The sequence below is a fragment of the Roseivivax halodurans JCM 10272 genome (genome assembly GCF_000521785.1).
GTDB classification, from domain to species: Bacteria; Pseudomonadota; Alphaproteobacteria; order Rhodobacterales; family Rhodobacteraceae; genus Roseivivax; species Roseivivax halodurans.
In genome coordinates, this window is record NZ_JALZ01000008.1 from 110,473 (window position 1) to 166,924 (window position 56,452).

At 68.8% G+C, this 56,452-nt stretch carries 48 protein-coding genes (2 of these 48 running past the window's edge); 24 read left to right on the top strand and 24 right to left on the bottom strand.

Going from position 1 to position 56,452, the window contains the following annotated elements; all coding sequences use genetic code 11:
- Both OCH239_RS09755 and hisS read right to left on the bottom strand, forming a co-directional pair.
- A protein-coding gene (locus tag OCH239_RS09755) for an ATP phosphoribosyltransferase regulatory subunit (protein ID WP_037261713.1) crosses the window boundary here: on the bottom strand, nt 1-91 show its beginning. The gene continues 992 nt to the left of window position 1, outside the view; 91 of the gene's 1,083 nt are visible here — the first part of the coding sequence; it begins with the start codon at nt 89-91; the stop codon falls past the left edge of the window.
- Nucleotides 88-1,572, bottom strand: a complete 1,485-nt coding sequence (hisS, locus tag OCH239_RS09760) for a histidine--tRNA ligase (protein ID WP_037261715.1) — start codon at nt 1,570-1,572, stop codon at nt 88-90. Before hisS ends, OCH239_RS09755 begins: the two co-directional genes overlap by 4 nt.
- A gap of 109 nt (nt 1,573-1,681) precedes the next feature.
- Here hisS and OCH239_RS09765 point away from each other — a divergent pair, with 109 nt between their 5' ends.
- Nucleotides 1,682-1,885, top strand: coding sequence for a SlyX family protein (locus OCH239_RS09765; RefSeq protein ID WP_037261718.1), 204 nt, complete (start codon nt 1,682-1,684; stop codon nt 1,883-1,885).
- Nucleotides 1,886-1,974: 89 nt separating this feature from the next.
- Here OCH239_RS09765 and dnaE read toward each other — a convergent pair whose 3' ends face one another.
- The 3 genes from dnaE to OCH239_RS09780 form a co-directional block, all read right to left on the bottom strand.
- Nucleotides 1,975-5,478 carry a DNA polymerase III subunit alpha gene (dnaE, locus tag OCH239_RS09770; RefSeq protein ID WP_037261720.1) on the bottom strand — a complete coding sequence of 1,168 codons (3,504 nt, stop codon included), beginning with the start codon at nt 5,476-5,478 and terminating at the stop codon, nt 1,975-1,977.
- Between the two features lie 91 nt (nt 5,479-5,569).
- Entirely contained in the window at nt 5,570-6,340 is a 771-nt protein-coding gene (locus tag OCH239_RS09775; RefSeq protein ID WP_037261723.1) for a VPLPA-CTERM sorting domain-containing protein, read from the bottom strand.
- A 454-nt stretch (nt 6,341-6,794) separates the two neighbouring features.
- Nucleotides 6,795-7,583, bottom strand: coding sequence for a hypothetical protein (locus OCH239_RS09780; RefSeq protein ID WP_037261726.1), 789 nt, complete (start codon nt 7,581-7,583; stop codon nt 6,795-6,797).
- Between the two features lie 242 nt (nt 7,584-7,825).
- Between OCH239_RS09780 and OCH239_RS09785 the strand changes: the two genes are divergently transcribed.
- From OCH239_RS09785 to OCH239_RS09820, 8 genes are all read left to right on the top strand, one after another.
- Nucleotides 7,826-8,005: a hypothetical protein gene (locus OCH239_RS09785; RefSeq protein ID WP_037261728.1), complete on the top strand. Its 180-nt coding sequence runs from the start codon at nt 7,826-7,828 to the stop codon at nt 8,003-8,005.
- 181 nt (nt 8,006-8,186) lie between these two features.
- The gene (locus tag OCH239_RS09790) at nt 8,187-9,545 is read left to right on the top strand and encodes a xanthine dehydrogenase small subunit (RefSeq protein WP_037261729.1); all 1,359 of its coding nucleotides are present in this window, start codon (nt 8,187-8,189) and stop codon (nt 9,543-9,545) included.
- Nucleotides 9,542-11,980 carry a xanthine dehydrogenase molybdopterin binding subunit gene (gene xdhB / locus OCH239_RS09795; RefSeq protein ID WP_037261731.1) on the top strand — a complete coding sequence of 813 codons (2,439 nt, stop codon included), beginning with the start codon at nt 9,542-9,544 and terminating at the stop codon, nt 11,978-11,980. The genes OCH239_RS09790 and xdhB overlap by 4 nt, the downstream gene beginning before the upstream one ends.
- The gene (gene xdhC, locus OCH239_RS09800) at nt 11,970-12,908 is read left to right on the top strand and encodes a xanthine dehydrogenase accessory protein XdhC (protein ID WP_037261733.1); all 939 of its coding nucleotides are present in this window, start codon (nt 11,970-11,972) and stop codon (nt 12,906-12,908) included. Before xdhB ends, xdhC begins: the two co-directional genes overlap by 11 nt.
- On the top strand, nt 12,875-14,398 hold the full coding sequence (locus tag OCH239_RS09805; RefSeq protein WP_037261735.1) for an ABC transporter ATP-binding protein: 1,524 nt from the start codon (nt 12,875-12,877) through the stop codon (nt 14,396-14,398). Before xdhC ends, OCH239_RS09805 begins: the two co-directional genes overlap by 34 nt.
- A 78-nt stretch (nt 14,399-14,476) precedes the next feature.
- A complete protein-coding gene (locus tag OCH239_RS09810) occupies nt 14,477-15,562 on the top strand; it encodes an ABC transporter permease (protein WP_037261737.1) in 1,086 nt (361 codons plus the stop codon).
- Complete coding sequence (locus OCH239_RS09815; RefSeq protein WP_037261741.1) at nt 15,562-16,485, top strand: ABC transporter permease; 924 nt, start codon at nt 15,562-15,564, stop codon at nt 16,483-16,485. Before OCH239_RS09810 ends, OCH239_RS09815 begins: the two co-directional genes overlap by 1 nt.
- Before the next feature lie 151 nt (nt 16,486-16,636).
- On the top strand, nt 16,637-17,710 hold the full coding sequence (locus tag OCH239_RS09820; protein ID WP_037261743.1) for a BMP family ABC transporter substrate-binding protein: 1,074 nt from the start codon (nt 16,637-16,639) through the stop codon (nt 17,708-17,710).
- Nucleotides 17,711-17,789: 79 nt separating this feature from the next.
- Here OCH239_RS09820 and OCH239_RS09825 read toward each other — a convergent pair whose 3' ends face one another.
- Nucleotides 17,790-18,515 (bottom strand): vWA domain-containing protein, encoded by a 726-nt coding sequence (locus tag OCH239_RS09825; RefSeq protein ID WP_244430334.1) that lies wholly within the window; start codon nt 18,513-18,515, stop codon nt 17,790-17,792.
- Between the two features lie 192 nt (nt 18,516-18,707).
- Between OCH239_RS09825 and OCH239_RS09830 the strand changes: the two genes are divergently transcribed.
- Nucleotides 18,708-19,292 (top strand): VOC family protein, encoded by a 585-nt coding sequence (locus OCH239_RS09830; RefSeq protein ID WP_037261745.1) that lies wholly within the window; start codon nt 18,708-18,710, stop codon nt 19,290-19,292.
- Nucleotides 19,293-19,329: 37 nt separating this feature from the next.
- On the opposite strand, the gene OCH239_RS09835 is transcribed toward OCH239_RS09830, so the two are convergent.
- The gene (locus tag OCH239_RS09835) at nt 19,330-19,929 is read right to left on the bottom strand and encodes a YqgE/AlgH family protein (RefSeq protein WP_244430335.1); all 600 of its coding nucleotides are present in this window, start codon (nt 19,927-19,929) and stop codon (nt 19,330-19,332) included.
- Between the two features lie 130 nt (nt 19,930-20,059).
- Here OCH239_RS09835 and OCH239_RS09840 point away from each other — a divergent pair, with 130 nt between their 5' ends.
- Nucleotides 20,060-20,860 (top strand): protein-disulfide reductase DsbD domain-containing protein, encoded by an 801-nt coding sequence (locus OCH239_RS09840; RefSeq protein ID WP_037261748.1) that lies wholly within the window; start codon nt 20,060-20,062, stop codon nt 20,858-20,860.
- A 7-nt stretch (nt 20,861-20,867) separates the two neighbouring features.
- On the opposite strand, the gene OCH239_RS09845 is transcribed toward OCH239_RS09840, so the two are convergent.
- From OCH239_RS09845 to OCH239_RS09860, 4 genes are all read right to left on the bottom strand, one after another.
- Nucleotides 20,868-24,260 carry an efflux RND transporter permease subunit gene (locus OCH239_RS09845; protein WP_037261750.1) on the bottom strand — a complete coding sequence of 1,131 codons (3,393 nt, stop codon included), beginning with the start codon at nt 24,258-24,260 and terminating at the stop codon, nt 20,868-20,870.
- A gap of 1 nt (nt 24,261) precedes the next feature.
- Nucleotides 24,262-25,728 (bottom strand): efflux RND transporter periplasmic adaptor subunit, encoded by a 1,467-nt coding sequence (locus tag OCH239_RS09850; protein WP_037261752.1) that lies wholly within the window; start codon nt 25,726-25,728, stop codon nt 24,262-24,264.
- Nucleotides 25,729-25,844: 116 nt separating this feature from the next.
- Entirely contained in the window at nt 25,845-26,387 is a 543-nt protein-coding gene (moaB, locus tag OCH239_RS09855) for a molybdenum cofactor biosynthesis protein B (protein ID WP_037261754.1), read from the bottom strand.
- A complete protein-coding gene (locus OCH239_RS09860; RefSeq protein ID WP_037261755.1) occupies nt 26,384-27,187 on the bottom strand; it encodes a uracil-DNA glycosylase in 804 nt (267 codons plus the stop codon). Before OCH239_RS09860 ends, moaB begins: the two co-directional genes overlap by 4 nt.
- Nucleotides 27,188-27,333: 146 nt before the next feature.
- Here OCH239_RS09860 and OCH239_RS09865 point away from each other — a divergent pair, with 146 nt between their 5' ends.
- Genes OCH239_RS09865 through plsY form a run of 4 tightly spaced genes read left to right on the top strand, consistent with a single transcriptional unit; the run spans nt 27,334 to nt 30,829 of the window.
- Entirely contained in the window at nt 27,334-28,284 is a 951-nt protein-coding gene (locus tag OCH239_RS09865) for an aspartate carbamoyltransferase catalytic subunit (protein WP_037261758.1), read from the top strand.
- 34 nt (nt 28,285-28,318) lie between these two features.
- On the top strand, nt 28,319-28,873 hold the full coding sequence (locus tag OCH239_RS09870; protein WP_037261760.1) for a hypothetical protein: 555 nt from the start codon (nt 28,319-28,321) through the stop codon (nt 28,871-28,873).
- Between the two features lie 34 nt (nt 28,874-28,907).
- Nucleotides 28,908-30,221: a dihydroorotase gene (locus OCH239_RS09875; RefSeq protein ID WP_244430336.1), complete on the top strand. Its 1,314-nt coding sequence runs from the start codon at nt 28,908-28,910 to the stop codon at nt 30,219-30,221.
- The gene (gene plsY / locus OCH239_RS09880) at nt 30,221-30,829 is read left to right on the top strand and encodes a glycerol-3-phosphate 1-O-acyltransferase PlsY (RefSeq protein WP_037261762.1); all 609 of its coding nucleotides are present in this window, start codon (nt 30,221-30,223) and stop codon (nt 30,827-30,829) included. Before OCH239_RS09875 ends, plsY begins: the two co-directional genes overlap by 1 nt.
- Before the next feature lie 53 nt (nt 30,830-30,882).
- On the opposite strand, the gene OCH239_RS09885 is transcribed toward plsY, so the two are convergent.
- Nucleotides 30,883-31,686 carry an alpha/beta fold hydrolase gene (locus OCH239_RS09885; protein ID WP_037261764.1) on the bottom strand — a complete coding sequence of 268 codons (804 nt, stop codon included), beginning with the start codon at nt 31,684-31,686 and terminating at the stop codon, nt 30,883-30,885.
- On the bottom strand, nt 31,686-32,285 hold the full coding sequence (locus OCH239_RS09890; RefSeq protein WP_037261767.1) for a 2-hydroxychromene-2-carboxylate isomerase: 600 nt from the start codon (nt 32,283-32,285) through the stop codon (nt 31,686-31,688). Before OCH239_RS09890 ends, OCH239_RS09885 begins: the two co-directional genes overlap by 1 nt.
- Before the next feature lie 102 nt (nt 32,286-32,387).
- Here OCH239_RS09890 and OCH239_RS09895 point away from each other — a divergent pair, with 102 nt between their 5' ends.
- Both OCH239_RS09895 and OCH239_RS09900 read left to right on the top strand, forming a co-directional pair.
- Entirely contained in the window at nt 32,388-33,398 is a 1,011-nt protein-coding gene (locus tag OCH239_RS09895; RefSeq protein WP_037261769.1) for a ribose-phosphate pyrophosphokinase, read from the top strand.
- A 270-nt stretch (nt 33,399-33,668) separates the two neighbouring features.
- Nucleotides 33,669-34,895: a ScyD/ScyE family protein gene (locus OCH239_RS09900; protein WP_084782336.1), complete on the top strand. Its 1,227-nt coding sequence runs from the start codon at nt 33,669-33,671 to the stop codon at nt 34,893-34,895.
- Nucleotides 34,896-35,099: 204 nt separating this feature from the next.
- Here OCH239_RS09900 and OCH239_RS09905 read toward each other — a convergent pair whose 3' ends face one another.
- The 7 genes from OCH239_RS09905 to OCH239_RS09935 form a co-directional block, all read right to left on the bottom strand.
- Entirely contained in the window at nt 35,100-35,537 is a 438-nt protein-coding gene (locus OCH239_RS09905; protein WP_037261774.1) for a F0F1 ATP synthase subunit epsilon, read from the bottom strand.
- A gap of 60 nt (nt 35,538-35,597) precedes the next feature.
- On the bottom strand, nt 35,598-37,022 hold the full coding sequence (gene atpD / locus OCH239_RS09910) for a F0F1 ATP synthase subunit beta (RefSeq protein WP_037261777.1): 1,425 nt from the start codon (nt 37,020-37,022) through the stop codon (nt 35,598-35,600).
- Nucleotides 37,023-37,039: 17 nt separating this feature from the next.
- Nucleotides 37,040-37,930 carry a F0F1 ATP synthase subunit gamma gene (locus OCH239_RS09915; RefSeq protein ID WP_037261780.1) on the bottom strand — a complete coding sequence of 297 codons (891 nt, stop codon included), beginning with the start codon at nt 37,928-37,930 and terminating at the stop codon, nt 37,040-37,042.
- A 3-nt stretch (nt 37,931-37,933) separates the two neighbouring features.
- Nucleotides 37,934-38,200, bottom strand: coding sequence for a hypothetical protein (locus OCH239_RS09920; RefSeq protein ID WP_037261781.1), 267 nt, complete (start codon nt 38,198-38,200; stop codon nt 37,934-37,936).
- Nucleotides 38,201-38,221: 21 nt separating this feature from the next.
- Complete coding sequence (gene atpA / locus OCH239_RS09925; protein WP_037261784.1) at nt 38,222-39,760, bottom strand: F0F1 ATP synthase subunit alpha; 1,539 nt, start codon at nt 39,758-39,760, stop codon at nt 38,222-38,224.
- Nucleotides 39,761-40,327 carry a F0F1 ATP synthase subunit delta gene (locus tag OCH239_RS09930; protein WP_084782338.1) on the bottom strand — a complete coding sequence of 189 codons (567 nt, stop codon included), beginning with the start codon at nt 40,325-40,327 and terminating at the stop codon, nt 39,761-39,763. It abuts the gene before it with no gap.
- Between the two features lie 295 nt (nt 40,328-40,622).
- Nucleotides 40,623-41,360: a class I SAM-dependent methyltransferase gene (locus tag OCH239_RS09935; RefSeq protein WP_037261790.1), complete on the bottom strand. Its 738-nt coding sequence runs from the start codon at nt 41,358-41,360 to the stop codon at nt 40,623-40,625.
- Nucleotides 41,361-41,424: 64 nt separating this feature from the next.
- On the opposite strand from OCH239_RS09935, the gene gloB reads away from it, so the two are divergent.
- Nucleotides 41,425-42,192 carry a hydroxyacylglutathione hydrolase gene (gene gloB, locus OCH239_RS09940; protein WP_037261792.1) on the top strand — a complete coding sequence of 256 codons (768 nt, stop codon included), beginning with the start codon at nt 41,425-41,427 and terminating at the stop codon, nt 42,190-42,192.
- 164 nt (nt 42,193-42,356) lie between these two features.
- Nucleotides 42,357-44,690, top strand: coding sequence for an ATP-dependent Clp protease ATP-binding subunit ClpA (gene clpA / locus OCH239_RS09945; protein WP_037261795.1), 2,334 nt, complete (start codon nt 42,357-42,359; stop codon nt 44,688-44,690).
- Between the two features lie 336 nt (nt 44,691-45,026).
- On the opposite strand, the gene OCH239_RS09950 is transcribed toward clpA, so the two are convergent.
- The 3 genes from OCH239_RS09950 to OCH239_RS09960 form a co-directional block, all read right to left on the bottom strand.
- Nucleotides 45,027-47,132, bottom strand: coding sequence for a peptidoglycan -binding protein (locus OCH239_RS09950; protein ID WP_037261798.1), 2,106 nt, complete (start codon nt 47,130-47,132; stop codon nt 45,027-45,029).
- A 3-nt stretch (nt 47,133-47,135) separates the two neighbouring features.
- Nucleotides 47,136-48,368: a biopolymer transporter ExbB gene (locus OCH239_RS09955; protein ID WP_051489409.1), complete on the bottom strand. Its 1,233-nt coding sequence runs from the start codon at nt 48,366-48,368 to the stop codon at nt 47,136-47,138.
- 78 nt (nt 48,369-48,446) lie between these two features.
- Nucleotides 48,447-48,977, bottom strand: a complete 531-nt coding sequence (locus OCH239_RS09960; RefSeq protein WP_037261801.1) for a gamma-glutamylcyclotransferase — start codon at nt 48,975-48,977, stop codon at nt 48,447-48,449.
- A gap of 71 nt (nt 48,978-49,048) precedes the next feature.
- On the opposite strand from OCH239_RS09960, the gene OCH239_RS09965 reads away from it, so the two are divergent.
- Together OCH239_RS09965 and OCH239_RS09970 are read left to right on the top strand one after the other, a co-directional pair.
- Nucleotides 49,049-49,978: a DUF2125 domain-containing protein gene (locus OCH239_RS09965; protein WP_037261803.1), complete on the top strand. Its 930-nt coding sequence runs from the start codon at nt 49,049-49,051 to the stop codon at nt 49,976-49,978.
- 67 nt (nt 49,979-50,045) lie between these two features.
- Nucleotides 50,046-51,320, top strand: coding sequence for an acetylornithine deacetylase/succinyl-diaminopimelate desuccinylase family protein (locus tag OCH239_RS09970; RefSeq protein ID WP_037261806.1), 1,275 nt, complete (start codon nt 50,046-50,048; stop codon nt 51,318-51,320).
- A gap of 63 nt (nt 51,321-51,383) precedes the next feature.
- Here OCH239_RS09970 and panC read toward each other — a convergent pair whose 3' ends face one another.
- On the bottom strand, nt 51,384-52,232 hold the full coding sequence (panC, locus tag OCH239_RS09975) for a pantoate--beta-alanine ligase (RefSeq protein ID WP_037261808.1): 849 nt from the start codon (nt 52,230-52,232) through the stop codon (nt 51,384-51,386).
- A gap of 251 nt (nt 52,233-52,483) precedes the next feature.
- Between panC and OCH239_RS09980 the strand changes: the two genes are divergently transcribed.
- The 3 genes from OCH239_RS09980 to OCH239_RS09990 all read left to right on the top strand — a co-directional run.
- A complete protein-coding gene (locus tag OCH239_RS09980; protein WP_037261810.1) occupies nt 52,484-53,959 on the top strand; it encodes an ABC transporter substrate-binding protein in 1,476 nt (491 codons plus the stop codon).
- A gap of 103 nt (nt 53,960-54,062) precedes the next feature.
- Entirely contained in the window at nt 54,063-55,490 is a 1,428-nt protein-coding gene (locus OCH239_RS09985) for a tannase/feruloyl esterase family alpha/beta hydrolase (protein WP_037261812.1), read from the top strand.
- A gap of 97 nt (nt 55,491-55,587) precedes the next feature.
- Nucleotides 55,588-56,452: the 5' portion of an ABC transporter permease gene (locus tag OCH239_RS09990; protein ID WP_037261814.1), read on the top strand. The gene runs 80 nt beyond the window's last position; the window shows 865 of its 945 coding nt (coding positions 1-865); it begins with the start codon at nt 55,588-55,590; its stop codon lies beyond the right edge, outside the window.

Below are 56,452 nucleotides of genomic sequence, written 5' to 3' on the forward strand. Positions count from 1 at the left end.
GCAGGATCGCGCAGTCGACGGGAAGCGCACCCGCCGCTTCGAACCGCGCGGTGAGCTGCGCGGCAAGGTCTCGCGCGGGGCCGTGGGTCATTGCCCGCGCCCTGCCAGAACGTCCTGCACACGCGCCACGAGCTCGGAGCGGGGGCATTCGAATTGCGAGGGGCGCTCCTTCCACTCCTCGAGCGTGGCGTTCTCGGCGATCCTGGCGCCGAGGATGAGGTCCTTGATCTGGATCTTGCCCTGCTCGAACTCGTCCGACCCCGCGATGACGGCGGCCGGCGAGCCGCGCCGGTCCGCGTATTTCAGCTGGTTGCCGAAGTTCTTGGGATTGCCGAGATAGACCTCGGCGCGGATGCCGGCCTGCCGCAGTTCGGCGACCATGGCCTGGTACTCGGCCATGCGGGCCTTTTCCATGACGGTGACGACGACGGGACCTTCGGCGCGCGCCTCGGCCTTGCCGCTGGCGGCAAGCGCGGCGAGCAGCCGGTCGACCCCGATCGACACGCCGGTCGCGGGCACGGCCTGCCCGGTGAAGCGCTTGACGAGATCGTCGTAGCGTCCGCCGCCCGCGACCGAGCCGAACTGCCGCGGCCGGCCCTTCTCGTCGGTGATCTCGAAGGTCAGCTCCGCCTCGAAGACGGGGCCGGTGTAGTAGCCGAGGCCCCGGACGACGGAGGGGTCGATCACGATGCGGTCCGCCTCGTAGCCCTGCGCGGCGAGGAGATCCGCGATCTCGCGCAGCTCGGCCACGCCTCCGGCACCGATCTCGCTGGCCCCGACCGCCGCGCCGAGGTTCGCGAGCGTCGCTTCGGTGGTCTCGCCCTTCGAGGTGAGGAAGGCGATCACCGGTTCGGCCTGGGCCTCCGAGAGCCCGACCCCGTCGATATAGGCACCCGACGCATCGAGGCGGCCCTTGCCGAGAAGCTCGCGCACGCCGCTCTCGCCGACCTTGTCGAACTTGTCGATGGTGCGCAGCACGGCGTCCTTCTGCGCGTCGTCCTCGAGCCCCATCGCCTCGAGCACGCCGTTCAGGACCTTCCGGTTGTTGACCCGAATGAGGTACTGCCCGCCAAGACCGACCTCCTCGAGCACGTCCGCGAGCAGCGCGCAGATCTCGGCATCGGCGGCCACCGACGGCGCGCCGACGGTATCCGCATCGCATTGATAGAACTGCCGGAACCGCCCCGGCCCCGGCTTCTCGTTGCGCCAGACCGGGCCCATCGCAAAGCGGCGGTAGGGCGTCGGCAGATCGTTCCGATGCTGGGCGTAGACGCGGGCGAGCGGCGCGGTCAGGTCGTAGCGCAGCGCCAGCCAGTCGCCGTTTCCGCCCTCGTCGGCCTCCTGCCAGGCGAAGACGCCCTCGTTGGGGCGGTCCACGTCGGGCAGGAACTTGCCCAGCGCCTCCACGGTCTCGACCGCGGAGCTCTCCAGCGCCTCGAAGCCGTAGCGATGGTAGACGCCCGCGATCTTCGCCAGCATTTCGGAGCGGCTCGTGACCTCGGCGCCGAAATAATCGCGGAAGCCCTTCGGCGTCTCCGCCTTGGGCCGGGGCTGCTTCTTGACCTTCGCCATGCCTGTGGGACCATCCTGGGGAAACTGCGCCGCCCGTCTAGCCGCTCGGGGAACCGGGGGCAAGGCGGCGGCGATTGCGCACGGCCCCCGCGCCCGCTATGCGGCTCCCATGACCGACGCGGAACGCCTCGAATCCCACATCGCCCATCTCTCGGCGCAGCTCGAGGATCTCTCCGCCGTCGTCGCGCGGCAGGACACGGAGCTCGATCGCCTGAAGGCCCGGGTCGAGATGCTGCTGCGCCGGGAGGCCGAGCGCGAGGCGGATGGCGGCGGCGGACACGCCTTCGGGGACGAGACGCCCCCTCACTACTGACGCGGCGCGCCCCTCCTTCTTCTTGGCAAAAATACTCCGGAGAGCGCGAGAGGCAGAGCCTCTCGCCGCGCCGCAAGGCGCGCGCTCCCTCAGAAATCCTCGACCGCCAGAACGCCGCCGAGGGATTTCACCGCGCCCTTGATCTCGGGCGTCACCGGGAACTCCTCCTGCAGGTCGATCACCGTGTCGCCGGGCAGGCCGCAGGAGCCGGGCAGCAGGATCTGGACCGGGCCGCGGGCCGCCTTCGGGAGCTGCCCGGCGGCGCGGGTGAGGATCGAGGCGACGTGCTGGATCGCCGGGGCCTGGTCGAGGAAGATGCGCAGGCCCATGGAGCCCGCATCGGCGACGGCGACGTCCACCGGGGCGACGGCGCGGCCGAGAAGTTTCAGCTGGTCGCTTTCGAGCGTCGCCTCGCAGGTGATGACGACCTTCATGCCGGTCTCGAGATGTTCGCGGGATTTCTCCAGCGTCTCGGAAAAGAGCGTGACCTCGTAGGCCCCCGTGGGGTCCGACAGCGCGACGAAGGCGAAGCGGTTGCCGCGGGCGGATTTCCTCTCCTGCCGGGCCGCCACCACCCCCGCCATCTTGGCGAGGAAGGGCTGGGCCTCCGCTTTCCGCTGCACCTCGTCGAGCGTCATCACCTGACGGCGCTTGAGCGGCGCCATGTAATCGTCGAGCGGGTGGCCGGAGAGGTAGAAGCCGACCGCCTTGAATTCCTCGGACAGCCGCTCGGCCGGCAGCCAGTCGTTCACCGGTGGCAGGCGCGGCTCGGGCAGATCGTCGCCCGCATCGCCGAAGAGCGACACCTGATTGCTGTTCTTCTGCTCGTGCACCGCGGCGGAATAGGCGACCAGCGCATCGAGGCTGTCGAAGACCCGGCGGCGGTTGCGGTCGAGCTGGTCGAAGGCCCCGGCGCGGGCCATCATCTCGAGCGGGCGCTTGCCGACGCGCTTGAGGTCCACGCGGCGGGCGAAATCGTAGAGCGTCGCGAAGGGCTGATCGCCCCTGCCCTCGACCACCAGCCGCATCGCGTCGAGGCCGACGTTCTTGAGCGCGCCGAGGGCGTAGACCAGTTCTCCGTTCACCACGTCGAAGGTCTCGATCGAGCGGTTCACGCAAGGCGCGACCCAGGGCAGTTCGAGGCCTTTCTTCACCTCCTCGAAATAGATCGCGAGCTTGTCGGTGAGGTGGATGTCGCAGTTCATGACGCCGGCCATGAATTCCACGGGGTGGTTCGCCTTGAGCCACGCGGTCTGGTAGCTGACCACGGCATAGGCGGCGGCGTGGGACTTGTTGAAGCCGTAATTCGCGAACTTGTCGAGCAGGTGCCAGACCTCGACCGCCTTGTCCTGATCGACGCCGTTGGCCTTGGCGCCCTCGATGAACTTGGGGCGTTCGGCGTCCATCGCCTCCTGGATCTTCTTGCCCATCGCGCGGCGCAGAAGGTCGGCGCCGCCGAGGCTGTAGCCCGCCATCTCCTGCGCGATCTGCATCACCTGTTCCTGATAGACGATGATGCCCTGCGTCTCGTCGAGGATGTGGTCGATGGAGGGATGGATGCCCGCGCGCTCGCGCTTGCCGTTCTTGACGTCGCAATAGACCGGGATGTTCTCCATCGGGCCCGGGCGGTAGAGCGCCACCAGCGCGACGATGTCCTCGATGCAGGTGGGCTTCATGCGCTTCAGCGCATCCATCATGCCCGAACTTTCCACCTGGAACACCGCGACGGTCTTGGCCTTCGCGTAGAGCTCGTAGGTGACCTCGTCGTCGAGGGGGATCTGGCCGATGTCGTTCTCGGCGCCGTCGAAGGGCTCGTAGATCGTCTGCCCGTCCGCCGAGACGTGCAGGTCGCGCCCCGACTTGTGGATCAGGTCGATGGCGTTCTGGATGACGGTGAGCGTCTTGAGGCCGAGGAAGTCGAACTTCACGAGACCCGCCTGCTCGACCCACTTCATGTTGAACTGGGTCGCCGGCATGTCCGAGCGCGGATCCTGGTAGAGCGGCACGAGGTGGTCGAGCGGCCGGTCGCCGATCACCACGCCCGCGGCGTGGGTCGAGGCGTTCCGGAGCAGCCCCTCGACCTGCTGTCCGTAGGTCAGGAGGCGGTTGACCACCTCCTCCTTGCGGGCCTCTTCGGCGAGGCGCGGCTCGTCCTTCAGCGCCTTCTCGATCGAGACCGGTTTCACGCCCTCGACCGGGATCATCTTGGACAGGCGGTCCACATGCATGAACGGCATCTGCAGCACGCGGCCGACGTCGCGCACCGCGGCCTTGGAGAGGAGCGCACCGAAGGTGATGATCTGACCGACCTTATCGCGGCCGTACTTCTCCTGGACGTAGCGGATGACCTCCTCGCGGCGGTCCATGCAGAAGTCGATGTCGAAGTCCGGCATCGAGACCCGCTCGGGGTTCAGGAACCGCTCGAAGAGCAGCGAGTAGCGCAGGGGATCGAGGTCGGTGATCGTCAGCGCGTAGGCGACGAGGCTGCCCGCGCCCGAGCCGCGGCCCGGACCGACGGGAATGTCGTGCTCCTTCGCCCACTTGATGAAGTCGGCGACGATCAGGAAGTAGCCCGGAAAGCCCATCCCCTCGATGATGCCGAGCTCGAAATCGAGGCGTTTCTGGTACTCCTCGACCGGCACGGCATGGGGGATCACGGCGAGGCGGTTCTTCAGGCCCTCGTTCGCCTGGCGGCGCAGCTCGTCCACCTCGTCGTCGGCGAAGCGCGGCAGGATCGGGTCGCGCTTGTAGACCTTGAAGGCGCAGCGCTGCGCGATCTCGACGGTGTTCTCGACGGCCTCGGGCAGGTCGGCGAAGAGCGTCACCATCTCCTGCGGCGACTTGAAGTAGTGCTGCGGGGTCAGGCGGCGGCGCTCGTCCTGCTGGTCCACATAGGCGCCGTCGGCGATGCAGAGGAGCGCGTCGTGCGCCTCGTACATCTCGGTCTTGGGGAAGTGCACGTCGTTGGTGGCGACGAGCGGCAGGCCCATCTCGTAGGCCATCTCGACGAAGCCGCGCTCGGTCTGCACTTCCTTCTCGGGCGCGCCGCCCTCGCCGGGGTGGCGCTGCAGCTCGACATAGAGGCGGTCGTGGAAGGCGGCGTGGAGGCGCACGAGCAGCGCCTCGGCGGCGCCGCGGCTGCCCTGCCGCAGGAGCATGCCCACGGGGCCGTCGGCGCCGCCGGTCAGGCAGATGATGTCCTCGGAATGGGCCTCGAGCTCGCCCAGCGTGATGTGCCCCTTCTCGCCGTCGCCGCGCAGGTAGAGGCACGAGTTGAGCTTCATCAGGTGCTCGTAGCCGCGCTCGGACTGGGCGAGGAGAACGACGGGGGCGGGATCGCGGGGGCGCTCGCCCTGCTGCGGATCGACGTAGCGCAGGTCCATCTGGCAGCCGACGATGGGCTGGATGCCCGCGCCCGCCGCGCCCACCGAGAATTCGAGCGCGGCGAAGAGGTTGTTGGTGTCGGTGACGGCGACTGCCGGCATGCCCATCGACTCGCAGAGGCCGGGCAGCTTCTTCAGCCGCACGGCGCCTTCGAGAAGGGAATATTCGGTATGGACGCGGAGATGGATGAATCGGGGGGCGCTGCTCATGCACCCACGATATGTGGTATGGTTGCGCCGCGAAAGAGCCTTCGGGGGCGTGCAACAGCGGCCGCCGGTGGCGTACCGGCGGGTTGCGTTGTCAGGCTGCCTTGCGGCGCCGCGCGATCCCGGCCGTCAGCCCGAACGCGCCGAGCAGCATGAGCCCGGTGGCCGGAAGCGGCACCGCGCTCACCATGACCGCGGCGCCGTCGATCGTGAAGGCGTCGTTGGTCTTGCTGTTGGCGAGCAGGATCTGGGCCGAACTCATCGGCTTGTCGAAGACGATCTCCCACAACTGGCGGTTATTATTGGTGCCCTTGGAGAAGGTCGTCGCCTCTCCGTCATTCACAGAAACCGCCAGCGACGCACCGGCATCGGCCGCGTCGCGGATCGCGAAGACGACACTCGTGAACTTCTTGTTGCCGGGCAGGACGACATCCCAGACCATGCCGAGCGTGTCGTTGGAGTTCAGCGCCTTGCCTCCCTTCGTCGACGTGATGTTGCCCTGGCCGTTGATCGCCCGCTCGTCCTGCAGCGCGATGGAATTGCACGACCGGGTCCCGGCCGAACTGAACCTGGCGCAGGTGCTGCCGCTGCCGACACCCGATCCGTGCGTGCGGAATGTACCGACGGAGGTGCCGATGGATCCGGCGATCTCGCCGTAGGACTTCGATGCGCTTCGGCTTCCGGGCGTGCCGCCCGCGAAGGTGTAGTTCAGGGTGGAGGGATCGTCGAAATTCTCGAAAGCGGCGGCCTTCGCCGTCTTGGCCTGGTGCTTTTCGAAAGAGAACGACTCGTGGGTGATGGAGGCTGCCGATGCGGACGTCGCCATGGCGACGGCAATTATGGCGCCACAGAAAAGGCTCTTCATGGTCTACACTCATAAAAGGTCGGTCACTGACAACCACTCGTAAAACATAAACTTTTCGCAACTCACGAGAGGCTGGGGATCTTGAACCCGAGACGAAATGTGGCCCTCGCAGGGCCATATTCAACCCTTTTGGGTCTCAATTGTGGCATAATTAAGGCGAGACATCGCCGCAGCAGCGGACAACTTGCCGGATCGGCGGTGCTCGTCATGGTAGCACGGACGCGTCGCCGGCGGAGGTTCGGTGTAGCGTCGATCCTTCTTACAGTCGACAATGGACTGGATGCTGGCGGAGCTCACGCCGAACAAGAGGTCCGGAGAGGGGCAGAGGTTTTGCAGGCCCGCACCCGTCCAGCACCGTCGGCACATGCACCCTGGTTAAGTGGCATGCCTGCGCCGCGAAAGGTTTGGACGCTTAAGTTGCGCCCACCGGTTTCGGACCGGCGGGCGCGATGAGTCAGGCAGCCTTGCGACGCCGCGCGATCCCGGCCGACAGGCCGAGGGCGCCGAGCAGCATGAGCCCCCCGGCAGGAAGCGGAACGGCACTTACAGAGGGTGTCGCCGCGCTCGACATGACCGCTGCGCCATCGAGCGAAAACGAGTCGTTGGTCTTGCTGTGGGTGATCAGGATCCGGGCCGCACTCATCGGCTTGTCGAACACGATTTCCCACAATTGGCGGTCGTCGCTGGCGGCCTTGGAGAACCATTTCCCCTTCTCGCCATCCACCGAGACCGTCAGGCCCGCGCCAGCATCCGCCGCATCGCGAAGTGCGAAGATCACGCTCGTGAACAAGGCTTTGCCGGGCAGGAACACGTCCCACGTGAAGCCGAGCGTGTCGTTGGAGTTCAGCGCTTGGCCACCCGAAGACGTGATGCCGCCCTGGCCGTTGATGTCGCTGCCGTCCTGAAGCGCAATGGAGCTGCAGGTCATCGATCCGGGAGCCCTGAACCTGCGGCAGCTGTTGCCGCTGCCGACCCCGTCGCCATACGTGCTGAATGTCCCGACGGACGTGCCGATGGGTCCGGAGAGCTCCCCGTAGGTCCTGGCCTCCCCGTTTCCCCTGTAAGCACCGCCAGCGTAGCTGTAGCTCAGGCTGGAGGGGTCGTCGAAATCCTCGATCGCTGCGGCCTTGGCAGTCTTGGATTGATACGTTTCGTAGGAAAATTCTTGGTAGGATATCGAGGCGGCCGATGCCGACGTCGCAAGGGCGACGGCAATTGTGGCGCCCGAAATAAGGCTTTTCATGTACTCACTCTCGACTGTTGGTAACTGCGAACCACCCGTAACTGGACTTGTTCCGTCGAATAAGTGGGGCTCGGCACATTCGTCACCGCCGGGAACAAGGCTTTTCGGATCCCGGGCGAGGCCCGCATTGGGGCATAACTGTGTCACAATAATGGCTTAGTGACCTCAGGTCATCGGCGGAACGTCTGCGCAAAACCCCGCGTTACGATTGTGTAAGATCAGGCTTGCAGAGGATTTGGGTCATGGGACGGCTTGTCGGATTGGTGGTGCTCGTCATCGTCGTGCTGGTGGTTCTGGTTTGGCTTGGCTTCATCCAGCTCTCGCCGGAAGGCGAGGAGGCCCTCGAGAACACGCAGGAGAATGTCGGCCAGGCGGTCGAGAACACCGGCGAGGCGCTCCAGGGCGACGCCGCGACGGAGTGACCATTGCCTGCACGGCAGGCACAGCGCGCGTCGCCAGGGCGGCGTGCGCCGATTTTTTCCTTGCATCGACGCGGCACCGGCTTCTAGCCTCCGGTCTCGAACAACGACCGGCCCGCCGCCTTCTACGCCGCATCGAGGGCGCGCGACCCCACGGGCGATCGGTAACGCGGCGGGTTTCATCATGGACATCGACTTTCTTCTGAACGGAGAGAGTGTCACGCTGCGGGGCGTCTCGCCGACCGGGACGCTGCTCGACTGGCTGCGCGGCAGCCGGGGGCTCACCGGCACGAAGGAGGGCTGCAACGAGGGCGATTGCGGCGCCTGCTCGGTCATCGTCACGGACGAGAGCGGCGCCAAGGCGCTGAACGCCTGCATCCTGTTCCTGCCGCAGCTTCACGGCAAGGCCGTGCGCACGGTCGAGGGGATCGCCGGGCCGGAGGGCGCGCTGCATCCGGTGCAGGAGGCGATGATCGCGCGGCACGGCAGCCAGTGCGGCTTCTGCACGCCCGGATTCATCACCACCATGGCCGCGGCGCATTTGAACGGCGAGCGGAGCCACGACGACGCGCTTGCGGGCAATCTCTGCCGCTGCACCGGCTACGCGCCCATCGTGCGTGCCGCCGAGGATGCGGCCGAGGTGCCGGTGCCGGACTGGATGCGGGACGCCGCCCCCGGGGCGGCGGCGCTGGCGGAGGCGCCCGAGGGCCTGGACGATCTGCTGAAGCTTTATGCCGAGCGGCCCGAGGCGACCCTGGTTGCCGGTGCGACCGATGTGGGGCTCTGGGTCACCAAGGATCTGCGGGAGCTCGAGGAGCTGATCTTCCTGGGTCGCTGCCGCGACCTGCAAGAGATCGAGGTCGGCGCGGACGACATCCGGATCGGCGCGGGCGTGACCATGGACCGGGTCTACCGGGCGATGCGCGAGCATCACCCCTCCTACGCCGAGATGATCCGGCGCTACGGCGGCGGGCAGGTGCGCGCGGCGGCGACGATCGGCGGCAACATCGCCAACGGCTCGCCCATCGGGGACAACCCGCCGGCGCTGATCGCGCTCGGCGCGACGCTGCATCTTGCCCATGCCGGCGGACGGCGCGAGATGCCGATCGAGGAGTTCTTCCTCGATTACGGCAAGCAGGACCGCGCTCCGGGCGAGATCGTCGAGGCGGTGACCCTGCCGCGCTCCGCGCCGCGGATGAAGGTCTGGAAGCTCTCGAAGCGCTTCGACCAGGACATCTCGGCGGTGTGCGGTGCCTTCGACATCGAGGTCACCGAGGGCCGCGTGAGCGCGGCGCGGATCGCCTTCGGCGGCATGGCGGCGATTCCGAAGCGGGCACGCGCCGTCGAGACGGCGCTGATCGGCCAGCGCTGGGACGAGAGTGCCGCTGCGTCGGTGCAGGACGTCTGGGAGGAGGACTTCCAGCCGATGACCGACATGCGCGCCTCGGCCGGGTACCGGCTCGCGGCGGCGCGCAACATGCTGTCGCGCTATCTTCTGGAAGATCTCGGCGCCGAGACCCACGTGCTGGAGGTGAGCCCATGAGCGTCGCGAAGCCCCTGCCCCACGACGCCGCGCGCCTGCACGTGACCGGCGCCGCGCGCTATGTCGACGACATCCCCGCCCCGGCGAACTGCGTGCACCTCGCCTTCGGGCTCTCCCCGATTGCCTCGGGGCGGATCACCTCGCTCGACCTCGGCCCGGTGCGGCAATCCGAGGGCGTGGTCGCAGTGCTGGAAGCGTCCGACCTGCCCTTTGCCAACGACGTCTCGCCTTCGATCCATGACGAGCCGCTGCTGTCCGAGGGAGACGTGCATTATCTCGGCCAGCCCCTGTTTCTCGTCGTCGCGACATCGCATCTCGCGGCGCGCAAGGCGGCGCGGAAGGCGGTGGTCGAGACGGAGAAGCGCGACGCGCTCCTCACCATCGACGAAGCGCTTGCCGCCGAGTCGCGCTTCGAGGACGGGCCGCGGATCTGGGAGAAGGGCGATGCGGGCGAGGCGATCGACGGCGCCCTGCACGTGATCGAGGGCAGCATCGAGATCGGCGGGCAGGAGCATTTCTACCTCGAGGGTCAGGCCGCGCTTGCGCTGCCGCAGGACGACGGCGAGATGGTGGTGCATTCCTCGACCCAGCACCCGACCGAGATCCAGCACAAGGTCGCCGACGCGCTCGGCCTGCCGATGCATTCGGTGCGCGTGGAGACGCGGCGCATGGGTGGCGGTTTCGGCGGCAAGGAGAGCCAGGGCAACGCGCTCGCGGTCGCCTGCGCGGTGGCGGCGCAGGTGACGGGGCGGCCCTGCCGGATGCGCTACGACCGCGACGACGACATGACGATCACCGGCAAGCGGCACGATTTCCGGATCGACTACCGCGCGGGCTTCGACGCGGACGGCCGCATCCTCGGGGTCGAGTTCGAGCAATTCGCCCGCTGCGGCTGGGCGCAGGACCTGTCGATCCCGGTCGCCGACCGGGCGATGCTGCACGCCGACAATGCCTATCACCTGCCGACCGCGCGGATCGAGAGCCACCGGCTCAAGACCAACACCCAGAGCGCGACGGCCTTCCGCGGGTTCGGCGGCCCGCAGGGGATGGTCGGAATGGAGCGGGTGATGGATCACGCCGCGCACGTGCTCGGGCTCGACCCGCTCGAGCTGCGGCGGCGGAACTACTACGCGGAGATGGACGCGCCGGGGGGCTGTCCGCCCCCCGCGCCCCCCGAGAGTATTTCCGCCAAGAAGAAGCCGGAGCCCGACCTTCCGGGGGATAGCACGATCGACGTGGCCTCGCGCGGGGCCGTGGGCACCGTGCCCGAGGACGGCCCGCCCGCGGTCCCGCAGGGCGTGCAGACGACGCCCTACGGCATGGCGGTCGAGGATTTCATCCTGCACGGGATGACGGACCGGCTCGCCTCGGAGTGCGATTATGCCGGGCGGCGCGCGGCGGTGCGGGAGTGGAACGCCGAGAACGCGGTCCTGAAGAAGGGCATCGCGCTGACGCCGGTGAAGTTCGGGATCTCGTTCACGCTCTCGCATCTCAACCAGGCGGGCGCGCTGGTGCATGTCTACCAGGACGGCTCGGTGCGGATGAACCACGGCGGCACCGAGATGGGACAGGGCCTGTTCCAGAAGGTGGCGCAGGTGGCGGCGAGCCGGTTCGGCATCGACATGGGTGCGGTCAAGATCACCGCGACCGATACCGCCAAGGTGCCGAACACCTCGGCCACGGCGGCCTCCTCGGGCTCGGATCTCAACGGCATGGCGGTGAAGGCCGCCTGCGACACGATCCGGGACCGGATGGCCGAGTTCCTCGGCGAGCGGCACCAGGCGGAGCCGGCCTCGGTGCGCTTCGAGGAGGGCCGCGTGCATGTGGGTACGGAGAGCTACAGCTTCGCCGAGGCGGCGAATCTCGCCTACGAGGGCCGGGTGTCGCTGTCGGCGACGGGCTATTACCGCACGCCGAAGCTCGAATGGGACCGGCTGCGCGGCCAGGGACGCCCGTTCTTCTACTTCGCCTACGGCGCGGCCTGTTCGGAGGTCGTGGCCGACACGCTGACCGGCGAGTACCGGATCCTGCGCACGGACATCCTGCACGACGCCGGCGCCTCGCTGAACCCGGCGATCGACATCGGGCAGATCGAGGGCGGCTTCGTGCAGGGCGCGGGCTGGCTGACCACCGAGGAGCTCGTCTGGGACGGCGAGGGCCGGCTGCGCACCCATGCGCCGTCGACCTACAAGATCCCCGCCTGCGCCGACCGGCCGCGCGTCTTCAACGTCGCGCTCTGGGACGGGCAGAACCGCGAGGACACGATCTACCGCTCGAAGGCCGTGGGCGAGCCGCCCTTCATGCTGGGGATCTCGGCCTTCCTCGCGCTCTCGGATGCGGTGGCGTCCTGCGGGCCGGGATACCCCGCGCTCGACGCGCCGGCGACGCCCGAGCGGGTGCTTGCGGCGATGGAGCGGGTGCGCGATGGGGTTTGACCTCGCCGCGCTTCGCGATGCGGTGGCGCGGCACGGCCGCGTCGCCCGCATCGTGGTTGCGGAGGTGCACGGCTCGGCACCTCGGGAGGTCGGCGCTGCGATGCTCGTCTGGGCGGGCGGGCAATCGGGCACGATCGGCGGCGGGGCGCTGGAATACGAGGCGGCGCGCGAGGCGTTCGCGCGGCGCGGGCTGACGCGGCATCCGCTCGGGCCCTCTCTCGGCCAATGCTGCGGCGGCGCGGTGACGCTGCTGACGGAAGTCTGGGACGCGGGCGCGGTGGCGGCGCTCGCGGGACCAGTGATCGCCCGGGGGCAAGGCGCGGAGCCTCTGGCCGTGCGTCGGCTGAAGGACGCGGCACGGGCGCGGGGCGCGCGGATCGCCCCTCAGCTCGTGGGCGCGTGGTTCGTCGAACACGTCGAGGAGGCGTCCGTGCCGCTCTGGATCTGGGGCGCGGGGCATGTGGGTAGGGCGCTCGTGTCGGTCTTCTCCCCCCTGCCCGACTTCGCGATCACCTGGATCGACACGGCGCCCGACAGGTTCCCGGAGGAAGTGCCAGAGGGCGTTCGGGTCCTGCCCGCCCCAGATCCCGCGCGCGCCGTGGGGCTCGCACCGGGCGAGGCCTGGCACCTCGTTCTGACCTACAGCCACGAGATCGACCTTGTGCTCTGCCACGGGCTTCTGGCGCGCGGCTTCGGCTTTGCGGGCCTCATCGGGTCCGATACGAAGTGGGCGCGCTTCCGCAGCCGCCTGTCGGCGCTGGGTCACAGTGACGCTGAAATTGCGCGCATCTGCTGCCCTATCGGGCAGAAATCGCTCGGCAAGCACCCGCAGGCCATTGCGCTCGGGGTCGCCACCGATCTACTCGCGAGGAAAAACGACAGGGACAGCGATCAGTGGACGAGCCACTCCTCAGCCTCCGGGGCCTGACCAAGGCCTATCCCGGCGTCGTCGCCAACAGCGACGTCTCGTTCGACATCGGTCAGGGCGAGATCCATGCGCTGCTCGGGGAGAACGGCGCCGGCAAGTCGACGCTCGTGAAGATGATCTACGGGCTGGTGAGGCCCGATGCGGGGACGATGAGCCTGAACGGCGGGGCCTTTGCCCCGGGCGAGCCGTCCGAGGCGCGCCGGGCGGGCGTCGCGATGGTGTTCCAGCATTTCTCGCTCTTCGATGCGCTGTCCGTGGCCGAGAACGTCGCCCTCGGCATGGAAACTCCGCCGAAAAGCCGCGAGCTCGCGCAGCGCATCCGCGACGTGTCGGAGGAATACGGGCTGCCGCTCGATCCCTTCCGCACAGTCGGCACGCTCAGCGCCGGCGAGCGCCAGCGGGTCGAGATCGTGCGCTGCCTGCTGCAGGAGCCGCGGCTGCTGATCATGGACGAGCCGACATCGGTGCTGACGCCGCAGGAGGTCGAGATCCTGTTCTCGACGCTGCGGCAGCTGAAGGCCGAGGGCCGCTCGATCCTCTACATCTCCCACAAGCTGGGCGAGATCCGGTCGCTCTGCGACACCGCGACGATCCTGCGGCGGGGCGAGGTCGTGGCGACCTGCACGCCGTCCGAGACCTCCTCGCGCGAGCTTGCCGAGATGATGGTGGGCGCGAGCTTTGCCGCCCCCGAGGCGCGGGCCCACGCGCCGGGCGAGATGGCGCTCGAGGTGACGGGGCTGAGCCTGCCCGCGCCCGGCGCCTTCGGCACGCCGCTGCGGGAGGTGTCGTTCGAGCTGCGCCGCGGCGAGGTCCTCGGCATCGGCGGGGTCGCGGGCAACGGACAGGACGAGCTTCTCGCGGCGCTCTCCGGCGAGCGGCTGTCGCCGCGGGGAACGGTGGCGCTGAAGGGCGCGGATGTCAGCCGCGACGGGCCGATCGCGCGCCGGGAAGGCGGGCTCCTCTCGGCTCCCGAGGAACGGCTCGGCCATGCCGCGGCGCCGAACATGAGCCTCGTCGAGAATGGCGTACTGACCGCGTCGCGGCGCGAGGGGCTCGTCTCGAACGGCTTTCTCGACTGGTCCCGCGCGCGGGACTTCGCAGGCCGCGTGATCGAGCGCTTCGACGTCCGCACGCCGGGCTCGCATGTGCCGGCACGCGCGCTCTCGGGCGGGAACCTGCAGAAATTCGTGATCGGGCGCGAGATCCTGCAGCGGCCCGAGGTGCTGGTCGTCAACCAGCCCACCTGGGGCGTCGATGCCGCTGCCGCCGCGGCGATCCGTCAGGCGCTGCTCGACCTCGCGGCGGACGGCGCGGCGATCCTCGTGATCAGCCAGGACCTCGACGAGCTGATGGAGATTTCGGACCGGTTCGCGGCACTCAACGAGGGGCGGCTCTCGCCCGCCCGGCCCGTGGCGGAGCTGTCGCTGGAGAAGATCGGCCTGATGATGGGCGGCGCGCACGACATGGAGGTGGCCCATGTCCATGGTTGACCGCGTCCCTGCTTCTTCTTGGCAAAAATACTCATATCCCGCCCTCTCCGCCACACCGACGCCCGGAGGGATGCGCCGATGATCACCCTCGAGAAACGCCCGCAGCCGTCGCGGACCTGGACCTTCCTTGCCCCCGTCGCGGCGGTGCTGCTGACCATGATCGTGGGCGGCGCGATGTTCGCGCTGCTCGGCACCGATCCGGTGGCGGCGATCCGGACGATCTTCTGGGATCCGCTCTTCAACCCGCAATTCGCGTCCTATTCGCGGCCGCAGCTTCTGGTGAAGGCGGGGCCGCTGATCCTGATCGCGATCGGGCTGTCGCTCGGGTTTCGCGCGGGCGTCTGGAACATCGGCGCCGAGGGCCAGTACATCATGGGCGCGATCTGCGGCGCGGGCGCGGGGCTGATGTTCTACCCCTCGGAAAGCGTGCTGATCTTTCCTTTGATGATCCTCGCGGGGGCCTTGGGCGGCTGGGCCTGGGCGATGATCCCGGCCTTCTTCAAGACGCGCTTCGGCACCAACGAGATCCTCGTGTCGCTGATGCTGGTCTATGTCGCCGAGTCGATCCTCGCCTCGGTCTCCTCGGGCCTTCTGCGCAACCCCGAAGGCCGCGGCTTTCCGGGCAGCCGCAACTTCCAGCAATGGGACGCGGGCGCGAACCGCGACCTCGTCGCGGGCACGGGCATGCACTGGGGTGTCGTCGCGGCCTTCATCGCGGTGATCCTCGCCTACGTGCTGCTGACGCGGCACATTCAGGGCTTCAACATCCGCCTTTCGGGCGAGGCGCCGCGGGCGGCGCGGTTCTCGGGCGTGAACCCGGCGCGGGTGGTGATCTTCTGCCTCGGCACGGCGGGGGCGCTGGCCGGGCTCGCGGGGCTCTTCGAGGTCTCGGGGCCGGCGGGTCAGATCAGCATCGACTTCAACTCGGGCTACGGCTTCACGGCGATCATCGTCGCCTTCCTCGGGCGGCTGCACCCGGTGGGCATCCTGCTCGCGGGGCTTCTGATGGCGCTCACCTATATCGGCGGGGAGCTCGCGCAGCTGATGCTGAGCGTGCCCGGCGCGTCGATCCAGCTCTTCCAGGGGATGCTGCTGTTCTTCCTGCTCGGCGTCGACGTCTTCACCAATTATCGCCTGCGCATCGGCAAGAGAGAGGCCGCGTGATGGATTTCGGATCGATCAGCCTCGTCCTGCTCGTCGCCTCGGTCATGGTCTCGGCGACGCCCATCCTGCTCGCCGCGATCGGCGAGATGGTGGTCGAGCGGTCGGGCGTTCTGAACCTCGGGGTCGAGGGCATGATGATCACCGGCGCGGTGGTGGGCTTTGCGGTCGGCGTGAACACCGGCAGCGCTTGGCCAGGCTTTGCCGCGGCCGCGCTCGCCTCGGCGGTCCTGTCGCTCACCTTCGGGGTGCTGACGCAGCTCTTCCTGTCGAACCAGGTGGCGACGGGTCTCGGGCTCACGCTCTTCGGGCTCGGGCTTTCGGCGCTGATCGGCAAGCCCTACGAGGGGATGAAGTCCCCGACCCTGCCGAAGCTCGACCTCGGGCCGCTCTCGGACATCCCGGTGCTCGGGCGCATGGTCTTCAGCCACGACCTGATGGTCTACCTCTCGCTCGCGCTCGTCGCGGCCGTCTGGGCGTTCCTCAAGTTCACGCGGGCGGGCCTGATCCTGCGGGCCGCCGGAGAGAACCACGATGCCGCGCACGCGCTCGGCTACAAGGTCGTGCGGATCCGGCTCGCCGCCATCGCCTTCGGCGGGGCCTGCGCGGGCCTTGGCGGCGCATATCTGAGCCTCGTGCGGGTGCCGCAATGGACGGAAGGAATGACGGCGGGGGCGGGCTGGATCGCGCTCGCCATCGTGGTCTTCGCATCGTGGCGGCCCTGGTGGGTGCTGGTCGGAGCCTATCTCTTCGGGGGCGTTACGGTGCTGCAGCTGAACCTGCAGGCGGCGGGCGCGCAGGTACCGGTCGCGATCCTGTCGGCCTCGCCCTACCTCGTCACGATCCTCGTTCTCGTCGTCATCTCGGCGCGCGGCGTGCACGGCGCGCCCGCCTCGCTCGGCCGGCCGTTCCACGCCAGCCAGTGACCGAGTGGACGCGGTGGCTGCCGCTGGATTACCCATATGCGTTGAAATCGTTGCGATTCCGGCGGGTGTCATCCACGTCGGTCTTGCCAACCGCGCCTCGTCGCGACGATGATCCGCTCCGAAATACACAGGACGACAGGGGAGACCTTTCATGAACCGCAGAACCCTACTGGCGAGCGCCGCGATCGCGCTGGCCGCACCCGCCGCCATGGCCCAGGACGAGCCCGTCAAGGCGGGCTTCATCTATGTCGGGCCGATCGGCGACGGCGGCTGGACCTACGAGCACGACAAGGCGCGGCTCGCCGTCGAGGAGCATTTCGGCGACCAGGTCGAGACGGTCTATCAGGAGAGCGTGCCCGAGGGTGCGGACGCCCAGCGCGCGATCACGCAGATGGCGCTGTCGGGGGCGGACATCATCTTCACGACGTCCTTCGGCTTCATGGACCCGACGGTGGAGGTCGCCTCGAAATTCCCGGACGTGATGTTCGAGCACGCCACCGGCTACAAGACGGCCGACAACCTCTCGACCTACTCGGCGCGCTTCTACGAGGGCCGCGCGATCCAGGGGCATATCGCCGGGTCGATGACCGAGACCAACAAGATCGGCTACATCGCGTCCTTCCCGATCCCCGAGGTTATCCGCGGCATCAACTCGGCCTATCTGCACGCCAAGGAGGTGAACCCCGACGTCGAGTTCAACATCGTCTGGGCCTATACCTGGTTCGATCCGGCCAAGGAGGCCGACGCCGCCCGCGCTCTGATCGAGAACGGCAACGACGTGATCCTGCAGCACACCGACTCGACCGCGCCACAGGCGGCCGCGCAGGAGGCGGGCGACGTGATCACCTTCGGGCAGGCCTCGGACATGTCGGAATACGCGCCGTCGCCGCGGGTGTCGTCGATCATCGACAACTGGGCGCCCTATTACATCGACCGCGTGCAGGCGGTGATCGACGGCAGCTGGGAGAGCCAGCAGGTGTGGCACGGCATCGGCGAGGGCATGGTCGAGATCGGCGAGATCTCGGACGCGGTGCCGGAAGAGGTGCGGACCTCGGCGCTCGAACTGAAGGAGCGTCTGGCCTCCGGCGAGTACCACCCGTTCACCGGACCGATCAACCGTCAGGACGGCTCGGCATGGCTGGCCGAGGGCGAGGTCGCGGATGACGAGACCCTGCTCGGCATGGATTTCTACGTCGAGGGACTGACGGGCGAGATCCCGAACTGATCTCTGGCTGGGGGCGGCGTGCCGCCCCGCCATGCGCGTCTTTTGGGGTCGCGGGCAACCTGCCCGCGGCCTCTTTTCGTCACTGGATGCGCCGGCTTCCATCCTCCAGCGATCCGTAGAGGTTGCAGCCGAGCGTCAGGCGCAGAGCCGCCACGAGATCCTGCGCAGTCTCGGCAGTCTCGTAGCGCCCGCCGGTGCCGTCGGCGAGGCAGCGGGCCACCGACACGATGCCGTCGTCGCTGCCCGCGGAGAGGTTGAAATGGTCGCCGCGCACCTTGAAGCCGATGACGTGCACGGTGAAGTCGGCGCCGCTCCGGGCGAATTCCTCGGCCAGCGCGCAGGGCGTGCCGCCGCAGGTCTCCTTGCCGTCGGTGACGAGGACGACGGCGCCCGGCCGGTGGCGCCAGTCGAGCACCTCGGCCGCCTGCCGCACGGCTTCGGTCAGCGGCGTCGCGCCCGAGGGCCAGAGCGATTCGACCTCGCCGATGATGGGCTCGGCACTGTCCCAGGCGGGCGAGAAGCGCAGATTGACGTTGTCGCAGGCCGACCGTTCGCCCGGCCCGTAGATGATCAGGCCGAGCCGGCGGCTTTCCGCGATGCCCGGCACCGCCTTGCGGATCGCCTCGCGCGCCTCGAAGATGCGCGGCGCGCCGAGCCTGTTGAAGCCGATTTCGGACATCGATCCCGACCCGTCGAAGACGATCATCGCATCGTCCGTGCACATCTCGGACGCGCCGCCCGGACCCGCGAGAACCAGCGCGGCCGCGAGACCGGCGACCCAGCGCCGTGCCATTCCATTTGTCATGCAATGCCTCCTGCATCGAGGGGGCGCGGCAGTAACCGTGCCGGCGCCCTGGGAACGGCAGGGACACGCGCCGTTCGCGCAAAGACGTAGCCCACGGTGAGCTTAAGGCGCGTTAATGACGCGGCCCCGCTCGCCCCGGAGCGCCCCGCGCCTAGCTTGCAGGCAGCGATTCACGGGTAAGGAGGAGAAAAGATGCAGAAGCTGCAGACCCAGGGCGTGCACCACATCACGCTGACCGGCGCCGACCGGCAGACCTCGATCGATTTCTGGGAGGGGGTGCTGGGCATGCCCTTCATCTTCGACCAACCCAATCTCGACAATCCGGACGAGGGGCATCTCTATTTCGATCCGGGCGACGGGCGGCTCATCACCATATTCACAAACGAGAATCGCAAGGCGCAGCACGACCGGACGCCGACCGATCCGGGCTGCGTGCATCACATCGCCTTCAACACCAGCCGGGCGGTCTGGATGCAGGCGGTGGAGCGGCTCGACGCGCGGGGGATCCGCCATTCGGGTCCCAAGGACCGGGGTTTCATGGATTCGATCTACTTCAAGGATCCGCTCGGCCTGCTGATCGAGCTGGCCACCTACAAGTTCGAACCGCCGGTCGGATGCACTCACGCGGATGTGATGATCGAGGCGCACCGGACCCGGGTGGCGAACGGCGATCACCACATCGCGGAGGTGCATCTGGCGGACGCGATCGAACGGCTGGTGCAGCGGCGGCAGATGACGCTCTCGGAGGACCGGGGCCCGAAGGATCCCTACCGCTGAGCGCTGGGGTGTCGAATGGGTCGTCTGAGCGAAGGGCCTAGGCGCGGCCGCCCTCGGAGGAGAGCGAGACCGCCTCGACCCCCATCGACGAGAGCGCGGCGCGCCATTTCTGGGCGTCGGGGATGGTGAAGACGAGATCCTCGGTGGCGTCGCAGGCGAGCCATCCGTTGTCCGCGAATTCCTGCTCGAGCTGACCCGGCCCCCAGCCCGCATAGCCGAGGCACATGAGCCGTTTCGAGGGCCCCTGCCCGCGGCCGATCTCCTCGAGGATGTCGAGCGTCGCGGTCATGTGGAAGCGCTCGTCCACCTCGAGCGTGGTGACGACCGAGGAATAGTCGGGCGAATGCAGCACGAATCCGCGGCCGGTCTCGACCGGACCGCCGAACCGGACCATTTCCTCGTGGAGGTCGTCCTCGGCCTCGATCGAAAGCTGGTCGAGCAGCATGGCCATGTCGATCTCGGACGTGGGCTTGTTCACGATGAGGCCCATCGCGCCCTCGTCGGAATGCGCGCAGACGAAGATGACCGCGTTCGAAAAGCGATGATCACCCATTCCGGGCATCGCGATCAGAAGCTTCCCGGTGAGATCCGTGACGGACTCATCGCGGGTCTTGTCGGGCTCCGGGGGCATGGTCATGAACTCAACATGGCTTTTGTCCCCGGTGCGTGCAAGGCCGCTCCGGCAGCGTGACCGGCGCGCCTCGCGTCACATCCCTTCTCTGGAACGTGACTTTCCATTCGAGGGGAATCCGGACATGTGTCCTTGCATGAAAAGACTTGCAGCGCTTGCCCTCGCCGCCACCCTCCTGCCCTTCACCGCAGTTGCCGAGCAGCTCTCGGACGTGGTGTCGGCGACCTTGCGTCCTGGCTGGCGCCAGGCGGACGGCACCCATGTCGCCGCGCTGCAGTTGCGGCTCGCACCGGGGTGGAAGACCTACTGGCGTGCGCCGGGGGATGCGGGCATCCCGCCGGAGTTCGACTGGTCGGGCTCGTCCAACATGGACGCCCTGTCGGTCACGTGGCCGGCGCCGCATGTCTTCCACCGCTCCGGCCTGCGCTCGGTCGGCTATTCGGACGAGGTTGTCCTTCCCCTCGTCGTCACGGCGCGGGGCGGCGGCGACGTCCGGCTCGGCGGCGAGGTGCGGATCGGCGTCTGCGAGGACATCTGCCTGCCCGCGACGCTGCGGGTGGACGGCGTGCTGCCCGCGAGCGCGACCAAACCCGACCCGGTGATCGCCGCGGCGCTCGCGCAGCGCCCCTTCACCGAGGGCGAGGCCGGGGTCGGCGCTGTGCGCTGTTCCATCAGCGCGGGCGCGGGGTCCGGCATGGGTCTGCGCGCGGAGATCGAGATGCCACGCCTCGGCTCCGGCGAGGAGATCGCGATCGAGACCGGAAATCCAGCGATCTGGGTCGACGATCCCGAGGCCTCCCGCATCGGCGACCGGCTCGTCGCGGAGACCCGGCTCGAACACGTGGACGGAAGCGCCTTCGCGCTCGACCGCTCGGCGGTGAGGTTCACGGTGATGGCGGACGGTCAGGCCGTGGACATCCGCGGCTGCACCGGCTGAGGCACGCTCACTCCCCCGCGATGCGCCGACGGCCCAAGGCGATGACCAGCGCCGCGGCGACGTAGGCCACGAGCACGAACACCAGAACTCCCCCCGCGAAGAGCAGCGTCGCCCCTGCGATCCCGTCCGTGGCGGGCAGGAGGGCTGCGAGCGGGGGAGGCAGCGCGCCCGTCACCGCAGCCCAGCCCATCGTCAGTCCGAGCCACGCCACGACAGCAACTGCCGCGACCCCGAAGGCGATGCGCGGTGCGCGCATGCGGTGCCTGAGCCCGCGGCGGAACGCGGCGCGGGCGCGGGCGAAATCCTCGCCTACTGCAAGCAGCGCCGGCACCACCATCAGCACCAGCACCATGCCGAAGCCGAGCCCGTAGCAGAGCGTGATGACGGTGGGTTTCAGGAACTCCGCCTGGCTCGACCCTTCGTAGAGCAGCGGCGCGAGGCCGAGCACGGTGGTCAGGGTCGTCAGAAGCACCGGGCGCAGGCGGTCGGCGGCGCCGTCGACGATGGCCGGGATCATGCCGCGCTCCTCGGCATATTCGTCGATCGTGGTCACCAGCACGATGGAATCGTTGATGATGATGCCCGTCATGCCGAGAAGGCCCACCACCGTGAACATCGATGCGGGCACCTCCCAGAGGTAATGGCCCCAGATCGCGCCGACGAGGCCGAAGGGGATGATCGCCATGACGACGAGCGGCCGGGTCCAGCTCGCGAAGACCCAGGCGAGAACGAGGTAGATGCCGAGAAGGACCAGCACGAGGCCGGTCGTGGCGTCCGAGAGGAACTCGTCCTCGTCCTCGGAGAGACCCGAGAGCGTGTAGTCGACCTGCCGCTCGCTGGCGATGGCGGGCAGGATCTCCTGCTCGAGCGCCTGCATGATGTCGGCGGCGCGCTGGGGGTCGTCCTCGGAGATGTCGCCGATGACCGAGATCAGCCGAACGCCGTTCTCGCGCCGGACGGTCGAGAAGCCGGTGCGCCGCTCGACCTGCACGATGTCGGCGAGCGCGACGTAACCGCCTTCGGGCAGGCGCAGCTGCGTGCGCTCGAGGAAGTCGGCGGTCAGCTCGTCCTCGGGCAGCTCGACCCGGATCTCAGCGGAGCGCGGCCCGAGCGGATAGGTCGCCGCCTCGATCCCGCCGAGACGCGCCCGGAGCGTGCGGCCGAGGCTCTCGATGTCGAAGCCGAGCGCCTGGCCCTGCGCGGTGAGATCGAGGATCAGCTCCTCCTGGTCGTAGGGCAGATCGTCCTCGACGGCGGAGACCTCGGGGAAACGGGCGAGCGCGGTCTTGAGATCCTCGGACGCAGCTTTCAGCGTCCCGGCATCGGCGCCCGAGAACTGCACGTCGAGCGCGTCGCCCTCGGGGCCCGAGCGCCATCCCCGGAAGCTCACGGTCTCGGCCAGCGGATGTTGCTGCACCTCCGCCTGCACCCTCTCGACGAAGGCGAAGCTCGAATAGGGGCGCGCGTCGACCTCGACGAGCTCGATCGAGATGGCGCCGAGCTGGTCGGGATCCTTGCTCTCGGTGCCCGAGAGGCCGCGGCCGGAATTGCCGCCGATCTCGGTCATCACGAAGATCACCGGGTTGAGCCCGAATTCTTCCTCGTAGGCGGCGCCGACGGCCTCGGTCGCGCGCTGCATCTCGCGCATCATCTCCATGCTGTCCTGCCGCGTCGCGCCGGGCGCCATGGCGAAGTTGCCGGAGATCGAGGGCTGTTCGGGAGAGTTGAAGAAGCGCCACTGCACGTCGCCCCGGATCATCAGTGCGGCCTGCCCGGCGAGCAGCACGATCACCCCCGCGAGGACGACGTAGCGTGCGGCGACGACGCCCGCGATGAGCGGGCGGAAGAGCGTCTCGCGCACCCAGCGGAAGCCGCGGTTCACCACGCGGGAGGGCATGTCGTACCAGTGCCGCTCTCCCGAATGCTTCAGCGCATGGGCCATGTGATTGGGCAGGATCAGGAAACATTCGACGAGGCTCGCGGCCAGCACGGCGATCACGGTGTAGGGGATGTCGCGGATCATCTCGCCGAAGCGTCCGCCGATCACGACGAGGCCGTAGAAGGCGATGATCGTGGTGAGCGTGGCGCAGAAGACCGGCAGCGCCATGCGCTGCGCGGCGCGCGTCGCGGCCTCTGCCGGGGCGAGGCCGCGGCGGGCGAGCGCGTCGGAATGCTCGCCCACGACGATGGCGTCGTCGACCACGATGCCGAGCGTGATGATCAGCGCGAAGAGCGAGATCATGTTGAAGGTGATGCCGGCGGCATACATGATCGCCACGGCCGCGAACATGGCGGTCGGAATGCCCGCGGCGACCCAGAACGCGACGCGGGCGTTGAGGAACAGGAACAGCAGCACGACGACGAGACCGAGCCCGACGAGCCCGTTGTCGATGAGGATGTCGAGCCGCGCCGATATCTCGTCGGCGCGGGTGCGGATGAGGTCGATCGTGGTGCCCTGCGGCAGTCCGGCCTCGACCTCCGCGGCGATCTCCTCGACCCGGCGCTGGATCGCGATGGCGTCGCCCTGCGCCGTGCGATCGACGCGGATCGAGATCGCGGGGTTCTCGCCCACGTAGTAGCTGCGCTCGCGGTCGACGCCCTCGACCCGGACCCGCGCGACATCGCCGACGGTGAGGTTGGTGCCGCCCGGGTTCGAGCGCAGGACGATGCCCGCGATCTGGTCGGCACCGCGCTTTTCGACGCCCGTGCGCACCCGGGCATTGGCGCCCGAGACCTCGCCCGCGGGATCGGCGTTCACCTCGCGGCCGATGGCGGTCGAGATCTCCTCGAGGGTGACGTCGTAGGCGAGAAGGTTCGCCGAGGGCACCTCTACCACCGTGCGGGGGGCGGCGACGCCGCGGATCGTGGTGGAGGTGATCCCCTCCTCGAAGAGCCGCTGCACGAAGGCATCGGCATAGCCCGAGAGCTGCTGGGGATCGAGCGGGCCGGTGACCACGACGTCGGTGACCCGGTCGTACCAGTTATTGCGGCCGACCTCGGGATCCTCGGCATCCTCCGGCAGGTCGGTGACGCTGTCGACCGCCTGCTGGATGTCGGCGGCGGCGCGGGCCATGTCCCAGCCGGGCTCGAACTCGACCTCGATCTCGGCCCTGCCCTCGCGGCTTTCGGCACTGGTCTCGGTGACGCCGTCGACGGCGGCGAGCGCCGGCTCGAGGAGCTGCACGATGCCGGTGTCGATGTCCTCGGCGCCCGCGCCCTCCCACGCCACGTCGACGTCGATCTCGTCGATCACGATGTCGGGGAAGAACTGCGCGCGCATGTTCGGGATGGCGAACGTGCCCGCCGTGAGCATCAGGATCAGCAGGAGGTTGGCGAGTGTCCGGTGGCGGGTGAAGTAGCCGAAGAGACCGCCGATGGGACCGGGCGTCTGCATCGCCATCTCAGCCCCCGATCCGCGCTTCGATCCGGGCGACGACCTCGGCCGGAACCTGCGGCCCCGCGAGCTGCGCGAGGATGCGCTGCTTGGCGTCGTCGGGCATGCCGTCGCTGCCCTCGACGAAGGCGACGAGGCGCTCGCGGCGCTCGTCGGTCAGCTCGACCAGCTCGTCGACGCCGGGGCCCGGATCCTGCGCCACGGGCTCGGGGCCGAGCGGGCGGACCTTGATGCCGGGACCGAGGAGCGGGGTGCGCTGCGCCACGATCTCGCGGCCGTCGATGGGCGCGGCCTCGACGAGGATGTCGTCGCCCTGACGGCGCAGGAGCGTGACCGGGATGGCTTCGAGGCGCTCCTCGCTGTCCAGCGCAAGAACGGTGCTCGACGCGTCGACCGCGGTGGCGGGAAGGCGCGCGAGGCCGGGAATGGGCTCCTCCTCGACCTCGACGGTGACGAAATCGCCGGGGCGGAAGCCGGGCGCGCGCTCGAGCGCGGCGTAGATCACCCGGCCCGTCTCGCCCTCGGCCACCGAGCCCGCGGCGCGGTCGATTGCGCCTGCGGCGAGCAGATCGGTGCCGAAGACGTCGAGCCGGGCGGTGACGGGCTGGCCGCCGAGCTCACCGTCCTCGCCGATGAGCCTCGCATAGCCTTGCGTGGACACGCGGAAGGCAACTTCGAGTGCCTCGGGGTCGATGAGCCGGGCGACCTGCTCGCTTTCGGAGACGAGCCGGCCTTCGACAATGGAGACCTCGGAGAGCGTGCCGGAGAACCCCGCGCGGATCTCGGTGTCGGCGAGCGCGCGCTCGGCCTCGGACACGGCAAGCTCGGCGCGGCGGATCGCGGTCTCGGACGAGGCGATGCGGGCCTCGGCCTCGGCAATGGATTGGCGGCGCTGGATCACCGCGGAGCGGGCGGAGGCGAGCTGCAGCTCGGCATCCTCGACGGCGGAGGTGGCGCCGACGCCCCGGTCCGAGAGGTCGCGCTGGCGCGCGAGCGCGCGCTCGTAGAGATCGACCTGATCCTCGGAGGCGGCGAGGTTCTCCTCGGCGAGCTCGAGCGCGCGGGTGGCGTCGCGGCGCTCTGCCTGCGCGTCCTGCAGATCGGCCTCGGCGCGGTCGCGGGCGGCCTCGGCGTCGGCGGGATCGATCCGGGCGAGAAGCTGGCCCGCCTCGACGCGCCCGCCCTCGTCCATCTCGGGCGCAAGCTCGACGATGCGGCCCGATGCGCCGGCGCGCAGTTCGAGTTCGCGCCGGCTCTGCACCTCGCCATAGGCGGTGAGGACGGGCCGCAGCGTCTCGGCCGCGGCTGTGACGGTGTTGACGGAGAAGACCCGCTCCTCGCGGGCAGGCATGCGCGGCTCGTCCGACAGGCGCGTCTCGACCGCGTCCCGCACGATGACGGCGGCATAGACCAGAAGGCCGAGCGTCATCGCCATGAGGAAGAGGCCGGTCAGGCTCCGTCGCAGAAATCGCATGTCGTTCGTTCCCTCGGGCGCGCCGCAGTCGCTGGCGCGCTCTGCCCTGCCCGCACAGATACCTTGCGCACGGGCCGTTCCCAGCTCTGGTCACGTCCCTTTTACGGCAGCGCGGGTCACTTCCGTCGCTGATGTTCCGACAATCTGGGGAAAATTTCCACGAAATTGCAGGGGCGGTGGCGGTAGTCGAGCTGCGGCGCGAGGATGCCGTCCCAGGCGTCGCGGCAGGCCGAGGGCGAGCCCGGGAGCGCGAAGAGGTAGGTGCCGTTCGCGACGCCGCCGGTGGCGCGGGACTGGACGGCGGAGGTGCCGATCTTGTCGTAGGAGAGTAGCGTGAAGAGCGTCCCGAAGGCGTCGATCTCCTTCTCGTAGACGTCCCGGTGCGCCTCGACGGTCACGTCGCGCCCGGTGAGGCCGGTGCCGCCGGTCGAGATCACGACGTCGATCTCGGGGCTCTCGCACCATTCGCGCAGCTTGCCCGCGATGGCCTCGCGCTCGTCGCGCAGGATTGCGCGGGCGGCAAGCGTGTGGCCAGCCGCCTCGAGCCGCTCAACGAGCGTGTCGCCCGAGCGGTCGTCCTCGGATTGCCGCGTATCCGACACGGTGAGGACGGCGATGCGGACGGGGATGAAGTCGCGGCTCTCGTCGATGCGGCTCATTGTGGTCCTTTCGGGTCGGCGAGGCGCGCCTTCAGCGACAGCAGGTCCGCCCAGGCGTCGCGCTTGGCGCCGGGGTTGCGCAAGAGATAGGCGGGGTGGAACATCGGCAGCGCGGGGCGGTCCATGGCCTCGGTCCAGTGCCCGCGCAGACGCGTGATGCCGCGCTTGCCGAGCGTCGCCTGCGCCGAGATGTTGCCCATGATGACGAGGATGTCGGGGTCCGCGAGCGCGACGTGGCGTTTCAGGAACGGCAGCATCATCTCGATCTCCTCGGGGCGCGGATCGCGGTTGTTGGGCGGCCGCCACGGCAGGACGTTGGTGATGTAGACGGCGTCCTCGCCCTCCGCGTCGCGGGCCAGGCCGATGGCGGCGAGCATCCGGTCGAGGAGCTTGCCGGCACGGCCGACGAAGGGCCGGCCCTCGAGATCCTCCTCGCGGCCGGGCGCCTCGCCGACGATCATCACGCGGGCGACGGGCGCGCCGTCGCAGAAGACGAGATTGCGGGCGCCGCGGCGCAGCTCGCAATGGGGATAGGCGTCGATCGCGGCGCGGAGTGCGGCGAGATCCTGCGCTGCCGCAGCCGCGGCCTCGGCGTCGCCGACGGGGTCCTCCTGCGGGACGGGCGCGGCGGCTCCGGGTTGCGGCGCAGTCTCTGCCGCGGCGGCGACGGCCTGCGCGGCGCGCTCGGCTTCGGCCTCGAAGCGGTTCACCGGCGCTTCGGAGATTGCCTCCGTCACCCCCATCTCGACCTGCCAGTCGAGAAGCGCGCGCGCCGTATGCCAGTCGAGTGCCGAATCCATGAGGCCACCTTACAGGGCACCGCTTGCCGGTGGAACGGGGCGGTTTCGGCGGGGCGCGCGGAATCGCGAGATATGCCCGCCCCTTGCCGCCCCGCGGCCCCGCCGCTACACCTCGGCCCGTTGTCTGCCGCCGGAGCCCTCGCCTCATGCGTTTCGATCACCGCCACCTTCTCGGCATCGAGCCGCTCCGGCCCGACGAGATCGAGACGCTGCTGGACCTCGCCGACCGCTACGTCACCCTCGGGCGGCAGCGCGACAAGCACGCCCACGCGCTGGCGGGCCTGACGCAGATCAACATGTTCTTCGAGACCTCGACGCGCACGCAGGCGAGCTTCGAGCTTGCCGGCAAGCGGATGGGCGCGGACGTGATGTCGATGGCGATGCAGGCGTCGTCGATCAAGAAGGGCGAGACCCTGATCGACACTGCGATGACGCTGAACGCGATGCATCCCGACCTTCTGGTGGTGCGGCATCCCAATTCGGGCGCGGTCGACCTGCTCAGCCAAAAGGTGAACTGCGCGGTGATCAACGCGGGCGACGGGCGGCACGAGCACCCGACGCAGGCGCTGCTCGACGCGCTGACGATACGGCGGCGCAAGGGACGCCTGCACCGCCTGACCGTGGCGATCTGCGGCGACATCGCCCATAGCCGCGTCGCCCGGTCGAACATCCTGCTGCTGCACAAGATGGAGAACCGCGTCCGCCTTGTCGCGCCGCCGACGCTCCTGCCCGCGGGGATCGAGGAATTCGGCGTCGAGGTCACCCACGACATGGAGGAGGGCCTGAAGGATGCGGACGTGGTGATGATGCTGCGCCTCCAGAAGGAGCGAATGGATGGCGGCTTCATTCCGTCCGAGCGGGAATATTACCACCGCTACGGGCTCGACGCGGAAAAGCTGCGCCATGCCAAGGAGGACGCCATCGTCATGCATCCGGGGCCGATGAACCGCGGGGTCGAGATCGACGGCACGCTCGCCGACGACATCAACCGCTCGGTGATCCAGGAGCAGGTGGAGATGGGCGTCGCGGTGCGCATGGCGGCAATGGACCTTCTGGCGCGGAACCTGCGCGCGCGGCCGACGGAACTGTCGGCATGACCCCGGCGGCGCGCCCCGAGCGAAAGGCTGAGCGATGACGGAAATCCACATCCCGGCGGGCGAGAGCGATGTCACCCGCGTCTTCCACCTCGACCTGCCCGCGGAGGCGGTGGCCCGCTTTTCCGAAGAGACGGGCACCGGCGAATGGCCGCTGCAGGATGCCCTCGGCGCAGACAGCCTGCGCAAGGACCAGGTGGAGATCGTGACGCTGCGGGATCTCGGCACGATGCCGCTCTCGGCGTATCTGGCGCAGGCCTACGACCTCGAGGGGCCGGACTTCGCGCGCGACCGCCCGAAGCTCGACACGCTGAGCGGACATGTGCTGGTGCTGCCCGGGCGGGCGCTCGGGCACTCGGCGCAGACACTGCACGTGCAGGCGCCGCTCACTCACGTGGGGAGCTACGGCGAGCCGAAGCGCTCCGCGCCCGCCGCGCCGCTTCACAGCACATCGGCCGAGGGCAGCGTCTCGGACGGCGCGGCCGGCTCGGCCACAGCGAGCCGCTCGCCGGTCCTGCGCGCGCTCGCCCTCGTGGTGCTCGCGCTGCTGGCGGGCGTCGTCCTCTTCCTCGTCGTCGGGGCGTCCTCGTGATCCGAACATCAAGATCATCCGAACGGAGCGCGGCGTGACCACGATCCCCACGAGCACCAGACCCACGCTCATCACGAATGCGAGGCTCGTCGACCCCGAGGCGGGTGAGGTGCGCGAGGGCGCGCTCCTGATCGAGGGCGGCCGCATCGCCGAGGTGTTCGACGCGCCGGACCCCGAGGTGAGCGAGGATCGCGCCGGCCACCGGATCGACGCCCGCGGGCGGTTCCTCGCCCCCGGCATCGTCGATATCGGCGTGAAGGTCTGCGAGCCCGGCGAGCGGCACAAGGAAAGCTACAAGACCGCCGGAGAGGCGGCCGCGGCGGGTGGCGTCACCACCATGGTCACCCGGCCCGACACCGATCCCGCGATCGACACGCCCGAGACGCTCGAATTCATCCGCCGCCGCGCGGTCGAGGCGGCACCCGTGCGGGTCCTGCCGATCGCCGCGCTCACCAAGGGGCGGATGGGCCGCGAGATGACCGAGATCGGCTTCCTGATGGATGCCGGGGCGGTGGCGTTTTCCGATTGCGACCGGGTGATCGCCGACACCAAGGTTCTGGCGCGCGCGATGACCTACGCCGCGGGTCTCGGCGCGCTGATCGTCAGCCACCCGCAGGAGCCTCTGCTGTCGGCGGGCGGCGCCGCGACCTCCGGGAAGTTCGCGACGCTGCGCGGTCTTTCGACCGTCTCGCCCATGGCCGAGCGGCTCGGGCTCGACCGCGACATCGCCCTCGTCGAGATGACCGGGGCGCGGCTGCACGCCGACCAGATCACCACGGCCCGCGCCCTGCCCCCGCTGCAGCGCGCCAAGGCGAACGGCTTCGACGTCACCGCCGGCACCTCGATGCACCACCTGACGCTGAACGAGATGGACCTCGCCGACTACCGCACCTTCTTCAAGGTCAAGCCGCCGCTCCGGTCCGAGGACGACCGGCAGGCGGTGATCGAGGCGGTGCGGACGGGGCTGATCGACGTGATCTCGTCGATGCACACGCCACAGGACGAGGAGAGCAAGCGCCTGCCCTTCGAGGAGGCCGCCTCGGGCGCCGTCGGGCTCGAGACCATGCTGCCGGTGCTGCTGCGGCTCTACCATTCGGGCGAGCTCGACCTGCCGACGCTCTTCCGCGCGCTGTCGCTGAACCCCGCCCGCCGCCTCGGGCTCGATTGCGGCCGGATCGCGAAGGGTGCGCCCGCCGATCTCGTGCTCTTCGACGCCGACAAGCCCTTCATCCTCGACCGCTTCAAGCTGCGCTCGAAGTCCAAGAACACGCCCTTTGACGGCGCAAGGCTGCAGGGTAAGGTTCTGACGACATGGGTGGCCGGGGCCCCCGTTCACGAGGCGAGCTGATGCCGGTTCTGGAAAACGCCACATGGGTGCTGATCCTCTGGGCGGCGATCGCCTACCTGATCGGCTCGGTGCCCTTCGGCCTGATCGTCACGCGCGCCATGGGGCTCGCCGATCCGCGCACGCTCGGCTCGGGCAATATCGGCGCGACGAACGTGCTACGCACGGGCTCCAAGCTCGCCGGCGCGTCGACGCTGATCCTCGACGCGGCGAAGGGCGCGGTGGCGGTGCTCGCGGCGCGCCTCTTCGCCGGAGAGGACGCGGCGCAGATCGCGGCCCTCGCCGCCTTCGTCGGCCATTGCTACCCGGTCTGGCTGCGCTTCACCGGCGGCAAGGGCGTCGCGACCTTCCTCGGCGTGCTCCTCGCGCTGATCTGGCCCGTCGGCCTTCTGACCTGCGCCACGTGGATCGCAGCGGTGGCCCTGTCGCGCATCTCGAGCGTCGGCGCGCTCACCGCGGCGGTGCTCTCCTCGGGCTGGATGCTGCTCCTTGCGCGGCCCGACACGTTGGCGGTCGGCCTCCTTATGACCGTGCTCATGTTCTGGCGTCACCGCCAGAACCTGGCGCGCCTGCGGGCGGGCACCGAGCCGCGACTCGGTCAGTGTCCCTGAGCGCGCCCGCCCCTTCTTCTTGACGCAAATATCCCCGCCGGAGGCCCCGGGGGTCAGCCCGCGCGCAGGTGCGGGGCGAGGAGCGCCGCCACCTCGCCCGCATGCGTCCGGGTGAGCATGTGGCCGGCATCCGCGACGATTTCCTCGCGCGCATCCGGAAGACGCGCCCGCAGGCCCGCGCAGATCCCCGCCATCACCGGGTCCGAGGCCGCGCCGCGCACGAGAAGCGTCGGCATGGTCACGCGTTCGAGCGCGCCTGGTGCGAGAAGCCCCTTGGTGTCGTCGTTGAGGACCGGGCCGGAATTCATGACCTGCGGCATGCGCGAGGCCATGCGGGCGCGCTGCTCGGCCGGGATCTCGGACCAGTCCGGCCCGCCGCCCCAGCGCCCCGTGAAGAGGCGCGCCGCCTCCTCGAGATCGCCCGCCTCGAAGGCCTCGCCCGCAGGCCGGCCGGCGGCGATGTTGGCCGCATAGGCCTCGGGCGCCGCCTCGCGCGCGGCGGCGAAGATCACCGGCTCGATCAGCGTGAGGGTGGCGATGCGGCCGGGATGCGCCTCGGCGAGCCGCAGGGCGACGGTCGCGCCGAAGGAATGGCCGACGACATGCATTCCGTCCTCGAGAAATTGCCCGGCGATCGCCGTCACCTGATCGTGGATGTCGCCACCTTCCCATGGCGCGCTCTTGCCGTGGCCGGGCATGTCGGGCGCGATCGCGGTGACCTCCTCGTCAAGCGCCTCGGCGATGCCGCGCCAGATCGCCGATTGCGCCAGCGCCGGATGCAGGAAGAGCGCGCGCGCCGGGCCGTGACCCAGCGTGCGCCAGTGGATCCGCGCGGTGTCGATGATCCCGTCCGGCATCAGATCTTGCCGGAGAGGTGCAGGTCCAGATCCTCGAGCCGGTCCTGTCCCCAGAACCGCTGGCCGCCATCGGTGATGTAGAAAGGCGAGCCGAAGGCGCCATGGGCGACCGCCTCCTCGAGGTTTGTGGCATAGGTCTCCGCCCCCGCGAGAAGCCCGCGATCGGCGAGGCCGGGATCGAAGCCCGCGTCCGCGAGACACGCCTTCACCACGGCGTCGTAGGCGATGTCGCGCTCCTCGGCCCAGCAGGCGGCGAGCACGCCGTGCACGAGCTTGCCGAGATCGCCGCCGCCCGCCGTCTGTGCGGCGATGATAGCGTAGGAGGACGGCGCGGGGTTGGTCGGCCAGAAGGTGGGCTTCAGCGCCATCGGGCGACCGAGCTTCTTCGACAGGCGCAGGATCTCCTGTGCGCGGTATTCCTGCCGCGAGGGGTGGCGCTCGGCCGGAGGGGTGCCGCCGGTGCGCGCGAAGAGCGCCATGATGTCGAGCGGCTTGTAGGTAATGCTGGCGCCGTGCCTCTCTGCGACCTCCTCGAGCCCCTGCCCTGCGAGATAGGTGAAGGGCGAGAGCGTCGAGAAGTAGTAGTCGATATGCGGCATCGCGGCATCCTTTGCGGGGCTTCGGGTTTGCCGGACGGTAGGGCCGTGCTAAGCGCACCGCAACCTGCCGATTCCCCCGCCGCCTTCGGAGCACCTCCCCTCATGCCCACCGTCATAGAACCCAAGCTCATCTCCGGTAACGCCAACCTGCCGCTCGCGAAAGCGGTGGCGCGGCGCATGTCGCTCTACAGGGGCATGTCGGTCGGGCTGGTCGATGCGCGGGTCGAGCGGTTCAACGACGGGGAGATCTTCGTCGAGGTGTTCGAGAACGTCCGCGGCGAGGACATGTTCGTGATCCAGCCGACCTCGAACCCCGCCAACGACAACCTGATGGAGCTCCTGATCATGGCCGACGCGCTGCGGCGCTCCTCGGCCAGCCGGATCACCGCCGTCATCCCCTATTTCGGCTACGCACGGCAGGACCGCCGCACCAAGGCGCGCACGCCGATCACCTCGAAGCTCGTCGCGAACATGATCGCGAGTTCGGGGATCGAGCGGGTGCTGACGATGGATCTCCACGCGGCACAGATCCAGGGCTTCTTCGACATCCCCGTCGACAACCTCTACGCCTCGCCGATCTTCGCGCTCGACATCCTGAGCCAGTTCAAGGGCGAGCTTCAGGACGTGATGGTGGTCTCTCCGGACGTGGGCGGCGTGGCGCGGGCGCGCGAGCTGGCCAAGCGGATCGACGCGCCGCTCTCGATCGTCGACAAGCGTCGCGAGAAGGCCGGCGAGATCGCCGAGATGACGGTGATCGGCGACGTCGCGGGCAAGAAGTGCTTCATCGTGGACGACATCTGCGACACCGCCGGCACGCTCTGCAAGGCGGCCGAGGTGCTGAAGGAGCACGGCGCGACGGAAGTCCATGCCTACATCACCCACGGCGTCCTCTCGGGCCCGGCGGTGGAGCGGATCACCAATTCGGTGATGAAATCGCTCGTCGTGACCGACTCGATCGAGGCCACCGAGGCGGTGAAGGCCGCGCCGAACATCCGCATCGTCCCGACGGCCCCGATGTTCGCGCAATCGATCCTGAACATCTGGAACGGCACCAGCGTGTCCTCGCTCTTCGAGACCGAAACCCTGGGCCCGATCTACGAAGGCATCCTCTGATCTCGGGGCCGGGCGGGCGCAGGACGCGCCGGCCCGCCGCCCTTTGCGTTTCGCGGTGCCGCTTGAGTTCAAACTCCTTGCGGGCCGCGTCCGGGTGCTCACGGATTGCGTAAAATCGTAGCTTTCTTGGCCTGACGCCGCACCCTTCGCGCCTCGTCTGCTCTGCGTAATACATACACCCCAGAAATCGCTTTTCGGCTCGCGGGCCCGGTGCTCTTCTATTCACAGGCTCGCGAGAGTCGCGGGCCGTGTGTTCTAGGAGGAGCACCAATGCAGGTTCGTGAAGGGAGCGCCCGGTCTACCGGGCTGCTACGGCCCCTGGCAGCCGGGGTTATAGTCTCTCTTTTTGTCGGAATGGCCGGTGGCGCATCGGCCGCAACGCTGTCGATCAAGGGAGTCGTCCTTGATGGCCTGGCCAACCCGCGGGGCATGACCTTCGGGGCCGACGGTTGGCTCTACGTCACCGAAGCGGGCGCTGGTGGCACCGGCCCGTCGATCATAGGGGGCGCCGGAGACACGCTGTCATACGGTGAGACCGGCGCGATCACGCGGTGGCGCGCGGGGAGCCGGGAGCGCGTGGCAGAGAACCTCCCGTCGCTGGCCGCCGAGGGCGGCTTCGGCGCCACGGGAGTACATGATGTGACGTTCTACAACGGCAGCCTGTATACCGTCTTCGGCTTTGGGGGTGACCCCAATCAGCGCGATGGCCTCGTTGCCAGTACTTCCAATGCGCTTTTGCTTGGCCAAGTCGCGCGCGTGATCGGCGGGACGGTTTCCCCGATTGCCGATATCGCAGCTCTCGAGCGCGACGGTGGGCCGGACGATGAACGCAACAGCAACCCCTATGGCCTCACTTCGGGACCTGACGGCCTGTTCGTGGCTGACGCAGGCGGCAACGACATCCTGTCGGTCGCCGAAGACGGCGCGGTCAATCCGGTGACTTTCATCCCGCCGACACCGAATCCCTTGCCCTTCGGTCCGCCGGTCTACCAATCGGTTCCAACCGGGATCGGTACGGCGCCGGACGGGACGATCCTGGTCTCCGAACTGACAGGCTTTCCCTTCCCGGAGGGTGCGGCGCGGGTGCTTTCGGTTCGACCGGATGGACATCTGTCCACCGTGGCGACTGGCTTCACCAACCTCATCGACCTTGTCGTCGGCAGCACCGGTGAGATCTTCGCGCTCGAGACCGATAGCGACAGCCTTCTGAACCCGGGCACCACCGGTTCGCTGTTCAAGATCTTGACCGATGGAACGGTCGAACTCCTCTTCGACGGCCTCGAAAACCCGACGGGCCTGGCAATTGGATCGGATGGCACATTCTACGTGGGCGTGAACGGCCTTTCGCCGACGGGCGGCCAGGTCCTCGCGCTGGCACCGTCCATCGCCCCGGTCCCGCTACCGGCCGGCTTGCCGCTCCTGCTCGCCGGGATCGGCAGCCTTGGTTATCTCGGGCGGCGGCGTCGGTCGGGAACAGGAGAAACCTGCAACCCCTGAAAGCCTCCAGGCCCGCCCCCAAGTCGGGCCGGGACGCGGCGTATCGTTGTGCCGCGTCCCGGTATGAATTTTTGCGCGACTTCCAGTCGGTCTCAAGGATCGAAGGCAAATTCGAGCCCTCGCATCATCTCTCTGCACCGTTCACAGAAAAGGCGCGCCCCCGAGGGGACGCGCCTTTTTAGCATCTCGTTCCGTGCGACCGGGTCAGAGGTTCGGCTGGCGCTCCGACAGGCCGATATGGCCGCCGATGCCCGCCATGTCGGCGAGCAGCTTGGCCGCCTCGTCGACGGCGCCCGGCTCGGTCTCGGAGGTCTCCTTGACCTTGCGGTAGCGCTCCTCGGCCTCGGTCACGAGTTCCTCATAGCGTTCCTGGGTCATCTCCTCGCGCGGCAGGGCCCGCTCGGCCAGCACCGACAGGCCCTCGCCGAGCTCGGCGAAGCCGCCGGTGACGACGAATTGCGTGGTCTCGCCCTTCGCGGTCTCGACGGTCATCACGCCGGGACGCAGCGTGGTGATGAGCGGCGCGTGGTTCGGCATCGCCGTCAGGTCGCCCTCCGCACCCGGAAGCTGGACCGACACGACCTCTGCCTGCATCAGCCGGCGTTCCGGGCTGACGAGGTCGAATTTCATGGTCTCTGCCATTCAAGGCCTCCTTGCATCATGCGGAGAGCGCACCGGGCGCTCCCCGCTGGTCTGGCGGTATCAGGCGGCGTCGGACGCCATCTTCTCGGCCTTGGCCTTCACGTCCTCGATGCCGCCGACCATGTAGAACGCGCCTTCGGGCAGGTGGTCGTACTCGCCTTCCACCACGGCCTTGAACGACGCGATGGTGTCCTCGAGCGGCACCTGGATGCCGTCCGAGCCGGTGAAGACCTTCGCCACGTCGAAGGGCTGCGACAGGAAGCGCTGGATCTTCCGCGCCCGCGCCACGGTGAGCTTGTCCTCTTCCGAGAGCTCGTCCATGCCGAGGATCGCGATGATGTCCTGGAGCGACTTGTAGCGCTGCAGGATGGTCTGCACCTCACGCGCCACGTCGTAATGCTCCTGCCCCACGATCTGCGGGTCCATCAGGCGCGACGAGCTGTCGAGCGGGTCGACGGCCGGGTAGATGCCGAGCTCGGAGATCGCGCGGTTGAGAACCGTCTGCGCGTCGAGGTGCGCGAAGGTCGTGGCCGGCGCCGGGTCGGTCAGGTCGTCCGCGGGCACGTAGACGGCCTGGATCGAGGTGATCGAGCCGGACTTCGTCGAGGTGATCCGCTCCTGCATCGCGCCCATGTCGGTCGCGAGCGTCGGCTGGTAGCCCACGGCGGAGGGGATGCGGCCGAGAAGCGCCGACACCTCGGAACCCGCCTGCGTGAAGCGGAAGATGTTGTCGACGAAGAACAGAACGTCCGTGCCCGACTGGTCGCGGAACTGCTCGGCCAGCGTGAGGCCGGTCAGCGCGACCCGCGCGCGGGCCCCCGGAGGCTCGTTCATCTGGCCGTAGACCAGGGCCACCTGGCTTTCGGGCAAGTTGTCGGGCTTGATCACGTTCGACTCGACCATCTCGTGGTAGAGGTCATTGCCCTCGCGGGTCCGCTCACCGACGCCGGCGAAGACGGAGAAGCCCGAGTGCACCTTCGCGATGTTGTTGATGAGCTCCATGATCAGAACGGTCTTGCCGACGCCCGCGCCGCCGAAGAGGCCGATCTTGCCGCCCTTGGCGTAGGGCGCCAGCAGGTCGATGACCTTGATGCCGGTGACCAGGATCTCGGAGCTGGTGGACTGCTCCTTGAAGTCCGGCGCCTCGCCGTGGATCGGGCGGTACTCGTCCGCCTCGATCGGCTCGCCCTCGTCGACGGGCTCGCCGATGACGTTGAGGATCCGGCCGAGCGTCGCGTTGCCGACGGGCACGGTGATCGGGCCGCCGGTGTCGGTGACTTCCTGACCGCGGACGAGACCTTCGGTGCCGTCCATCGCGATGGTGCGGACGGTGTTCTCGCCGAGGTGCTGGGCAACCTCGAGCACGAGGCGCCGGCCGTGGTTGTCGGTCGTGATCGCGTTCAGGATCTCGGGCAGGTGGTCGTCGAACTGAACGTCGACCACGGCGCCGATGACCTGCGTCACTTTGCCTTTCGCGTTTGCCATCTTTTCGTCTCCGGTCGTTAGAGCGCCTCGGCGCCCGAGATAATTTCGATCAGCTCGTTGGTGATCACGGCCTGACGGGTGCGGTTGTACTCGATCGTCAGGTTGTCGATCATCTCGCCCGCGTTGCGCGTCGCGTTGTCCATGGCGGACATCCGCGCGCCCTGTTCGGACGCCGCGTTCTCCAGCAGGGCCGAGAAGATCTGCGTCGCAACACCGCGCGGCAGCAGATCGCGCAGGATCTCCTCCTCGGACGGCTCGTAGTCGTAGGGCGTGTCCGCCTCGACGCCGCTCTCTTCGGAGGTCTCCTCCTGCTCGTACTGCGCGGGCACGATCTGCTTGGCGGTGGGCTCCTGGCTCACCACGTTGTGGAAGATCGAGTAGAAGATCGTCGCGACGTCGAACTCCTCGTCATCGAAGCGCTCGAGCACGTCCTGCGCGATGCGCTGCGCGTCCGGATAGGACAGGCGCTTGACGTCCGAGAGGTCGACATGGCCGACGAAGTGGTCGCTCCAGTCGCGGCGGAGCGCGTCGCGCCCCTTCTTGCCGACGGTGAGGATCTTCACCGTCTTGCCCTGCTGCAGCAGCCGCGTCGCGTGCTGCTTGGCGAGCTTGGCGATGTTGGCGTTGAAGCCGCCGCAAAGGCCGCGCTCGGCCGTCATCACCACCAGCAGCTGCGTCTGATCGGAGCCCGTGCCGCGAAGGAGCCGCGGCGCGGTATCGCTCTCACCCACCGAGGAGGCGAGCGAGGCCATCACCGCGTTGAAGCGCTCCGCATAGGGGCGCGCCATCTCGGCGGCTTCCTGGGCGCGGCGGAGCTTGGCCGCCGCGACCATCTGCATGGCCTTGGTGATCTTCCTGGTCGACTTGACCGAGGAGATCCGCGTCTTGAGGTCCTTGAGGTTGGCCATGTCCTACCCCTCTGCCCCCGCATGCGTGACGGAGGTCGTGCTGTACTGTCTCATCTCGACTGTCTCCCCGACGAACGGACGAATTTCGGATTGACCCCGCGGGATGCGGGGGCCCGTCCGGTCCCCGCTCGGCTGCGCCTGGGCGCCGCCCCGCGTGATCCTCAGAACCGCCTGACCGTCATCCCCGAGCCGCCCGCCGCATTGCCGGCCCTGCGCCTCGAGCGAGGCGCGCGGGCCGGACAGGCCGTGGCGGGAGGGATCGACGATCATCAAGCGGGGTCCGGTCGTCTCTTATGCGAAGTCTTTGGCGTATTCGTCGAGCACGGCCTTGATCTTGTCGGCGGCCTCGCCCTTCACCTTCGGATCTTCCTTGGTGATCCAGTCGAGCAGATCCTTGTGCTGACCGCGGAGATGCTTGAGCAGACCCTGCTCGAAGCGTCCCACCTGACGGGTCGGGATCTTGTCGAGGTAGCCGTTGGTGCCGGCGAAGATGACGACGACGATCTCGGCGTTGGTGAGCGGCGAATATTGCGGCTGCTTCATCAGCTCGGTCAGACGCTCGCCGCGGTTCAGCTGGCGCTGGGTTGCGGCGTCGAGGTCGGAGCCGAACTGCGCGAAGGCCGCCATCTCGCGGTACTGCGCGAGCTCGAGCTTCACCGGACCCGCCACCGACTTCATCGCCGAGGTCTGGGCCGAGGAGCCGACGCGCGACACCGAGAGGCCGGTGTTCACGGCCGGACGGATGCCCTGGTAGAAGAGGTCCGTCTCGAGGAAGATCTGGCCGTCGGTGATCGAGATCACGTTGGTCGGAATGAACGCCGAGACGTCGCCGCCCTGCGTTTCGATGATCGGCAGCGCCGTCAGCGAGCCCGAGCCGTTGTCCTCGTTCAGCTTCGCGGACCGCTCGAGCAGGCGCGAGTGCAGGTAGAAGACGTCGCCCGGATAGGCTTCGCGGCCCGGCGGGCGGCGCAGCAGCAGCGACATCTGGCGGTAGGCGACGGCCTGCTTGGAGAGGTCGTCGTAGACCATCAGCGCGTGGCGGCCGTTGTCGCGGAAGAACTCGCCCATCGCGGTCGCGGTGTAGGGCGCGAGGTACTGCATCGGCGCGGGGTCCGACGCGGTCGCGGCGACGACGATGGAATATTCCATCGCGCCGGTCTCTTCGAGCTTCTTGACGAGCTGCGCGACGGTCGAGCGCTTCTGCCCGACGGCGACGTAGACGCAGTAGAGCTTCTTGCTCTCGTCGTCGCCCGCCTCTTCGTTGTAGCTCTTCTGGTTCAGCATCGCATCGAGCGCGACGGCGGTCTTGCCGGTCTGGCGGTCGCCGATGATCAGCTCGCGCTGGCCGCGGCCGATCGGGATCATCGCGTCCACCGCCTTGATGCCGGTTGCCATCGGCTCGTGCACCGATTTCCGCGGCATGATGCCCGGCGCCTTGACGTCGGCGACGCGGCGCTCCGACGCCTCGATCGGGCCCTTGCCGTCGATCGGGTTGCCAAGCGCGTCGACGACGCGGCCCAGCATCGCGTCGCCGCAGGGCACGTCCACGATGGAGTTGGTGCGCTTGACGATGTCGCCTTCGCGGATGTTCCGGTCGGATCCGAAGATCACGACGCCGACGTTGTCGGTCTCGAGGTTCAGCGCCATGCCGCGGACGCCGTCGTTGAACTCGACCATCTCGCCGGCCTGGACGTTGTCGAGGCCGTAGACGCGGGCGATGCCGTCACCGACGGACAGCACGCGTCCGACCTCGGAGACTTCCGCGTCCTGACCGAAGTTCTTGATCTGCTCCTTCAGGATCGCAGAAATTTCGGCTGCTTGGATACCCATTTATCCGACCTCTTTCATGGCATTCTGGAGGGACACGAGCTTCGAGCGGATCGAGGTGTCGATCATCTTCGAGCCCACCCTGACAACGAGTCCGCCGATCAGGGCATCGTCGACGGTGGTGTTCAGTTTCACGTCGCGGCCGACCTTGGCCTTGAGCGTGTCGGTAAGTTCGCGGCGCTGCGCATCGGTCAGCGCGACCGCGGAAGTGACATCGGCGGTCATCTCGCCCTTCTCTTCCGCGATCTTCTCGCGCACCTGCACGATCATCGCGGGCAGGACGAAGAGCCGGCGCTTGGACGCCATCAGCGCAAGCGTGTTCTTCAGCGACGCCGACAGCCCCATCTTGTCCGCGACCGCGGTAATCGCCTGCTGCTGCGCGGAGCGCGCATAGACCGGCGAATGGATCAGGTCGCGCAGGTCCTCGCTGTCGTCAAGCGCCTGCGCCAGATCGTCCACGTCCTGCTCGAGCTTGGCGAGCTCGCCCTGCTCCTTGGAGATGGCGAAGATTGCGGCCGCATAGCGCTCGGCGATACCGGAGGAAATCGAAGCTGGTTCAGACACGTCCACCCTTCCGTATGTCGAGCCCCCGTGGTCGCGATCAGGTGACCAGGAGGCGGAGCCCAAGTGCCCCGGATCGGCCCGGGGCGTCAAAATCAGCGCGGATGTAGCAGAGGCTTCCCCACCCCGCAACACGGTAAGGAGTTTTTAACACTAGGGCGAAACGCCTTGTTTTCAGGCCTTTCACACGTCGATGACAAAAGCGCGCACCCCATGTCGTTTGAGTTGTTCGCTTTTTCGTGAGCCCGGGGGCGGGCTGTTAGCGCTGCCCTCCGCGGCGGCCGGGCGCGGGCCCGGGACGCTCTCACACCGGTTTCGCCACCGGCTTCGGGGTGAGCGCGCCGAGCGGCTCGCGCACCCGCTCGCCGATGCCGCGGCGGGTCGGCGGGTAGCGCTTGGAGGCGAGGACGATCATCACGCCGCCGGCCATCAGCGCGGGCACCGAGCGGCCCATCTTCTCCCAGAAGGGGCCGGTGCGCATCCAGAAGCGGCGCGTCGAGGGCGGCTGGTAGAGGACCGAGACATGGGTCTCGGGGATGAAGTCGTGCGCCTTGAGCTGCGCCTCGAGCTGGCCGAGCGAATAGGGCCGGCCGTAGCCGAAGGGGGTTCGGTCCGACCGCGCCCAGAGCCCGGTCCGGTTCGGCACCACGAAGAGCGCCTGCCCCCCGGGCCCGAGCACCCGGTAGGCCTCGTCGAGGAGCGCCGAGGCGTTGTCGCAGGTCTCGAGCCCGTGCAGCATCACGAGCCGGTCGACATGGCCCGTCTCGAGCGGCCAGTCGGTCTCGTGGCAGAGGACCGAGACGTTCGGCAGGCCCGCGGGCCAGTGCACCACCCCCTGCGGCGCCGGCATCAGGCCGACGACGCGCCGCGAATCCGGCAGGAACGGGCGCAAGAGCGGCACCGCGAATCCGTAGCCCGCCACGGTGTGGCCGTGCGTGTCCGGCCAGAACTCCCGCACACGCGCGCGCACGAGCTTCTGCGCCACGCGCCCGAGGGCGTTGCGGTAATAGAAATCGTGCAGAGTGCGCACGTCGAGATGCATTGCGGCGGCCCCGAACTATGTCTTAGCCTCGATGCCGACACTACCGACATGGGATGAAATGAAAATGGCTCTCGACCTCGTCACGATCCCGGCGCTGTCTGACAACTACACATTCCTGCTGCACGACGCCCAGAGCGGCGACACGGCGGTGATCGACGTGCCCGAGGCGGGCCCGATCGACGCCGCTCTGAACGAGCGTGGCTGGACCCTGACCGAGATCTGGCTGACCCACCATCACGCCGACCACATCCAGGGCGTCGAGGAGCTGAAGACCAAGCACCCCGCGAAGGTCACCGGCGCGGCCGCCGACGCCTCCCGCCTGCCCCCGCTCGACCGCGAGGTCGCGGACGGCGAGACCTTCTCCTTCGGCGGCGAGGAGGTGCATGTGATGGACGTCTCGGGCCATACGGTCGGGCATATCGCGTTCCACCTGCCCGGATCCCGGATCGCCTTCACCGCGGACAGCCTGATGGCGCTCGGCTGCGGGCGGGTCTTCGAGGGCACGATGGCGCAGATGTGGGAGAGCCTGCAGAAATTCCTGACGTTGGACCCAGAGACCACCATCTGCTCGGGCCACGAGTACACCCAGAAGAACGCGGAATTCGCGCTCACCATTGAACCGGACAATACGGCGCTTATTTCACGTTCAGATGCCATCGCGTCGGCACGGGCCCGTGGCGAGCCCACCGTGCCGTCGCTCCTTTCCGATGAACTCGCCACCAATCCGTTTCTCCGGGCCGGCGACGAACCCGTCCGCCAGACTCTGGGCATGACGGATGCCCCTGCGGCAGAGGTCTTTGCCGAGATCCGGCGGCGGAAGGATGCGTTCTGACGTCCGGGCCCGATGGTGAAGCGCCAAAGCAAGTCACGAAAATTGTGAGAGCCGGCGTCACAGAAATTACTTGAAGCGACGGATCGATAGACCGAACTTTAACGACAAGAGGCAATGCTGGGGACGCGTCCCGCCCCGGCGCAGACAAGAGGAGCACAACAACCGTGCCTTCATTCTCGAACACTCTTGAGCAGGCCATCCATGCCGCGCTGGCACTCGCGAATTCCCGCAGCCACGAATTCGCGACGCTCGAGCATCTCCTCCTCGCCCTAGTGGACGAACCCGACGCCACGCGCGTGATGAAAGCGTGCGATGTGGACACCGAGGAGCTTCGCACCGCGCTGGTCGAGTTCATCGACGGCGACCTGACGAACCTCGTGACCGACATCGAGGGATCGGAGGCGGTTCCCACCGCCGCCTTCCAGCGGGTGATCCAGCGCGCGGCGATCCACGTGCAATCCTCGGGCCGCACCGAGGTGACCGGCGCCAACGTGCTCGTCGCCATCTTCGCGGAGCGCGAGTCGAACGCCGCCTATTTCCTGCAGGAGCAGGAAATGACGCGTTACGATGCGGTCAACTTCATCGCCCACGGCGTCGCCAAGAATCCGGCCTACGGCGAGAGCCGCCCGGTTCAGGGCGCATCCGAGGATGACGATGCCGCCGGCGCGCAGGCCGAGACGGCGCAGGCCTCCGACGGCAAGGAATCCGCGCTGGCCAAGTACTGCGTCGATCTCAACGCGAAGTCCCGCAAGGGCGACGTCGATCCGCTGATCGGCCGCGAGAACGAGGTCGAGCGCTGCATCCAGGTGCTCTGCCGCCGCCGCAAGAACAACCCGCTGCTCGTGGGTGATCCCGGCGTCGGCAAGACCGCCATCGCCGAGGGTCTCGCGCGCAAGATCGTCAATGGCCAGACGCCCGACGTTCTCTCCGAGACGACGATCTACTCGCTCGACATGGGCGCGCTGCTTGCCGGCACGCGGTACCGCGGCGATTTCGAGGAGCGGCTGAAGGCCGTCGTGACGGAGCTCGAGGAGCATCCCGACGCGGTGCTCTTCATCGACGAGATCCACACGGTGATCGGCGCCGGTGCCACCTCGGGCGGCGCGATGGACGCCTCGAACCTCCTGAAGCCCGCGCTTCAGGGGGGTCGTCTGCGCACGATGGGCTCCACCACCTACAAGGAGTTCCGTCAGCATTTCGAGAAGGACCGGGCGCTCAGCCGCCGGTTCCAGAAGATCGACGTGAACGAGCCGACGGTCGAGGACAGCGTGAAGATCCTAAAGGGCCTCAAGCCCTATTTCGAGGAGCATCACTCGATCAAGTACACCAACGACGCGATCAAGACCGCGGTGGAGCTGTCCGCACGCTACATCAACGACCGCAAGCTGCCCGACAAGGCCATCGACGTGATCGACGAGGCCGGTGCCGCGCAGCATCTGGTCGCCGAAAGCAAGCGCCGCAAGTCGATCGGCACCAAGGAGATCGAGGCCGTGGTGGCCAAGATCGCCCGCATCCCCCCCAAGAACGTCTCCAAGGACGATGCGGAGGTGCTGCGCGATCTCGAGGGCTCGCTCAAGCGCGTGGTCTTCGGTCAGGATCCGGCGATCGAGGCGCTCAGCTCCGCGATCAAGCTGGCCCGTGCCGGCCTGCGCGAGCCCGACAAGCCGATCGGCAACTACCTCTTCGCCGGCCCCACGGGCGTCGGCAAGACCGAGGTGGCCAAGCAGCTGTCGGACACGCTCGGCGTCGAGATGCTCCGCTTCGACATGTCGGAATACATGGAGAAGCACGCGGTCAGCCGCCTGATCGGCGCGCCTCCGGGCTATGTCGGCTTCGATCAGGGCGGCCAGCTCACCGACGGCGTGGACCAGCACCCGCATTGCGTGCTGCTGCTCGATGAGATCGAGAAGGCGCATCCGGATGTCTACAACATCCTGCTGCAGGTGATGGACCACGGCACGCTGACCGACCACAACGGCCGGACGGTGGATTTCCGGAACGTGATCCTGATCATGACCTCGAACGCCGGGGCGACCGAGCAGGCGAAATCGGCGATCGGCTTCGGCCGCGACCGCCGCGAGGGCGAGGACACCGCCGCCATCGAGCGGACGTTCAGCCCCGAGTTCCGCAACCGTCTCGACGCGGTGATCTCGTTCAAGCCGCTGCCGAAGTCGGTGATCATGCAGGTGGTCGAGAAGTTCGTCCTCCAGCTCGAGGCGCAGCTTCTGGACCGCGGCGTGACCATCGAGCTCTCGAAGCCCGCCGCGGAATGGCTGGCCGACGAGGGTTACGACGACAAGATGGGCGCCCGCCCGCTCGGAAGGGTGATCCAGGAACACATCAAGAAGCCGCTCGCGGAGGAGCTGCTCTTCGGCAAGCTCACCAAGGGCGGCGTCGTGCGGGTGTCGGTCGAGGACGGCAAGCTCAAGCTCGACCTCGACGGCCCGGAGAAGCGGCAGCTCTCGTCGAAGCGGCCGCCGCTCCTCACCGCCGAGTAAGCGCCCGGGCTACGGCCCATACGTTTCCGGCCTCCGCCGCAGATGATGCGGCGGAGGCTTTTTTGTGTCTGCCCGCGGGCTGGCATCTGAGCGGGTTGCGTCCGGGTCGGCCAGCTGGGCTCGGCGGCTCCCTCGGGCTTGCTGTCCCGGGCGAAATTGCCATGATCCTGTCCGCTAAGGTTGGCCGCCGCCAGCGCAGTCCCCGCCCACGATGATCCGCACCCGGACGCGGGGCATCCTCCCCCTTGGGCACAGGCCGCTGAAGGCAGCGCATGCCGCGACGATGCACGAAACCGGCGCGCCAAGTCGTCTCCGGCAGATTCTGCCGCCGTGCCTTTACGGTTCCGTGAGCTTGAGCTCGATCCGCCGGTTCTGGGCCCGCGCCTCGGCGGTGTCCGCGGGGTTCACCGGCTGGTACTGGCCGAAGCCGTTGGCGGCGAGCCGCTCGGGCGGCAGTCCCAGCGCCTCGGTCATGTAGCGCACGACCGACAGCGCCCGCGCCTGGCTGAGCTCCCAATTGTCGGCAAAGCTCGCGCCGGGGCGCAGGGGCGTGTCGTCGGTGTGGCCGTCGACCCGGATCACCCAGTCGATCTCGTCGGGAATGTCCTCGGCGACGCTCTGCAGGATGCGCGCGACCGAGGCGATCTCGGTCCGGCCCTGCTCCGAGAGCTGCGCGCTGCCGAGGTCGAAAAGCACCTCAGAGGAGAAGACGAAGCGGTCGCCCTCGATCCGGACCCCTTCGGTCTCGGCCAGAATCTCGCGCAGGCGGCCGAAGAATTCCGACCGGTAGCGCTCGAGATCCTGCTTCTCGTTCTCGAGCCTCTGGCGCTCGGCCTCTTCGAGCTCGCGCCGGCGGCGCTCTTCGGTCGCCGCGCGGGCGAGCGCCTGGTTGAGGTCCTGCCCGAGGTTCTGCAGCTGCACGTCGGTGGCCGCATCGCGGTCCTTGGCATCGTCGAGCAGCGCCTGAAGCTGCTGGAGCTGCGTCCTGAGCGCCGCGACCTGCTGGTTGAGAAGCTCGGTCTGCTTGGTGGCGTCGTCGGCCCGGGCTTCCTCCGCCTCGAGCTGCTCCTGCGCGGTAGAGAGCAGCATCGCGCGGGTCTCGGACTGGGTGAGCACCCGGTCGGCCTGAGCCTCGGCCTCGCGCCGCGCGGCGAGCGCCGCGGTCAGGCGATCACGCACCTCTTCGGCGGAGAGCTCCGCATCCTCCTGCGCCGCGACGGCGCTGGCGAGCCGCTCGCGGAGCTCCACCGCCTCGTCCCGGGCCGACTGCAAGTCGGTCCGGAGGTCCTGAAGCGTATCCTCACGCGCCGCGGCGGTCTGCCCGGTCTCGTCGAGCTGCGCCGAAAGGCGGGCGACCTCGTCCTCGAGAGCCGCAGCGTCGGCGAGGCGGGCATTCGCCGCGTCGAGGTCCGCGCGGAGGCTCTGGATCTGCGTGTCGGACGCCTCCTCGGCCTCCTCCTCGGCCAGAAGCGCGGCCGCGAGACGGGCGTTCAGGTCCTCCTCGGCCGAGCGGGCGGCGGCGAGAAGCGTCAGCGTCTCCTCCGCCTCGGCCCGCTGCGCTTCGAGAGCGAGGGACATCGCGGTCAGCTCCGCATCCGCGGTCTCGAGCCTCTGGCGCAGGGCGCGGGCAGCTTCCGCCTCGGCGAGCCGCTGCGCCTCCTCGTCCGTGAGGTCGGTCTGCAGCTCGTCCACCTGCGAGGAGAGCGACGTGACCCGGTCGGCCTGATCGGAATTCTCGGCCCGCAGATCGGCGACAAGCGCCTCCAGAGCCTCGCGGCGGGCGGCGGCGAGGCGCGCGGCCTCGGTCTCGCGGTCGACCTCGGTCCGGGCCTGGGCAAGCGCCAGTTCCAGCGCGTCCCGCTCGCTTTCGAGCGCGGTCCGCGCCTCCTGCAGGCTCTCCTCGGAGGCGCTGAGCGTGGCGATCCGCTCCGAAGCCGCTTCGGCCTCGCCCTCGAGCGTCGCGACGCGGTCGCGGGCGCTGTCGCGCTGCGCGAGCAGCGAGGCGACCCGATCCTCGAAGGAGGCGATGCGATCCTGCGCCTCCGCCAGAGCCGCGTCCTGCGCCTCGCGCGCCGCGGTCAGGCTCCGTACCGTCGCCTCGCTCGAGGCAAGACGGGCATCGCGGTCGTCGAGCGTCGCGGTCAGCTCGCCGAGCCGGCCCTCGAGGCGTTCGTTTTTCTGTTCGGAGAGGCCGAGCGCGGCCGACAGCGTCTCCACCTCGGAGGCCAGTTGCGACAGGCGCGAATCCTGCTCGACGAGGCGGCTTTCCTGCTCCGTGAGCTGGCTTTCCTGTCCGGTGATCGTCTCTCGGAGGACGAACTGGATGACCATGAAGATCGTCAGCACGAACATCAGCACGAGCAGCAGGCCGGTCATCGCGTCCACGAAGCCCGGCCAGATCGAGGCCTGGAACCGCTGCCCGGATCGGCGCGCCAGCGCCATGGATCAGCCCTCCCGGCTCTGCTTGGGCGAAAGGCGCTGCGCCCGGAGCGACGCGCCCTGTCCCTGATCCGACCGCGCGCCGGTCTGGCGCGAGATCTGCCCGAGCGTCCGGGTGAGCGCCGCGAGATCGGTGCGCAGCTCGGCCATGCTTTCCTGCCGTCCCGCGGAGATCTCCTCGAGCAGTCGCAGCATCTGCACGTCGATCGAGCGCAGGCGCATCCGGCTTTCGGCGTCGAGGCCGCCGTCGCTGCCATGGCTCGCCAGCACCTCGATCAGCCGCTCCTGCCCGTCGGCGATGCGCTGGAGCGCGGAGGCGGGCGTCGCCGTCGCTTCCATCCGCTCGGTCATCCGCTCGATCGAGTCGGCGAGCTGCGCGAGCCGTCCCTCGACCTCGGTGCGGGCATCCTCGGACCGAGCGTAGAGATCCTGCATCGCCTCCATCTGGTCGGCGACCTGTTCGAGGGCGAGCGCCGCACCCGACATTTCGTCGCCGCCCTCGGCCGCCGAGACGCCGATGCGGGTGATCGAGGACAGCCATTCCTCCAGCTCGCGATAGAATCGGTTCTGGCCATGGCCCGCGAAGAGTTCCAGCAGCCCCACGACCAGCGATCCCGCGAGGCCGAGCAGCGAGGAGGCGAAGGCGACTCCCATGCCGCCGAGCTGGCCCTCGAGACCGCTCATCAGCCGCGCGAAGACTTCCGTGCCGCTCTCGCCGGCCTGCGGCACGAGGCTGCGGATCGTGTCGACGAGCGCCGGCACCGTGGTCGCGAGCCCGTAGAAGGTGCCGAGAAGGCCGAGGAAGATCAGCAGCGAGACGATGTAGCGCGTGATCTCGCGCGCCTCGTCGATGCGCTGCGCCACCGAGTCGAGGATCGAGCGGGTCGAGGTCGTGGTGATCTGCATCCGCCGCCCGCGCGAGCGGAGCAGCGTCGCGAGCGGCGCGAGGAGCCGCGGCGCCCGGCGGTCGCGATCCTCGGTGCCGCCCGTGACGAACCCCTCGATCCAGCGCACCGACGTGATGATCTGCGCCACCTGCCAGAAGCAGGCGAGCACGCCGAGCACGAAGACGAAGAGGATGAAGCCGTTGAGATAGGGGTTGGACTGGAACACCGGCAGCACGCGCGGCAGCGCCATCACCGCGCCGGCGCCGGAGAGCGCGAGCACGGCCACCATGGCGATGGTCTGGCGAATCGGCTGCGAGAACCGGGCCTCGGATTCGAGATCCCTGTGCGTCATCGCGGACCTTTCGCTGGGTTGTTCTAGCCTCGACATCTGCGCCGGACCCTATGCCCGCTCAAGGCGTTAGCCAAGCGCTCAAGGTGCCAGCGCACGAACGCGGTCGCTCAACCATTGCAGTTCTGCATCCGGAATGCCCAGTTCGGCGAGATGCTGGACGGTATTCCAGAGATATTCGGTGTTCGGCCCGCGCCCGCCGACCGCGCGGGCGATGATCTGGGCCTGCTCCTCGAGCGTCAGGTGCGCCACGTACTGCTCGTGGTCGGGATCGATCACGTAGGCGACCGCCGTGACGGTCTCGCCCGTGCCGGTCTCGAGCTCGACCAGCCGTTCGAGATAGGCGGAGGACACGAGCTCGCGCGCCCTGAGATAGGCCAGCACCTCCTCGGTGTCCTCGGGACGGGCCGCCAGCGCCAGCCCGTCGCAATGCGATCCCGGCACGGCGTCGAGCGCGAGCACCAGCCCCGGCACCTCTCCGGTGCCGCGGTGATGGATGGAACTCATGCAGAAGCTGCGGCGATAGCCATGCAGACGCGCGGGCCGCTGCTCCGCGACCTCGAAGCCCGGGTTCCAGAGAAGTGATCCGTATCCGAATACCCAGAGGGTCATGGGCCGTGGTCCTTGCTGCGCGGCGCCTGTAAACACCATCCGTCACACATCTTAAAGAGGCCCTGCTCTCCATGAAGAAACTGGCCATCGCCATCATCGTCGCCGCGCTCGGCTGGTCCGCCTACTGGGTCGTGCAGGCACGGCTGACGCGATCGGCGCTCGACACCGCGCTGTCCGATCTGCGCGAGGCGGGGTGGGAGGCGTCCTATGGCGCCCTCGACGTGCGCGGCTTCCCCAACCGGATCGACGTGGACATCAGCGAGCTGTCGCTGGCCGATCCCGCGTCGGGCTTCGCCTGGGACGTGCCGTTCCTTCAGGTCTTCCGTCTCGTCTACAACCACTCGCATTTCATCTTCGCCTTCCCGGACCGGCAGGAGATCGCGACGAGCACCGGCACCTGGGTGGTCGAAAGCGAAGGCCTCCGCTCGAGCCTCGTTCTGGGAGACGCCCAATCGCTCGGCCGCCTGCACGCCGAGGCCGAGAGCGTGACGGCGACCGGCGAGGAGAGCCGGATCGACCTCAGCGCGCTGCGCGCCAATTTCGACGCGGTCGAGGCCGGTCTGCCGGTCTACCGGCTGAGCGTCTCGGCCCGCGACGGCCGGGAGGCCGGCCGCGAGATCGCCTTGCGCGGCGAGGTGACCTTCGACCAGCCGCCGACGCTCGCGGGGGCGCCGGCGCGCATCGAGGCGGTCGAGATCGCCCGCATGGACTACGTCCTTCCCGAGGCGAGCGTCGCCCTTTCGGGCGATCTCGACGTGGACGAGCTCGGGCGGCTCTCGGGGGATGTCGATGTCGAGGCACAGGACTGGCAGGTGCTGCTCGAGGATGCCGTCGCCGAGGGCCGGGTGCCCGAGGAGTGGGCCACGACCGCGCGCGGCGCGCTCGGCCTCGTCGCCTCGATGCGCGGCAGTGCTGACACGCTCGACGTCACTCTCCGCCTCGAAGACGGGCGGATCTTCCTCGGTCCGATCCCCGTCGGAACCGCGCCGCGGCTTCCCTGAGCGCGCGCCCTTGCACCGGGGCGCGCCCCGCGCGAGCATCGCGGAAAAGCCCCGAGCAGGTGACACCATGAGCGACGCCCTCTTCCGGCGCATCGAGGCCAGGCGCGACGATCTGATCGCGCTGACGCAGGACCTCATCCGCATCCCGACGCGCAATCCTCCGGGGGAGAACTACCGCGAGATCTGCGATTTTCTCGCCGCCCGCCTCGCACCGCACGGCTTCGCGGCCGAACTGATCCGGGCGGAGGGCGCCCCCGGCGACAGCGACGCCCATCCCCGCTGGAACGTCGTCGCGCGCCGCGAGGGCAAGGCGCCCGGCCCTTGCGTGCATTTCAACGGCCATGTGGACGTGGTGACGGTGGGCGAGGGCTGGACCCGCGACCCCTTCGGCGGCGAGGTCGAGGGCGACCGCATCTACGGGCGTGGCGCCTGCGACATGAAAGGCGGGCTCGCCAGCGCCATCGTCGCCGCCGAAGCCTTCGTCGAGGAGCATCCCGATTTCGCGGGCGCCATCGAGATCAGCGGCACGGCGGACGAAGAATCGGGCGGCTGGGGCGGCGTCGCCCACCTCTCGCGCGAAGGCTGGTTCGATCCCGAGCGCGTCGATCACGTCATCATCCCCGAACCGCTCGGCAAGGACCGGATCTGCCTCGGCCACCGGGGCGGCTGGTGGGCCGAGATCGAGACGACGGGCCGCATCGCCCACGGCTCGATGCCCTTTCTCGGCGATTGCGCGATCCGCCACATGGGCGCGGTGCTGCAGGCCTTCGAGACCGACCTCTTCCCCGCGCTCGCCGCGCGCCGCACCGACATGCCGGTGATCCCCGACGGCGCCCGCGCGCCGACGCTCAACATCAATGCGATCCACGGCGGCGAGGCCGAGCGCGCAGCGGGCGACACCTCGCTGCCAGCGCACAACGTTCCCGACAGCTGCCGCATCCAGATCGACCGCCGCGTGTTGCTGGAGGAAGGCGTCGACGCTGCGGCGGCCGAGATCACCGCGCTGCTGGAGGGGCTCAAGTCACGCCGCGACGGCTTCGATTACCGCCTGCGCGAGCTCAACCGCGTCGTGCCCTCGATGACCGCCGAGGATGCGCCCGTCGTCACCACGATCCGCGCCGCCATCGCCGAGACTCTCGGGGCCGAGGCCGCCTTCGTCGCCTCCCCCGGCAGCTACGACCAGAAGCATATCGACCGGATCGGCGCGCTGAGGAACTGCATCGCCTACGGACCTGGCGTGCTCGAGCTTGCGCATCAGCCCGACGAATGGATCGGCATCACCGACATGCTCGATGCGTCCCGCGTCATGGGCCGCGCGCTCGAAAGGCTGCTCCTGCCCTGAGGCGCGCCCCTTCTTCTTGGGACAAATACTCCGGGAGCGCGAGGGCAGCGCCCTCGCCGGGCGTCAGCCCGAAACGGCGATGTTGTCGATGAGCCGGACGCCCCCGATCCAGGCCGCCGCGAAGAGGCGTGCGGGCGCGCCGGACCGGTCCAGAAGCCGCAGATCGTCCGCCGCGCGCAGCTCGAGATACTCGACCTGCGTGAAGCCCGCCGCACGCAGCCGCGCCTCTGCGTCCGGGACGAGGTCCGTCATCGCCGCGCCCTGCCCCAGCGCCTCGGCCATGCCCGCCATCTCGCGCGGCAGAGCCGCCGCAGCCCCCCGCGCCTCGGGGCTCAGCCGAGCGTTGCGGGAGGAGAGTGCCAGCCCGTCGGTCTCGCGGATCGTCGGGCAGGCCACCACCTCGACCCCGAGGTCGAGATCGGCCGAGAGGCGCCGGACCAGCAGGAGCTGCTGGAAATCCTTCTCCCCGAACCACGCGGCATCCGCGCCGGTCTGCCGGAAGAGCTTTGTCACCACCGTCGCGACGCCGTCGAAATGCCCCGGACGGTGTGCGCCGCAGAGCACCTCCGTCAGCCCCGACACCGAGACACTCGTCGCGAAGCCCGGCGGATAGATCTCTTCGGGTTCGGGCACGTAGAGCGCGTCGACACCCGCCGGCGCGAGGATGGCCGCATCGGCTTCCTCGGTGCGCGGATACTTCGCGTAATCCTCGGGCGAGTTGAACTGCCGCGGATTGACGAAGAGCGTGACGATCACTCGGTCGGCGCCGGCCTTCGCCCCCTCGACAAGGCTGAGATGGCCCGCATGGAGGGCGCCCATCGTCGGCACGACGCCGATCCGCGCGCCCTCTGCCCGCCATTCGGCGATGCGGGCCGCAAGCTCGGCGCGGCGGCGAATGATCGGCACGCTCATCGCGGCGCCTCCTCGCCCGCAAGCGCACGCTGCGCCACGGATGTGTCGCCCTTGGCGGCGTGGCTGTCGTCGGGGGCCCTGGCCCATGCGCTGGTGCTCATGTCGCGACTCCTCGCATGCGTTCGGGGCGCGCCCCTAGCAGGTTTCGCGCCGCCTGTCACAGGGCGCGTGCGTCTTGAAGCGATGCGCCGTCTCGGGCCATGCTTTGTGCGACAGGACGGCGCGCCCGCCGCCCGAGCCAAGGAGTCGCCATGACGCCCCGCATCCTCGCCCCGCTCGCCGCCCTCGCATTCGCCGCCGCCCCGGCACTGGCGCAGGAGAATGACCTCACGCTCGCGATCCAGCTCGAGCCGCCGCATCTCGACCCGACCTCGGCGGCGGCGGGCGCCATCGACAGCGTGCTCTACGCCAACGTCTTCGAGGGGCTGACGCGGTTCGCCGCCGACGGCTCGGTCGAGCCCGCGCTCGCCACGGAGTGGGAGATCTCTGAGGACGGGCTGACCTACACCTTCACCCTGCGGAGCGGCGTCACGTTCCACGACGGCACCGACTTCACCGCCGAGGACGTGAAGTTCACGCTCGACCGCGCCCGGGCCGAGGACAGCACCAACGCGCAGAAGGTCCTCTTCGAGGCGATCGAGGAGGTGAATGCGGTGGATCCGCAGACAGTCGAGGTGCGGCTCTCCCGTCCCGAAGGCGCGTTCCTGTCGAACCTCGCCTGGGGCGACGCGGTGATCGTCGCCGAGGAGAGTATCGCGGACATCAAGCAGACCCCGATCGGGACCGGTCCGTTCCGGTTCGAGCAATGGGTGCAGGGCGATCGGATCGAGCTTGCGCGCTTCGAGGAGTACTGGGGCGAAGCGCCCGCGCTCGAGGCCGCGACCTTCCGCTTCATCGCCGATCCGACGGCGGCCTTCGCGGCGGTGATGGCGGGCGATGTCGACGCCTTCGCGGGGTTCCCGGCGCCCGAGAACCTGCCGCAATTCGAGAGCGATCCGCGCTTCACCGTGATCACCGGATCGACCGAGGGCGAGACGATCCTCGCCATGAACAACGCGCGGGAGCCCTTCGACGACCCGGTCGTGCGCGAGGCCGTGGCGCACGCGATCGACCGCCAGGCGATCATCGACGGCGCGATGTACGGAATCGGCACGCCCATCGGCACGCATTTTGCGCCACACAATCCCGATTACGTGGACCTGACCGAGCTCTCCGCCCATGACCCCGAGAAGGCGCGCAAGCTCCTGCAGGAGGCAGGGCTCGAAGAGGGCCTGACGGTCTCGCTCAAGCTGCCGCCGCCCTCCTATGCCCGACGCGGCGGCGAAATCGTCGCGGCGCAGCTGCGCGAGGTCGGGATCACCGCCGAGATCCAGACACTCGAATGGGCGCAATGGCTCGAGGAGGTCTTCGGCAACCACGATTTCGACCTGACCATCGTGAGCCACACCGAGCCCATGGACATCAACATCTATGCCCGCGACGACTACTATTTCGGCTACGACAGCCCCGCCTTCGACGAGATCATGACCGAGCTCGACGCGACGGCCGAGCCCGTGGCCCGGTCGGAGCTCCTGAAGGCCGCGCAGGAGAAGATCGCCGAGGATTACGTGAACGGCTACCTCTTCCAGCTCGCCCTCCCGACCGTCGCGGATGCCCGCCTCGAGGGGCTGTGGGAGAACCAGCCGACGCAGGCCAACCCCCTTGCCGGGGTGCACTGGACCGAGTAAGACGCTGCGGGGCGGCCGGCGACGCCGCCCCTTGCCTGCGCCCGCGCAATCCGCAACGCTCCCTCCGATGGCGCCCGAAAGGCGCGACCACGGGAGGAGAGACATGCGCAAACCACTGGCCCTCATGGCCTTTCTGGCATCGACCACGGCCACCGGAGCCTTCGCCCAAAGCGGCGAGGACGACTGCACGGCGCTCGGGACCACGATTATCGAGAGCGGCTACGTCCATGCCGCGCAGGTGATCGCGGACGACGGCGAACACGCCCCCTATTGCAAGGTGCGCGCGACTGCTCTCCCCGCGATCAACATCGAGGTCCGGCTGCCGATGGAGGGCTGGAACGGCAAGTATTACCAGGCCGGATGCGGCGGCTTCTGCGGCATCCTCGGCCGCGCCGACGCGTCCCCCGGCTGGGTCAACGCGATGCGTCCGGGTCTCGCACGAGGCTATGCCACCGCCACCTCGGACAGCGGGCATCACGGGCTCTCGGTCGTCGATGCGGGCTGGGCGGACAGCAATCCGAATGCCGAGCGCGACTGGGGCTACCGCTCGATCGAGGAAACGAGCCGCGTCGCCCGCGCGATGATCGAGGCGTTCTACGGCGAGGCCCCGGGCGATGCGATCTTCCAGGGCTGCTCCACCGGCGGGCGCATGGCGCACATGGCGGCAGAGCGCTATCCCGAGATGTTCCAGGGCATCATCTCGGGCGCCCCGGCGATGAACTACACCGACCTCGTCGGCACCGCGATGTCGTTCTTCATGCAGGCCAATACCGGCCCGGACGGAGAGCAGATCCTGAAGCCCGAGAAGGTGAGCCTCGTTCAGGCGGCGGTCATGGCGCAATGCGACGGCGCGGACGGGACCGAGGACGGCCTCATCGACGATCCCCGCGCCTGCGAGGTCGACCTGACCGAACTCTCGTGCAGCGAAGAGGGCGGCGACTGCCTGACCGCGGACGAGATCGGCGTGATCGACGCCTGGCGGCAGGGCCCGGTGAACGATGCGGGAGACCAGCTCTATCCCGGCGGCATCCCCGAGGGGTCCGAGCCGTTCTGGGCGCTTTGGCTGACCGGGATGGAAGGCGGCGGCGGCAAGCTCGTGAACGCCTTCGCCACCGGCTTCGGGCAGTACATGGCCTTTGCCGACGATCCCGGCGCCGGCTGGACGCCGCAGGATTTCGACCTCGAAAGCGACCCGGGCCGCATGGAGCAGGCCGCCGCGCTCTACAACGCGGACGATCCCGACATCTCGGCCTTCCGCGAGGCGGGCGGCAAGATGATCGTCTGGCACGGCTGGGCCGATCCGATCGTGACGCCCTACAAGACCGTCGAATGGTACGAGGCCGCCGCCGAAGCCGCGGGCGGCGAGGAGACGCTGCGCGAGAACGTCGCGCTCTTCATGGTGCCGGGCGTCGATCATTGCGGCATTCAGGAAGGCCCCTCCGGGATCACCGCCGCCGACCTCGACCCGATGACGCCGCTCGAGGCATGGATGGCGGAGGGCACTGCGCCGCAATCGATCATGGCGGAGTGACCCGGGCGCAACGCCCCGCGGCCCCGGTTCGCGCCGGGGCCGTTTCCGCGAGGGGCCGTCTGGACCGGTCCGATCGCGCGCCCTAACCTCGGCCCTCATGTTGACCTACGCGCTTCGCCGGCTCGTCTCGCTCGCGCTCAGCCTCGCCGTGGCGTCGCTGGTCATCTTCCTCGTCGTCGAGGTCGCGCCCGGCGATCCCGCCGCCTACATGCTCGGCACCGGCGCCCAGCCCGACACGATCGAGGCGCTCAGATCCGAGCTCGGCCTCGATCAGCCGCGTCTCGAGCGGTACCTGTCGTGGGCGGGCGGGATGCTCACGGGCGATTTCGGCACCTCCTACACCTACCGCGCGCCGGTCGCGCAGATGGTGGCGGACCGGCTCTGGGTGTCGCTGCCGCTGGCGCTCTACGCGCTCGCCCTCTCGACCCTGCTGGCCTTTCCCGCGGGGCTCTACGCCGCGGCCCGCAGGGGCCGCGCGGGCGACGTTGCCGTGATGGGCGCGACCCAGCTCGGCATCGCGATCCCGAACTTCTGGTTCGCGATGCTGCTGGTCCTGCTCTTCGCCATCAACCTCGGCTGGTTCGGCGCGGGCGGCTTCCCCGGCTGGGAGCAGCCCCTCGCCGCGATCAAGGCGCTGACGCTCCCCGCGGTCGCGCTCGCCCTGCCGCAGGCGGCGATCCTCGCCCGCGTCCTGCGCTCGGCGCTGATCGACATCCTCGGAGAGGACTTCATCCGCACCGCCCGCGCCAAGGGGCTCACCCGGTTCGAGGCGCTCTGGCGACACGGGCTGCGCAACGCACTCATCCCCGTGCTCACAATCGTGGGTCTGCAATTCTCCTTCCTGCTCGCGGGCGCGATCATCATCGAGCAGGTGTTCTTCCTGCCCGGTCTCGGGCGGCTCATCTTTCAGGCGATCTCGCAGCGCGACCTCATCGTCGTCGAGAGCGTGGTGATGCTGCTCG

What these genes read in the sequence shown, in the direction of transcription:
- OCH239_RS09965 (WP_037261803.1), top strand. Translation starts at nt 49,049, where the DNA reads ATGAAGAAACTGGCCATCGCCATCATCGTCGCCGCGCTCGGCTGGTCC.
- OCH239_RS09825 (WP_244430334.1), bottom strand. Translation starts at nt 18,515, where the DNA reads ATGACAAATGGAATGGCACGGCGCTGGGTCGCCGGTCTCGCGGCCGCG.
- dnaE (WP_037261720.1), bottom strand. Translation starts at nt 5,478, where the DNA reads ATGAGCAGCGCCCCCCGATTCATCCATCTCCGCGTCCATACCGAATAT.
- OCH239_RS09905 (WP_037261774.1), bottom strand. Translation starts at nt 35,537, where the DNA reads ATGGCAGAGACCATGAAATTCGACCTCGTCAGCCCGGAACGCCGGCTG.
- OCH239_RS09865 (WP_037261758.1), top strand. Translation starts at nt 27,334, where the DNA reads ATGCGTTTCGATCACCGCCACCTTCTCGGCATCGAGCCGCTCCGGCCC.
- OCH239_RS09835 (WP_244430335.1), bottom strand. Translation starts at nt 19,929, where the DNA reads ATGACCATGCCCCCGGAGCCCGACAAGACCCGCGATGAGTCCGTCACG.
- OCH239_RS09920 (WP_037261781.1), bottom strand. Translation starts at nt 38,200, where the DNA reads ATGATCGTCGATCCCTCCCGCCACGGCCTGTCCGGCCCGCGCGCCTCG.
- hisS (WP_037261715.1), bottom strand. Translation starts at nt 1,572, where the DNA reads ATGGCGAAGGTCAAGAAGCAGCCCCGGCCCAAGGCGGAGACGCCGAAG.
- OCH239_RS09820 (WP_037261743.1), top strand. Translation starts at nt 16,637, where the DNA reads ATGAACCGCAGAACCCTACTGGCGAGCGCCGCGATCGCGCTGGCCGCA.
- atpA (WP_037261784.1), bottom strand. Translation starts at nt 39,760, where the DNA reads ATGGGTATCCAAGCAGCCGAAATTTCTGCGATCCTGAAGGAGCAGATC.
- gloB (WP_037261792.1), top strand. Translation starts at nt 41,425, where the DNA reads ATGGCTCTCGACCTCGTCACGATCCCGGCGCTGTCTGACAACTACACA.
- OCH239_RS09935 (WP_037261790.1), bottom strand. Translation starts at nt 41,360, where the DNA reads ATGCATCTCGACGTGCGCACTCTGCACGATTTCTATTACCGCAACGCC.
- OCH239_RS09970 (WP_037261806.1), top strand. Translation starts at nt 50,046, where the DNA reads ATGAGCGACGCCCTCTTCCGGCGCATCGAGGCCAGGCGCGACGATCTG.
- OCH239_RS09895 (WP_037261769.1), top strand. Translation starts at nt 32,388, where the DNA reads ATGCCCACCGTCATAGAACCCAAGCTCATCTCCGGTAACGCCAACCTG.
- OCH239_RS09775 (WP_037261723.1), bottom strand. Translation starts at nt 6,340, where the DNA reads ATGAAGAGCCTTTTCTGTGGCGCCATAATTGCCGTCGCCATGGCGACG.
- OCH239_RS09885 (WP_037261764.1), bottom strand. Translation starts at nt 31,686, where the DNA reads ATGCCGGACGGGATCATCGACACCGCGCGGATCCACTGGCGCACGCTG.
- plsY (WP_037261762.1), top strand. Translation starts at nt 30,221, where the DNA reads ATGCCGGTTCTGGAAAACGCCACATGGGTGCTGATCCTCTGGGCGGCG.
- OCH239_RS09870 (WP_037261760.1), top strand. Translation starts at nt 28,319, where the DNA reads ATGACGGAAATCCACATCCCGGCGGGCGAGAGCGATGTCACCCGCGTC.
- panC (WP_037261808.1), bottom strand. Translation starts at nt 52,232, where the DNA reads ATGAGCGTGCCGATCATTCGCCGCCGCGCCGAGCTTGCGGCCCGCATC.
- OCH239_RS09815 (WP_037261741.1), top strand. Translation starts at nt 15,562, where the DNA reads ATGGATTTCGGATCGATCAGCCTCGTCCTGCTCGTCGCCTCGGTCATG.
- OCH239_RS09955 (WP_051489409.1), bottom strand. Translation starts at nt 48,368, where the DNA reads ATGACGCACAGGGATCTCGAATCCGAGGCCCGGTTCTCGCAGCCGATT.
- OCH239_RS09790 (WP_037261729.1), top strand. Translation starts at nt 8,187, where the DNA reads ATGGACATCGACTTTCTTCTGAACGGAGAGAGTGTCACGCTGCGGGGC.
- OCH239_RS09840 (WP_037261748.1), top strand. Translation starts at nt 20,060, where the DNA reads ATGAAAAGACTTGCAGCGCTTGCCCTCGCCGCCACCCTCCTGCCCTTC.
- OCH239_RS09830 (WP_037261745.1), top strand. Translation starts at nt 18,708, where the DNA reads ATGCAGAAGCTGCAGACCCAGGGCGTGCACCACATCACGCTGACCGGC.
- OCH239_RS09765 (WP_037261718.1), top strand. Translation starts at nt 1,682, where the DNA reads ATGACCGACGCGGAACGCCTCGAATCCCACATCGCCCATCTCTCGGCG.
- atpD (WP_037261777.1), bottom strand. Translation starts at nt 37,022, where the DNA reads ATGGCAAACGCGAAAGGCAAAGTGACGCAGGTCATCGGCGCCGTGGTC.
- OCH239_RS09845 (WP_037261750.1), bottom strand. Translation starts at nt 24,260, where the DNA reads ATGGCGATGCAGACGCCCGGTCCCATCGGCGGTCTCTTCGGCTACTTC.
- xdhC (WP_037261733.1), top strand. Translation starts at nt 11,970, where the DNA reads ATGGGGTTTGACCTCGCCGCGCTTCGCGATGCGGTGGCGCGGCACGGC.
- OCH239_RS09850 (WP_037261752.1), bottom strand. Translation starts at nt 25,728, where the DNA reads ATGCGATTTCTGCGACGGAGCCTGACCGGCCTCTTCCTCATGGCGATG.
- OCH239_RS09915 (WP_037261780.1), bottom strand. Translation starts at nt 37,930, where the DNA reads ATGGCCAACCTCAAGGACCTCAAGACGCGGATCTCCTCGGTCAAGTCG.
- OCH239_RS09890 (WP_037261767.1), bottom strand. Translation starts at nt 32,285, where the DNA reads ATGCCGCATATCGACTACTACTTCTCGACGCTCTCGCCCTTCACCTAT.
- OCH239_RS09980 (WP_037261810.1), top strand. Translation starts at nt 52,484, where the DNA reads ATGACGCCCCGCATCCTCGCCCCGCTCGCCGCCCTCGCATTCGCCGCC.
- OCH239_RS09860 (WP_037261755.1), bottom strand. Translation starts at nt 27,187, where the DNA reads ATGGATTCGGCACTCGACTGGCATACGGCGCGCGCGCTTCTCGACTGG.
- OCH239_RS09985 (WP_037261812.1), top strand. Translation starts at nt 54,063, where the DNA reads ATGCGCAAACCACTGGCCCTCATGGCCTTTCTGGCATCGACCACGGCC.
- xdhB (WP_037261731.1), top strand. Translation starts at nt 9,542, where the DNA reads ATGAGCGTCGCGAAGCCCCTGCCCCACGACGCCGCGCGCCTGCACGTG.
- moaB (WP_037261754.1), bottom strand. Translation starts at nt 26,387, where the DNA reads ATGAGCCGCATCGACGAGAGCCGCGACTTCATCCCCGTCCGCATCGCC.
- OCH239_RS09780 (WP_037261726.1), bottom strand. Translation starts at nt 7,583, where the DNA reads ATGAAAAGCCTTATTTCGGGCGCCACAATTGCCGTCGCCCTTGCGACG.
- OCH239_RS09785 (WP_037261728.1), top strand. Translation starts at nt 7,826, where the DNA reads ATGGGACGGCTTGTCGGATTGGTGGTGCTCGTCATCGTCGTGCTGGTG.
- OCH239_RS09810 (WP_037261737.1), top strand. Translation starts at nt 14,477, where the DNA reads ATGATCACCCTCGAGAAACGCCCGCAGCCGTCGCGGACCTGGACCTTC.
- OCH239_RS09950 (WP_037261798.1), bottom strand. Translation starts at nt 47,132, where the DNA reads ATGGCGCTGGCGCGCCGATCCGGGCAGCGGTTCCAGGCCTCGATCTGG.
- OCH239_RS09960 (WP_037261801.1), bottom strand. Translation starts at nt 48,977, where the DNA reads ATGACCCTCTGGGTATTCGGATACGGATCACTTCTCTGGAACCCGGGC.
- OCH239_RS09900 (WP_084782336.1), top strand. Translation starts at nt 33,669, where the DNA reads ATGCAGGTTCGTGAAGGGAGCGCCCGGTCTACCGGGCTGCTACGGCCC.